Annotated in this window: 51 protein-coding genes, 1 pseudogene and 1 other annotated feature (1 of these 53 running past the window's edge); of the genes and pseudogenes, 44 read left to right on the top strand and 8 right to left on the bottom strand. The window is 37.7% G+C overall.

Annotation, left to right across the window (positions count from 1 at the left end; translation table 11 throughout):
* The 20 genes from B2R82_RS17435 to ileS form a co-directional block, all read left to right on the top strand.
* On the top strand, window positions 1-883 hold an 883-nt coding region (locus B2R82_RS17435), incomplete at its 5' end, for a penicillin-binding transpeptidase domain-containing protein (protein ID WP_286926138.1).
* 125 nt (window positions 884-1,008) lie between these two features.
* Window positions 1,009-1,983 carry a phospho-N-acetylmuramoyl-pentapeptide-transferase gene (mraY, locus tag B2R82_RS17440; RefSeq protein ID WP_283871070.1) on the top strand — a complete coding sequence of 325 codons (975 nt, stop codon included), beginning with the start codon at window positions 1,009-1,011 and terminating at the stop codon, window positions 1,981-1,983.
* Window positions 1,980-3,332 carry a UDP-N-acetylmuramoyl-L-alanine--D-glutamate ligase gene (gene murD, locus B2R82_RS17445; RefSeq protein WP_286926139.1) on the top strand — a complete coding sequence of 451 codons (1,353 nt, stop codon included), beginning with the start codon at window positions 1,980-1,982 and terminating at the stop codon, window positions 3,330-3,332. The genes mraY and murD overlap by 4 nt, the downstream gene beginning before the upstream one ends.
* Window positions 3,333-3,369: 37 nt before the next feature.
* Window positions 3,370-4,449, top strand: a complete 1,080-nt coding sequence (locus B2R82_RS17450; RefSeq protein ID WP_286926140.1) for an FtsW/RodA/SpoVE family cell cycle protein — start codon at window positions 3,370-3,372, stop codon at window positions 4,447-4,449.
* Between the two features lie 20 nt (window positions 4,450-4,469).
* Window positions 4,470-5,303 carry a cell division protein FtsQ/DivIB gene (locus B2R82_RS17455; RefSeq protein WP_286926141.1) on the top strand — a complete coding sequence of 278 codons (834 nt, stop codon included), beginning with the start codon at window positions 4,470-4,472 and terminating at the stop codon, window positions 5,301-5,303.
* Window positions 5,281-6,009 (top strand): DUF881 domain-containing protein, encoded by a 729-nt coding sequence (locus B2R82_RS17460; protein ID WP_283872745.1) that lies wholly within the window; start codon window positions 5,281-5,283, stop codon window positions 6,007-6,009. Before B2R82_RS17455 ends, B2R82_RS17460 begins: the two co-directional genes overlap by 23 nt.
* A gap of 121 nt (window positions 6,010-6,130) precedes the next feature.
* Window positions 6,131-6,850: a DUF881 domain-containing protein gene (locus B2R82_RS17465; RefSeq protein ID WP_286926142.1), complete on the top strand. Its 720-nt coding sequence runs from the start codon at window positions 6,131-6,133 to the stop codon at window positions 6,848-6,850.
* A gap of 3 nt (window positions 6,851-6,853) precedes the next feature.
* Window positions 6,854-7,225: a small basic family protein gene (locus B2R82_RS17470; protein ID WP_286926143.1), complete on the top strand. Its 372-nt coding sequence runs from the start codon at window positions 6,854-6,856 to the stop codon at window positions 7,223-7,225.
* Between the two features lie 95 nt (window positions 7,226-7,320).
* The gene (gene ftsA / locus B2R82_RS17475; protein WP_286926144.1) at window positions 7,321-8,604 is read left to right on the top strand and encodes a cell division protein FtsA; all 1,284 of its coding nucleotides are present in this window, start codon (window positions 7,321-7,323) and stop codon (window positions 8,602-8,604) included.
* A gap of 389 nt (window positions 8,605-8,993) precedes the next feature.
* Window positions 8,994-10,151 carry a cell division protein FtsZ gene (ftsZ, locus tag B2R82_RS17480; RefSeq protein ID WP_283871077.1) on the top strand — a complete coding sequence of 386 codons (1,158 nt, stop codon included), beginning with the start codon at window positions 8,994-8,996 and terminating at the stop codon, window positions 10,149-10,151.
* Between the two features lie 186 nt (window positions 10,152-10,337).
* Window positions 10,338-11,171 carry a sigma-E processing peptidase SpoIIGA gene (locus tag B2R82_RS17485; RefSeq protein ID WP_283871078.1) on the top strand — a complete coding sequence of 278 codons (834 nt, stop codon included), beginning with the start codon at window positions 10,338-10,340 and terminating at the stop codon, window positions 11,169-11,171.
* A gap of 13 nt (window positions 11,172-11,184) precedes the next feature.
* A complete protein-coding gene (sigE, locus tag B2R82_RS17490; protein WP_053594633.1) occupies window positions 11,185-11,892 on the top strand; it encodes an RNA polymerase sporulation sigma factor SigE in 708 nt (235 codons plus the stop codon).
* A gap of 114 nt (window positions 11,893-12,006) precedes the next feature.
* On the top strand, window positions 12,007-12,780 hold the full coding sequence (gene sigG / locus B2R82_RS17495; RefSeq protein WP_004227313.1) for an RNA polymerase sporulation sigma factor SigG: 774 nt from the start codon (window positions 12,007-12,009) through the stop codon (window positions 12,778-12,780).
* 143 nt (window positions 12,781-12,923) lie between these two features.
* Entirely contained in the window at window positions 12,924-13,160 is a 237-nt protein-coding gene (locus B2R82_RS17500; RefSeq protein WP_283871079.1) for a PRC-barrel domain-containing protein, read from the top strand.
* A 145-nt stretch (window positions 13,161-13,305) separates the two neighbouring features.
* Window positions 13,306-14,010 carry a YggS family pyridoxal phosphate-dependent enzyme gene (locus B2R82_RS17505; RefSeq protein ID WP_286926188.1) on the top strand — a complete coding sequence of 235 codons (705 nt, stop codon included), beginning with the start codon at window positions 13,306-13,308 and terminating at the stop codon, window positions 14,008-14,010.
* Complete coding sequence (locus B2R82_RS17510; RefSeq protein WP_283871081.1) at window positions 13,994-14,491, top strand: cell division protein SepF; 498 nt, start codon at window positions 13,994-13,996, stop codon at window positions 14,489-14,491. The genes B2R82_RS17505 and B2R82_RS17510 overlap by 17 nt, the downstream gene beginning before the upstream one ends.
* A gap of 20 nt (window positions 14,492-14,511) precedes the next feature.
* The gene (locus B2R82_RS17515) at window positions 14,512-14,793 is read left to right on the top strand and encodes a YggT family protein (protein WP_283871082.1); all 282 of its coding nucleotides are present in this window, start codon (window positions 14,512-14,514) and stop codon (window positions 14,791-14,793) included.
* A 142-nt stretch (window positions 14,794-14,935) separates the two neighbouring features.
* The gene (locus B2R82_RS17520) at window positions 14,936-15,724 is read left to right on the top strand and encodes an RNA-binding protein (protein WP_286926150.1); all 789 of its coding nucleotides are present in this window, start codon (window positions 14,936-14,938) and stop codon (window positions 15,722-15,724) included.
* 95 nt (window positions 15,725-15,819) lie between these two features.
* The gene (locus B2R82_RS17525) at window positions 15,820-16,344 is read left to right on the top strand and encodes a DivIVA domain-containing protein (RefSeq protein WP_283871084.1); all 525 of its coding nucleotides are present in this window, start codon (window positions 15,820-15,822) and stop codon (window positions 16,342-16,344) included.
* A gap of 112 nt (window positions 16,345-16,456) precedes the next feature.
* Window positions 16,457-16,677: a binding site (T-box leader), on the top strand.
* Between the two features lie 187 nt (window positions 16,678-16,864).
* Complete coding sequence (ileS, locus tag B2R82_RS17530; protein ID WP_286926151.1) at window positions 16,865-19,633, top strand: isoleucine--tRNA ligase; 2,769 nt, start codon at window positions 16,865-16,867, stop codon at window positions 19,631-19,633.
* 205 nt (window positions 19,634-19,838) lie between these two features.
* Here the strand turns inward: ileS and B2R82_RS17535 are convergent, their stop codons facing one another.
* Window positions 19,839-21,017: a helix-turn-helix domain-containing protein gene (locus B2R82_RS17535; protein WP_286926152.1), complete on the bottom strand. Its 1,179-nt coding sequence runs from the start codon at window positions 21,015-21,017 to the stop codon at window positions 19,839-19,841.
* Window positions 21,018-21,255: 238 nt separating this feature from the next.
* Between B2R82_RS17535 and B2R82_RS17540 the strand changes: the two genes are divergently transcribed.
* The 19 genes from B2R82_RS17540 to opp4C all read left to right on the top strand — a co-directional run bounded on the left by B2R82_RS17540 (window position 21,256) and on the right by opp4C (window position 42,953).
* Window positions 21,256-21,591: a hypothetical protein gene (locus tag B2R82_RS17540; protein WP_054770822.1), complete on the top strand. Its 336-nt coding sequence runs from the start codon at window positions 21,256-21,258 to the stop codon at window positions 21,589-21,591.
* A gap of 19 nt (window positions 21,592-21,610) precedes the next feature.
* A complete protein-coding gene (locus B2R82_RS17545) occupies window positions 21,611-23,179 on the top strand; it encodes a cation acetate symporter (protein ID WP_286926153.1) in 1,569 nt (522 codons plus the stop codon).
* Between the two features lie 163 nt (window positions 23,180-23,342).
* Window positions 23,343-23,822, top strand: coding sequence for a signal peptidase II (lspA, locus tag B2R82_RS17550; RefSeq protein WP_286926154.1), 480 nt, complete (start codon window positions 23,343-23,345; stop codon window positions 23,820-23,822).
* Window positions 23,819-24,730, top strand: a complete 912-nt coding sequence (locus B2R82_RS17555; protein WP_286926155.1) for an RluA family pseudouridine synthase — start codon at window positions 23,819-23,821, stop codon at window positions 24,728-24,730. Before lspA ends, B2R82_RS17555 begins: the two co-directional genes overlap by 4 nt.
* 238 nt (window positions 24,731-24,968) lie before the next feature.
* Window positions 24,969-25,511 carry a bifunctional pyr operon transcriptional regulator/uracil phosphoribosyltransferase PyrR gene (pyrR, locus tag B2R82_RS17560; protein ID WP_283871091.1) on the top strand — a complete coding sequence of 181 codons (543 nt, stop codon included), beginning with the start codon at window positions 24,969-24,971 and terminating at the stop codon, window positions 25,509-25,511.
* 20 nt (window positions 25,512-25,531) lie between these two features.
* The gene (locus tag B2R82_RS17565; protein ID WP_286926156.1) at window positions 25,532-26,821 is read left to right on the top strand and encodes a uracil-xanthine permease family protein; all 1,290 of its coding nucleotides are present in this window, start codon (window positions 25,532-25,534) and stop codon (window positions 26,819-26,821) included.
* 193 nt (window positions 26,822-27,014) lie between these two features.
* Window positions 27,015-27,893, top strand: coding sequence for an aspartate carbamoyltransferase catalytic subunit (locus B2R82_RS17570; protein ID WP_286926157.1), 879 nt, complete (start codon window positions 27,015-27,017; stop codon window positions 27,891-27,893).
* Window position 27,894: 1 nt separating this feature from the next.
* Window positions 27,895-29,172 carry a dihydroorotase gene (locus B2R82_RS17575; protein WP_286926158.1) on the top strand — a complete coding sequence of 426 codons (1,278 nt, stop codon included), beginning with the start codon at window positions 27,895-27,897 and terminating at the stop codon, window positions 29,170-29,172.
* On the top strand, window positions 29,172-30,272 hold the full coding sequence (locus tag B2R82_RS17580; protein WP_286926159.1) for a carbamoyl phosphate synthase small subunit: 1,101 nt from the start codon (window positions 29,172-29,174) through the stop codon (window positions 30,270-30,272). Before B2R82_RS17575 ends, B2R82_RS17580 begins: the two co-directional genes overlap by 1 nt.
* On the top strand, window positions 30,265-33,462 hold the full coding sequence (gene carB, locus B2R82_RS17585; RefSeq protein ID WP_286926160.1) for a carbamoyl-phosphate synthase large subunit: 3,198 nt from the start codon (window positions 30,265-30,267) through the stop codon (window positions 33,460-33,462). The genes B2R82_RS17580 and carB overlap by 8 nt, the downstream gene beginning before the upstream one ends.
* Window position 33,463: 1 nt before the next feature.
* On the top strand, window positions 33,464-34,237 hold the full coding sequence (locus B2R82_RS17590) for a dihydroorotate dehydrogenase electron transfer subunit (protein WP_286926161.1): 774 nt from the start codon (window positions 33,464-33,466) through the stop codon (window positions 34,235-34,237).
* Window positions 34,234-35,145: a dihydroorotate dehydrogenase gene (locus B2R82_RS17595; protein ID WP_286926162.1), complete on the top strand. Its 912-nt coding sequence runs from the start codon at window positions 34,234-34,236 to the stop codon at window positions 35,143-35,145. Before B2R82_RS17590 ends, B2R82_RS17595 begins: the two co-directional genes overlap by 4 nt.
* Window positions 35,145-35,849, top strand: a complete 705-nt coding sequence (gene pyrF / locus B2R82_RS17600) for an orotidine-5'-phosphate decarboxylase (protein ID WP_286926163.1) — start codon at window positions 35,145-35,147, stop codon at window positions 35,847-35,849. The genes B2R82_RS17595 and pyrF overlap by 1 nt, the downstream gene beginning before the upstream one ends.
* Window positions 35,850-35,851: 2 nt before the next feature.
* Entirely contained in the window at window positions 35,852-36,481 is a 630-nt protein-coding gene (pyrE, locus tag B2R82_RS17605) for an orotate phosphoribosyltransferase (protein ID WP_286926164.1), read from the top strand.
* Between the two features lie 742 nt (window positions 36,482-37,223).
* Entirely contained in the window at window positions 37,224-38,219 is a 996-nt protein-coding gene (locus B2R82_RS17610) for an ABC transporter ATP-binding protein (protein WP_286926165.1), read from the top strand.
* A 4-nt stretch (window positions 38,220-38,223) separates the two neighbouring features.
* Window positions 38,224-39,204 carry an ABC transporter ATP-binding protein gene (locus B2R82_RS17615; RefSeq protein ID WP_286926166.1) on the top strand — a complete coding sequence of 327 codons (981 nt, stop codon included), beginning with the start codon at window positions 38,224-38,226 and terminating at the stop codon, window positions 39,202-39,204.
* Window positions 39,205-39,258: 54 nt separating this feature from the next.
* On the top strand, window positions 39,259-40,983 hold the full coding sequence (gene opp4A / locus B2R82_RS17620; RefSeq protein WP_286926167.1) for an oligopeptide ABC transporter substrate-binding protein: 1,725 nt from the start codon (window positions 39,259-39,261) through the stop codon (window positions 40,981-40,983).
* A gap of 82 nt (window positions 40,984-41,065) precedes the next feature.
* Window positions 41,066-42,031, top strand: coding sequence for an oligopeptide ABC transporter permease (gene opp4B, locus B2R82_RS17625; protein WP_286926168.1), 966 nt, complete (start codon window positions 41,066-41,068; stop codon window positions 42,029-42,031).
* A gap of 13 nt (window positions 42,032-42,044) precedes the next feature.
* Window positions 42,045-42,953: an oligopeptide ABC transporter permease gene (gene opp4C, locus B2R82_RS17630; RefSeq protein WP_054770601.1), complete on the top strand. Its 909-nt coding sequence runs from the start codon at window positions 42,045-42,047 to the stop codon at window positions 42,951-42,953.
* Window positions 42,954-43,086: 133 nt separating this feature from the next.
* Here opp4C and B2R82_RS17635 read toward each other — a convergent pair whose 3' ends face one another.
* The 7 genes and pseudogenes from B2R82_RS17635 to B2R82_RS17665 form a co-directional block, all read right to left on the bottom strand.
* On the bottom strand, window positions 43,087-44,013 hold the full coding sequence (locus B2R82_RS17635) for an ABC transporter ATP-binding protein (RefSeq protein ID WP_286926169.1): 927 nt from the start codon (window positions 44,011-44,013) through the stop codon (window positions 43,087-43,089).
* Window positions 44,006-45,061 (bottom strand): ABC transporter ATP-binding protein, encoded by a 1,056-nt coding sequence (locus tag B2R82_RS17640; RefSeq protein ID WP_286926170.1) that lies wholly within the window; start codon window positions 45,059-45,061, stop codon window positions 44,006-44,008. The genes B2R82_RS17635 and B2R82_RS17640 overlap by 8 nt, the downstream gene beginning before the upstream one ends.
* A gap of 13 nt (window positions 45,062-45,074) precedes the next feature.
* The gene (locus B2R82_RS17645) at window positions 45,075-45,995 is read right to left on the bottom strand and encodes an ABC transporter permease (protein ID WP_283871108.1); all 921 of its coding nucleotides are present in this window, start codon (window positions 45,993-45,995) and stop codon (window positions 45,075-45,077) included.
* Window positions 45,995-46,924 (bottom strand): ABC transporter permease, encoded by a 930-nt coding sequence (locus B2R82_RS17650; protein ID WP_054770603.1) that lies wholly within the window; start codon window positions 46,922-46,924, stop codon window positions 45,995-45,997. Before B2R82_RS17650 ends, B2R82_RS17645 begins: the two co-directional genes overlap by 1 nt.
* A gap of 132 nt (window positions 46,925-47,056) precedes the next feature.
* Window positions 47,057-48,680 (bottom strand): annotated as a pseudogene (locus tag B2R82_RS17655) (peptide ABC transporter substrate-binding protein).
* Window positions 48,681-49,603: 923 nt separating this feature from the next.
* The gene (locus B2R82_RS17660) at window positions 49,604-51,289 is read right to left on the bottom strand and encodes a methyl-accepting chemotaxis protein (protein ID WP_286926171.1); all 1,686 of its coding nucleotides are present in this window, start codon (window positions 51,287-51,289) and stop codon (window positions 49,604-49,606) included.
* 403 nt (window positions 51,290-51,692) lie between these two features.
* Entirely contained in the window at window positions 51,693-53,387 is a 1,695-nt protein-coding gene (locus B2R82_RS17665) for an Rqc2 family fibronectin-binding protein (protein ID WP_286926172.1), read from the bottom strand.
* A gap of 494 nt (window positions 53,388-53,881) precedes the next feature.
* Here B2R82_RS17665 and B2R82_RS17670 point away from each other — a divergent pair, with 494 nt between their 5' ends.
* The 5 genes from B2R82_RS17670 to priA form a co-directional block, all read left to right on the top strand.
* A complete protein-coding gene (locus B2R82_RS17670) occupies window positions 53,882-54,757 on the top strand; it encodes a YicC/YloC family endoribonuclease (protein ID WP_286926173.1) in 876 nt (291 codons plus the stop codon).
* A 42-nt stretch (window positions 54,758-54,799) separates the two neighbouring features.
* The gene (gene gmk / locus B2R82_RS17675) at window positions 54,800-55,417 is read left to right on the top strand and encodes a guanylate kinase (RefSeq protein WP_274795908.1); all 618 of its coding nucleotides are present in this window, start codon (window positions 54,800-54,802) and stop codon (window positions 55,415-55,417) included.
* A gap of 4 nt (window positions 55,418-55,421) precedes the next feature.
* Entirely contained in the window at window positions 55,422-55,649 is a 228-nt protein-coding gene (gene rpoZ, locus B2R82_RS17680; RefSeq protein ID WP_004227380.1) for a DNA-directed RNA polymerase subunit omega, read from the top strand.
* A 130-nt stretch (window positions 55,650-55,779) separates the two neighbouring features.
* Window positions 55,780-56,790, top strand: coding sequence for a bifunctional phosphopantothenoylcysteine decarboxylase/phosphopantothenate--cysteine ligase CoaBC (gene coaBC, locus B2R82_RS17685; protein WP_286926174.1), 1,011 nt, complete (start codon window positions 55,780-55,782; stop codon window positions 56,788-56,790).
* On the top strand, window positions 56,787-57,671 hold the beginning of the coding sequence (priA, locus tag B2R82_RS17690) for a primosomal protein N' (RefSeq protein WP_286926175.1). 1,530 nt of this gene lie beyond the right edge of the window; 885 of the gene's 2,415 nt are visible here — the first part of the coding sequence; it begins with the start codon at window positions 56,787-56,789; the stop codon falls past the right edge of the window. The genes coaBC and priA overlap by 4 nt, the downstream gene beginning before the upstream one ends.

The following is a 57,671-nucleotide window of genomic DNA, read 5'->3' on the forward strand; positions in this document are numbered from 1 at the left end:
AGTTGTAGAGAATTCATGTAACCCGGGATTCATAGAATTAGGACAAAGACTTGGCAGTGAAAGATTACTACAATATATTAAGGATTTTGGTTTTGGTCAAAAGACAGGGTCTAACATTGCAGGTGAAGCCTCGGGAATATTATTTTCTAAAGAAGCCTTTGGACCTGTGGAGCAGGCTACAACTTCTTTCGGCCAAGGGGTGGCTGTTACACCTATTCAACAAGTACAGGCAGTTGCCGCAGCTATAAATGGAGGTAAGCTTTATACGCCATATGTTGTGAAGAAAATTTTTAATCCAAATACTGGGGAAGTGATCAAAGAGACTGAACCAGAAGTTAAGAAACAGGTTATTCGTGAGGAGACATCTGCCAAGGTTCGAGGTGCATTAGAATCAGTTGTAGCAAAGGGCTCTGGACGACAGGCCTACCGAGATGGCTTACGTATTGGGGGGAAAACGGGAACAGCACAGAAAGTAGAGAATGGGCGTTATAAAAGCGGTGAATATATCGTTTCTTTTATCGGCTTTGCTCCAGCGGATAATCCACAGATTGTCGTGTATGTAGCGGTGGATAACCCAAAGAAAACAACTCAATTTGGTGGTGTTGTTGCAGCTCCGATTGTTGGTCAGATTATTGAAGATGTTGCACCTTTTGTTGGCATTGAAAAATCGAAGGAACAGCTTGAAAAGGATTATCGTTGGGGTGATCCAATCACTGTGAAGGTACCAAGCTTTATTGGTCAAACGAAGGATGATATTGCCAAGCAGCATTATCCATTCCGTATTGAATGGCATGGTGAAGGAACTAAAATTGGTAATCAATTGCCTGAAGTGGATAGTGTTATCAAACAAGATGGCACAATTCATTTATATTTGGAGAACTAATATAACTTTACCTTTAAAAAATGGGAGAGAACCACTATTATTATGAAGGGTAGTAATAAATAAATGAAAGTTTATGCTTTTTTCTTGAAGAAGAAAGTGAAACAAGATTTAAAGGAGATTTTTCAATGAAACTCGCAACAACGCTTACCATTTTAGCTCTTGCTTTTATAGTAACAGTTATTCTGGCACCAATTAGTATTCCTCTTCTTCGTCGACTTAAATTCGGTCAAAGTATTCGTGAAGAAGGACCAAAATCACATATGAAAAAAGCAGGTACTCCAACAATGGGGGGCATTATTTTCTTAATTGCTATTATCCTCACTACTGTTGGTGTAGGAAGCTTTTTAGATTTATTTACCACACAAACTATCGTACTGTTGTTAGTATTAGCTGGATTTGGCTTAATCGGCCTACTGGATGACGGCTTAAAGGTTATTTTTAAACGTAACCTTGGTTTAACATCCCTGCAAAAGCTCATTGGTCAAATCGTCATCGCAGTTTTGGCTTATTTCTTACTACATGTAGGATCATTTGATACAACGCTTGCTATACCATTTACAGACTTGACATTTGATTTAGGGATTTTCTATGTAGCCTTTTTAATTTTCTGGTTGGTTGGCTTCTCAAATGCAGTAAATTTAACAGATGGACTAGATGGACTTGTGGCGGGTACAGCTTCTATTGCCTTTGCAGCCTTTGGAGTTATTGCGCTGTTCCAAGATCAAGCTGATATTGCTTTATTTGCATTTGCAGTAACAGGTGCACTATTAGGTTTTCTATTGTTTAATGCAAATCCTGCAAAGGTATTTATGGGAGATACAGGATCATTAGCCTTAGGTGGAGCTTTAGCTATGGTGTCTGTATTGATAAAAGAAGAATTCTTATTGTTATTAGTGGGATTAGTGTTTGTGATTGAAACATTATCCGTTATTTTACAGGTAGGTAGCTTTAAGCTTCGTAAAAAACGTATTTTTAAAATGAGTCCTATCCATCATCATTTTGAATTATCAGGTTGGTCAGAGTGGAAAGTTGTCCTTGTCTTTTGGTCGACCGCTTTAGCAGTAGCATTGATTGCAGTCTTATCGGAGGCGTTCTTATGAAAAATTATACAGATCTACAACATAAAAAGGTACTTGTTTTAGGCCTTGCGAAAAGTGGTGTGGCAGCAGCCGAAATTTTACATGAACTAGGCGCCTTTGTGACGGTCAATGATTCAAAGCCATTTGATGAAAGTCCAGATGCACAGGGTTTATTGCAAAAGGGAATAACAGTTATTTGTGGTCGCCATCCAGAGGACCTACTGGATGAAGGCTTTGAATTAGTGGTAAAAAATCCGGGTATTCCTTATAGCAATAAAATTGTAGCGGATGCCGTTAGCCGAGAAATACCTGTTTGGACGGAAATTGAGCTAGCCTATTTGATAAGTGAAGCACCGTTTATTGGAATTACTGGTTCAAATGGTAAAACAACAACAACAACTTTGATTTTTGACATGCTGAATAATGGTGGTAAAAAGCCACTGATAGCTGGAAACATTGGAACAGTTGCATGTGGCGTTGCAAGAGAAGCTCAGAAAGATAATAATATTGTAACGGAATTATCCTCGTTTCAATTGATGGGGACAAAAACATTCAAACCTAAAATAGCGATACTAACAAATCTTTATGATGCGCATCTTGATTATCATGGAACATTTGACAATTATGCAGAGGCAAAATTCGGTGTTACTCGTAATCAAGATGAGGATGATTATTTTATTTATAATGCGGATCAACCAATTGTTGTGGGCTATGCTGCAAAATCAAAAGGAAATAAGGTTCCATTTAGTTCAAAGGGACGTACAACTGAAGGAATTAGTGCAGATGACACAACGATTTACTGGCAGGGAGAACCATATATGGATCGATCTATCATAGCTTTGCCAGGTAAACATAATTTAGAAAATATTTTAGCAGCAGTAGCAGCATGTATTTTAGTTGGTTGTGATAAAGCTAAAATGGAAGAAATTCTTTCGACATTTGGTGGCGTTCGTCACCGTACACAGTTTGTACGCGAATGGAATGGAAGAAAAATTTATAACGATTCCAAAGCAACAAATTGCTTAGCTACAAAAAGTGCCTTAGATGCATTTCAGGCACCTGTTATTCTTCTAGCAGGAGGCTTAGATCGAGGTCATTCGTTTGAGGAATTACGTCCATGTATGGGGCATGTCAAGGGTGTAGTGGCGTTTGGAGAAACAGGCTTACGCTTTGTAGAATTTGCGAAGTCGTGTGGCGTACAACAAACAATCATTGCACAAAATGTGGAGGATGCTGTACATTATGCGGCACCGATATCAGCTGAGGGTGATGTTATTCTATTGTCGCCTGCATGTGCAAGTTGGGATCAATATGACAGTTTCGAAATTCGGGGAGATGTTTTTATTGAAGCTGTAATGAAGCTGTCATAAGTCTGTAACTATTTTAGAATATACTTGACTTGGAAGGATGGCAGTACTGAGAGGGAAAGAAAGCTATTTATTGCTCGTCACAACATTGATGCTATCAATAATCGGCATTATTTTCGTCTATTCTGCAGGTACCTATTGGAGTGCCGTTCATTATAGTGGAAAAATGCCGTTTTATATGAAGCAAAGTATGTATTTTGCTGTTGCCATTGTCGTATTTTTAATCACCATTCGATTAAATATTTTAAGAGAGCAATCCTTTTGGAAAATGGCTTATATTTTTTCGTTAATTTTACTGGTCCTTGTACTTATTCCTGGGATTGGACTGGTACGAAATGGCTCGCAAAGCTGGATTGGTGTAGGTCCATTAACCATTCAGCCAGCAGAGCTTACGAAAATTACAGTAATAGTGTACTTGAGTCATATATTAGCACAGCATAAAACCGGTACACCAATTATTAACTGGCGCCATGGATTCGTTCTAGTGTTACCAGTGGTTCTCATTATGCTACAGCCTGACTTTGGCTCAGTATTTATATTAGTGGTCTCAGTCTTTTTATTGTTTTTTGTAGCAGGCTACCCATTAAAACTTTATGGAATGATTATGGTGGCAGGAGTTGCAGGATTAGTAGGATTGATTGCAACAGCACCATATCGATTAACGCGCATTAAAGCATTTCTTGATCCATGGGCGGACCCCTTGGTAAGTGGGTTTCAAGCTGTACAATCATTAATGGCGATTGGACCAGCTGGCATTTTTGGTCATGGTTTTGGACAAAGCAGACAGAAGTTTTTATATTTACCGGAGCCTCAAAATGATTTTATTTATGCCATTATTTTAGAGGAGGTTGGGTTGCTTGGTGGTCTCGTTATTTTAGCATTATTTGTATTAGCGATTTATGCTGGTTATAAATTTGCAGTGCAAGCTAAAACGAGAGCATCCTATTACGCTATTATAGGACTTGTTACAATGCTGACTGTGCAAGCTTTTCTAAATATATCTGTAGTGATTGGCTTAGTTCCTGTAACGGGGGTCACACTGCCTTTTATTAGCTATGGCGGAACATCTTTAGTAACAATGTGGTTAATAATAGGTATTATTTATCAATTAGCGAAATAAATATAAAGGAGGAGTACTTTTTGGAGAAAGTAATTGATATAGAAGATCGCATACCTACGCTAAAAAAGCGACGAAAAAAGCGTACAAATCGTAAATTTATAGTGCTAATATTACTTTTCTTTATTGTGTTAGCAGTACTCCTTTATTTTCAATCTCCTTACAGTAAAATCAACAAAATTACAGTTAACGGTGCTCGTTTAGCAGATGAACAATATTATTTACAGGCCAGTACTCTGGCTCCTGGAAAGTCGATGTGGGGTTTTAAGGTAAACGATATTGAGAAGTTAATACTTAAGGATAAATGGGTAAAGGAAGCACATGTTAAACGTAACTGGCTACGAGATGTAACAATAGAAATAAAGGAATGGAAAAAAGTTGCATACTTGGCTGGTGATGGTACCTATTATCCTTTACTTGAAAATGGCAAGCGATTTGAGCAAGCTAGTGATGAGGTGCCAATTGATGCCCCTGTTTTTATCGGCATAACTGGTGAAAAAACGATCAACAAGCTTGTGGAACAATTAGCTAAATTAAAGCCAGAAGTATTAGCCTTAATTTCTCAAGTCAATACAAACAGTAATGAGACAAACCCTAATGCAGTTAGACTTTATATGAATGATGGATATGAAGTACGGGCTGTTATTCAAACTTTAGCTGATAAGTTGAATTATTACCCCTCAATTGTGGCACAAATTAGTAATTTAGAAAAGGGTGTTATTGATTTAGAGGTAGGTTCATATTATCGTCCTTACAATGATGAATATAACAAAATAAGCATTGATGTAAGTGGTAGAGAAGATGAAGAATCGGCCAACCAGGAAGTGAATAATGATGAGCAACAAACAAATGAATAGCAAAGGGAGTTTTTTGTCAAGGAAGCAATTTGAATTGCTGATTGTTTGTATAACAATGGGATTTATTATTGGCTATTCATACAATCAGGCAAAAGATAACCGAAATGCAGGTTCAATTGATTCAGAGCTTTTTGAGCAAGAGGATTCATACCGTGAGGAGTTAATAACCCAGCAAGAACGAAATAAGGTCCTAGCAGAAGAAGCGAATTCGCTGCAAGAAAAAATTCGCAAGTATGAGAAATCATTTGTTGCAGATGAAAAGGCTAACAAAAAGCTTGTTGAAGAAGCAGAGGATTTACGATTATTATTAGGTGACTTACCAGCAGAAGGAAAAGGTATTCGTATAACACTACAAGATGGTGATTATGATCCTAAATCTGCAAATCCTAATGACTATATTGTTCATGAAAGCCATGTGTTTAAATTGCTCAATGAGCTAAAAATTTCTGGTGCACAGGCAATTGCCATCAATGGTCAAAGAGTTCTAGCGAATTCCTATATACGTTGTAATGGACCCGTCATTACGATTGATGGTAAGCAGCATCCAGCGCCATTTATTATTGAGGCTGTCGGTGATTCTCAAACATTGGTGTCCTCATTAAATTTAAATGGTGGTGTGGTGGATCAGTTATTAAATGACAATATTGTTGTGTCATTAGAAGAAAATCAGAAATTAAGTATGCCAAAAGTAAAGGTTGAGAGTTAGTTTAACGTTTAATCATTTTCAACATTAGCCTCCAGAGAAGTTGCAGATTTTACATGCAATTGCATATTCAAAATCTAAGGCGTTATTTATGGGGGTTACGATACGTCTAGGAGGGGCTATTTTGAAAAAAAATATGTACACCCGAATAACGATCGTGCTATTTATTATCGGTTTGATGATAGCGGTACAGTACAATACTATACAACAACCAGCTGAGCGAGATACACGAGATATTTGGGCCATAAGAGAGGAATTAGCAGAAGAAAAGCAAAGACATTCCACATTATTAGCAGAAATTCGCTCACTCAATGAAGTAGTGGGTCGCTATGAGCAATCTGAAAAAGCAAGTTTACAAGCAGCTTTAAATGAAACGTTGAATCGTTTAAAGCTCCAAGCAGGCTTAACTGAAGTCACAGGTCCAGGAGTTGTTATACGGGTAGAGCCAGCGCAAGAATTAGTGGAAATGGGATATGACATCCAAGAAATTTCACCTGATTTGCTGACTCAACTATTGAATGCTTTGTTTAAAAGCAATGCGGCTAGTGTTTCGATAGATGGAAACCGCGTTGTACATACGACAGCCATTCGAGATATAAATGGAAAAACGACTGTGAATAGTGTAGCACTATCATCACCTTCTTTTGAAATTTATGTTGGGACAAGCTCTTTTAAGGAAGCTCAAAAAATGTACAATTCGTTACAGGCTTCAACATTTATTGATTCCTTTTATTTAGATAATTTTAATTTAGTCATTGAAGAGCCGACTGAACAATTAACAATCCCAGCATTTGATCAGCCATTGACAAATGATTATTTAACAGAGGTGAAAAAAGGAGAATAAAATATGTGGCTACCATTTTTAGGTTTGATATTTGGACTTGCCCTAGGCTTGTTAACAAATATACAAATTCCCTCTATCTATGAAAATTATCTGTCAATAGCAGTTTTAGCAGCTTTAGATACATTATTTGGCGGTATACGTGCTCAACTACAACAAGTTTACGATGATAAAGTTTTTGTGTCGGGCTTCTTTTTTAATATAATTCTTGCTGCAGGTTTAGCCTTTTTAGGTGTGTATTTAGGAATAGATTTATATTTAGCAGCTATTTTCGCTTTCGGAGTACGTTTATTCCAAAATATAGCAATAATTAGGCGTATTTTACTAACTAAGCTAGATGAAAAACGTCACAAAAAGAAGAAATCTTCCACAGAATGAGAGAAAAATTGAGCAAAATACTCGATTTGCTTAGACATTACGCCAAAATTACAATAGAATGAAAATAAGAGCATTTTTCAAGGAGGTGCAGCGAATTGAATCAGCAAGATTTATATATTTCCCTTGATATAGGATCATCCTCTATCAAGGTATTAATAGGTGAAATGAGTGACGGACAATTACATGTAATTGGCGTCGGAAATGTAAAATCGAATGGCGTTCGAAAAGGTGCAATTGTTGATATTGATGCAACAGTTCAATCGATTCGAAAAGCAATCGAACAAGCAGAACGAATGACTGGCTTTCAAATTAATGAAGTCGTTCTGGGTGTTCCAGCTAACCAGACGATGTTACAACTAGTTAAAGGTGTTGTCGCTGTAAATAGTGAAAATAGAGAAATTACAGACGATGATTTAGACAGAGTGGTGGAATCTGCACAAGTCATGTCAATACCTCCTGAACGTGAATTAGTGAATATTATTCCAAGACAATTTATTGTGGACAACTTAGATGAAATTAAAGATCCACGAGGTATGATTGGAATTCGTCTAGAAATGGATGCAACGATGATTACAACTTCAAAAACACTTTTACACAATGTTTTACGTTGTGTAGAGCGGGCAGGGCTAAGTATACGAGAAATATATTTGCAACCGCTAGCAGCAGGCTTTTTTGCGCTTACAGAGGATGAGAAAAACCAAGGGACAGCCTTTGTTGACCTAGGGGGAGGCTCAACTACCATTGCAGTTTTTGAAGAGGGACTGTTAACACATACGGGTGTTATTCCAATTGGCGGTGATCATATTACGAAAGATATTTCAATCGTTTTAAAAACACCAACAGAACAGGCTGAGCAAATTAAACATCAATTTGGACATGCCTTTTATGATGACGCATCAGATGATGAAATCTTCGAAGTACCAATTGTTGGAACAGATTCAACTGATCAATACAGTCAACGCTATATATCCGAAATAATAGGTGCGCGCTTAGAAGAACTTTTTGAGTTAGTGATAGACGAGTTAGCACGTCTTGGTGTTCGTGATTTACCTGGCGGTGTTGTTTTAACGGGTGGTGTTGCAAAGCTTGAAGGTATTGCTCAACTGGCACGTCAGATTTTGCAAACCCGTGTTAGAATATATACACCCGATTATATTGGCGTTAGGGAGCCTTCATTTACGACGGCAGTTGGACTTATTCGTTACGCCTATTTAGAAGATGATTTTTACGGAAAAGGTACGAATACGCAACCTATTGAATATGCGGTTGTAGGATCTCCAACAGCCACACCTAAGAAGCAAGAATATGCTTCACCTTCAGAATCAAAAGGAAGCGTAATCGGTAGAGCAAAAAAATTATTTGATAAGTTTTTTGATTAACTTCTTTCAGTAAATCTCTTTTGTAGCGAAAGCAAAGCGTCAGCTACAGAAGTCTCCACCTCTATAGGTGGTGAGATAAATTCGGATTTAAGCTACTTTTCAGCAGATGTCCAAAAAAGAAGTTAATGCCTCCGGCGGATGTCACGGAATCGGAAAGGAGTTCTTAGAGGATTTAGCCTAAAATCATCGCAGCTATGCGATAAAGGCTAACTGACCTGCATCGGTAAAAACGCCACGTCCTGTGGCATTACCGAAATGACCGACATCGTGTCGGCCCTCGTGCAGGCCTAAGCATAAAGCCGATTCCGGACGCAATTATACCGAGGCATAATTGATCTTGAATGCGTAATGAATGATACAGAGTCGAGTTACCGTGGGAGGAAAAAGAAATGTTAGAATTTGATACAAGTGTTGATCAACTTGCAGTAATAAAGGTTATTGGTGTTGGTGGCGGCGGTAACAACGCTGTCAATCGAATGATAGAACATGGTGTACAAGGTGTAGACTTTATCGCAGTAAACACAGATGCACAGGCATTAAATTTATCAAAAGCAGAAGTGAAGCTACAAATTGGAGCAAAACTTACTCGTGGTTTAGGTGCAGGAGCAAATCCTGAGGTAGGAAAAAAAGCTGCCGAAGAAAGCCGTGAACAATTAGAAGAGGTTCTACGTGGAGCGGATATGGTATTTGTAACAGCTGGAATGGGTGGAGGAACTGGTACTGGTGCAGCGCCAGTTATTGCACAAATTGCTCGCGATTTAGGCGCACTTACTGTCGGAGTTGTTACACGACCATTTACGTTTGAGGGTCGTAAGCGACAAACGCAAGCTATCGGCGGTATTGGTGGCATGAAGGAATCTGTGGATACTTTAATCGTTATTCCGAACGACAAACTGCTACAAATTGTCGATAAATCTACGCCAATGTTAGAGGCCTTCCGTGAAGCAGATAATGTTTTACGACAAGGTGTACAAGGTATTTCCGATTTAATTGCTACACCAGGTCTTATTAACTTAGACTTTGCAGATGTAAAAACAATCATGTCTAACAAAGGTTCTGCGTTAATGGGGATTGGTATTGCTACAGGTGAAAATCGTGCTGCAGAAGCAGCGAAGAAAGCTATTTCAAGTCCTTTACTGGAATCTTCAATTGATGGCGCTAAAGGTGTCCTGATGAATATTACTGGTGGCTCAAACTTAAGCTTATTCGAAGTTCAAGAAGCGGCAGATATTGTAGCTTCAGCATCAGATGAAGAGGTAAATATGATTTTCGGTTCTGTTATTAATGAAAATCTAAAAGATGAAATTATTGTAACTGTAATTGCGACTGGTTTCTCAGAAGAAGCATTACAACAACAGCGCAATACTACAAGACCTTCGTTAAATACAAATAGACAGGCTGTACAGCAACAGCAAGCACCTATTCGCGAACAACGTCAAGACATGCATGTTCAGCAAGAGCAACCTCGACAAAATCAACAACAATATGGTCAAGATGATATGCTAGAGGTACCAGCGTTTTTACGTAATCGTAAAAATCGTGGATAGTATCTTACTTCTTAAAAGCTCGTATTTTACTTATGTAGAATACGAGCTTTTTATATTTGTCTGTAAAGTTGTTCAAATGTGTAAGGAAACCATGTATTTTGTCAAAAGATTTTTAGGAAATGATGCGATTGTTTGACAATATTTGTGAGTATAACATGCTAACTTTGTAAGTAGGAGGCGGCTGTTATGTATGGAGAATGGCTGGTGCTCATTAATACGCTATTTAATCTAGCGATACTCACGTTTACGGCAAAAGTAACAGGGGTTTTTGTAAAGAATACAAGATTATTAATGAGTTCGATTTGTAGTAGTTTTGTAGCTGTAATTGGTGGTCAATTGCTGTGGACAACATTGCTGAGCTTTGTTCTATTAATTGGCATAGCTTTTCACTTTAAACTTCGAAGCTTTCAAAAACAAGGACCAATTGTTTTAACAGCAACAATTATTATTGGAGGGTTGCTTACAGCATTACAACCCTATTTAAAAAATCTTTCTGTTGTCCATTTTATCATTATTTGCCTACTATTAGCTGTTGGTAACCTAGTTGCTTTTTATAAGCAATGGGGATTTGTAAAGCTTGAGCGCTTAAGTGGTCAGTTTGTTTTTGATACAATTTTAACAATTTTTGATGTTACGATACCGCTTTCTGCGTTTGTAGATACGGGAAATCAAGCAATTGAACCACTATCAGGAAAACCAGTTCACTTTGTCTCTTATAAAGCGTTAAAGCCACATTTGCCGATAGCATTTTGCAAATCATTAGTAGAATGGCAAGAAACGGATCCGTATAATGTATCCATGTTTTCAGAAGATTATCAGCGTTTAATACGGTTTATTCATGTCAATACAGTACAACAGCAATCAGTTGTCCTAGGTTTTCGCTTTAATGAGTGGCAAATAAAGGGGGAGCCCCTACAAGTGAAAACAAATGAATATATCGTTTTAACAAAGAAGGCTAAAAATTTTCCACATAGCACAGCAGCAATTTTACATTTTTCAGCGCTTTCAAATAACTCATAGAGGGGGAGAACTATTGCTTCTTAGGCTACTTGCTAGCTTGAAAAAATTATGGAGTAAGTTTCGGAGTCGTGAAACGTACTATATAGGGGGAAATGATTCATTGCCAGTGCCACTAAGTCGAGAAGAAGAAGTTACAGTCATTGCATCCTTTATGAATGGTGATTTACGAGCTAGAGACACACTAATTGAACGTAATTTACGTCTTGTTGTTTACATTGCTAGACGTTTTGATAATACGGGTACGCCGATTGAGGATTTAATCAGTATTGGCTCCATCGGTTTAATTAAGGCAATTGAAACGTTCAATACGGATAAAAATATTAAGCTTGCAACGTATGCTTCACGTTGCATTGAAAATGAAATTCTCATGCATTTACGAAAAACAAGTCGCATGAAAGGTGAAGTTTCGCTAGACGAACCACTTAATTCTGATGCTGATGGCAATGAATTACTATTGTCTGATATTTTAGGCACAGAAGAGCATATTATTTTAGATAATGTAGAAAAGAAAATAGAGCGTCAGCATATGTTTCATGCCATTAATTTACTAGGTGCGCGTGAACGATATATTATGGAATGTCGCTTTGGTCTCAACGGTAAAATTGAAATGACACAAAAAGAAGTAGCAGATCATTTAGGGATTTCACAATCTTATATTTCCCGATTAGAAAAGAAAATTATTCAAGATTTACGTGAAAATTTAAATCAGCCTATATCGTAGGGAGGGAAAATTAACCTACCTAAAATTGGTCGTAGCTTTTGTGCATATTCTCGTTTCTCTCGGACAAACTGATGTCACGGTTTAGTCAGAGAATAACATCCGGAGGAATCGAATATGCGAACTAAAGTAGATCTTTGCGGCTTAGATACATCGACTTTGCCAATTTTAAAGCACGAGGAAATGAAGGAACTCTTCATCCGATTACAAGCAGGAGAAACTGAGATTAGAGAAGAGCTTGTGATGTGCAATTTAAGGTTAGTGCTCAGTATTGTCGGTAGATTTGCCTATAGGGGTGAACAGGCAGATGATTTATTTCAGGTAGGCTGCATTGGCCTCATGAAAGCCATCGATCATTTTGATTTAAAGCATAATGTGCGATTTTCAACATATGCTGTACCAATGATCATTGGTGAAATTCGTCGCCATCTGCGTGATCATCATGCGTTACGTGTTTCTCGTTCTTTAAGAGATATTGCGTATAAAGCAATGCAGGCAAAAGAGCAATGGATAACTGACAATTTACGAGAACCAACCATTGAAGAAATTGCAGAAATGATTGACATGAAAAAGGAAGATGTTTTATTTGCTTTAGATGCCATTCAAGATCCAGTTTCTTTACAAGAGCCTATTTATTCAGACGGCGGAGACGCTGTTTATATGATGGATCAATTACGTGATGATGATGTATCTGAAGATCAATGGGTTGCCTACGTGTCGGTGAAGGAAAGTTTGCAAAAGTTAGATGAACGACAACAAATGATTGTTGCCAAGCGCTTTTATTATGGCGAGACACAGACAGAAATAGCAAAAGAATTGGGAATCTCACAGGCGCAAATTTCACGTCTAGAAAAAAATGCGATTGAAACAATGCAAAAAGATTATAAGTAGTAAACAATGCGCACCAGAGCTTTCGGTGCGCATTTTATCTTCATTCAACTAGCTAACAATACATACCATAAATATAAAGTGACAGCATACTTTGATGAAGATACTAGTGGATGTCATAAAGTAATTGTTACAGGAGGGGTATAATGCGTTTTTCAATGTTACAACAAAAAGAGGTTATTGAAGCAGGTAATGGGCGTTTTTTAGGATTTGTAGTAGATGCAGAAGTTTCAAAAGAAACAGGCTATGTGACAGCGTTTATGATAGCAGAGCCTCGAAAATATCTGGGCCTTTTTCGAGGTGAAGATTCTGTTAGAAAGGTATACATGAAAGATGTACTTGTGGTTGGGAAAGATGTTATTTTAGTAAAAGCATTATCTTAATTTTTGTTGTCTATTTAGAGTCAAGCTACTTTAATTTTCTATGAATAATGCAAATGTCCTTTCACTTAGGTCAGGCTATTCATTGATAATTCAGGCATTGCTTGTTACAATAAAGGAAACTATTGTTGTAAAGTTGGGGAAAATAGTGACAAAAATCTTAACAAATTTAAACAAAATCAATGACCTTATTCATGCAGCCCAAAAACGGTCAAATTGGGAAACTGGGAAAGTTCAAATTATTGCAGTAACAAAAGAAGTTTCAGTTGAACGAACACAAGAAGCAATCGATGCAGGACTTCTTCATTTAGGAGAAAATCGTCCTGAGGGCTTAAATCGAAAAATAGAAGCAATTCAAGCGAATGTAAATTGGCATTATATAGGTTCTCTACAAACACGTAAAGTAAAGCAAGTGATTAACAATATTGATTATTTACATTCATTGGATCGATTAAGTTTAGCAGAAGAAATCGAAAAAAGAGCAGACAAACCTGTAAAATGCTTTGTTCAGATTAATGTATCAGGTGAGGAATCAAAACATGGTTTAACGATTGAGGAAGCCCTGCCATTTGTTCAATCATTAGCTAGTTTTACAAAAATTCAAGTAGTTGGTTTAATGACGATGGCACCAAATACAGATGACGATGACATCATTCGCACTGTTTTTAAGCAATTAAAACAATGTCAACAGCAAATAGCCGAGCAAGGATTCGTACACGCGCCTTGTACCGAGTTATCAATGGGCATGTCTAATGACTTTGAAATTGCGGTAGAGGAAGGGGCTACATTCGTTCGAGTCGGAACGGCTCTTGTTGGAAATGAAAGAGGGGAACAGGATGAGCATGAAAAATAAAATTAAAAACTTCTTTTATCTAGAGGAAGAATTAGAAGAAGAAATCACGCAAGCTCCTATTCAACAGCAACAACCCGTACATCAACAGCAACCGTTTCAATCAGTAAAACCTAAAAAAGTTATGAAAGAGCGGAAGGCACCCATCCATGAAATTGTTCCACAGAGTGCAGCACCTGTAAACAACATTGTCAGCTTGCAGGCGGCCATGAACTCAAAAGGGGCTAAAGTTGTATTAGTAGAGCCTAGAGTCTATGCTGAAGCACAGGATATTGCTGAACATTTAAAAAACAAACGTGCAACAATCGTCAATCTACAACGAATTGAACGTGAACAGGGCGTACGAATTATTGATTTTTTAAGTGGCACAGTTTATGCTCTTGGCGGGGATATCCAAAGAATCGGTAAAGATATCTTCTTATGTACACCTGATAATGTAGAAGTTTCCGGCGAAATTTCAAATTTTATTTTAGACGATAATTAATAGCGAGGATTGTAGTTTATATGACTTTTTTATATATTTTGAGGTTTGTATCACTAGCATTTGATATTTACTCACTAATGTTAATAGTATATATTTTAATGTCTTGGGTACCTGCTGCTCAAAATTCATCTATTGGACGCATACTGGCAAATGTATGTGAGCCTTATCTTGGTATCTTTAGACGATTTATTCCGCCAATTGGCATGATTGATGTTTCTCCTTTAGTGGCAATTTTTGTCCTTAATTTTATTCAAAGAGGAGTTATTATTGTCATTCAAAAAATTTATTTTATGTTTATGTAAAAGAAATCCTCACAATGGTGGGGATTTTTTATTTTAGGGAATACTAACAAATGACATCATTTTTAACTAAATTGTGGTTACGAAACATGAAAGTACCAATGAAATTGTACTAGTAAAAGAGAGATAATAGAGGTGGAGTCAAATGGAGCATTTAATACAACATTTTAGGAAAGAAGAACAGCCTTTTATTGAACAAGTGGTGAATTGGGTGCGAGAAGTGGAGGACCGTTACGCGCCAAAGCTCACTGATTTTCTAGATCCTCGTCAGCGCTTTATCGTAAACGCCATTATTGGACAATACGACACATTGCAAATGGCTAGTGCGGGACTTTTTAATGAAGCAGAAAGGCAAAGAATGCTCATTTACCCAACTTATTTTGAGCCTGTAGAGGAAGATTTTCAGCTTACGGCATTTACCATTCAATATCCTATAAAATTTGTACAGTTGCGTCATCCAGATGTACTTGGTGCATTATTATCATTGGGGTTAAATCGAGGTAAATTTGGTGATATCCGTGTTGATGAACACCATGTCCAGTTTGTAGTAGCGAATGAGATAGCGGAGTATGTTCGTTTACATTTAACTGGCATTGGCAAGGTAAAAGTGCATGTGGAATCCATGAAAGAGACGGAGCCACTTCTAGCAAATGAGGATGAATGGCTAGAGGAGTCTCACACGGTTACTTCCATGCGATTAGATGTTATTATCGCAACAATTTTAAAGGTTTCTCGTCAAAAGGCACAGGCTTTAATTACAGGTAATAAAGTTCGTGTCAATTGGACAGAGCGAGATACAGTTGCTTTTGAATTACAAGAAGGGGATATTTTATCTATACGAGGTAGTGGCCGCGTAAAAATTCTAATGACTGAAGGACGTACAAAAAAAGATAAAATCCGTTTGCAAGTCGGACGTTTGACCCAAAAAGGTTGAAAACCAAGTGAAATTCATTAATTTTTACTGCTAAGTTGTCGGAACAATTGTATAATAGAAAATACGAATGTACATGTAAAGGAGAGAAGGATCGTATGCCATTATCACCTATTGATATACATAATAAGGAGTTTACAAAGTCCTTCAGGGGCTATGCTGAGGATGAGGTAAACGAATTTTTAGATCAAATTATCAAAGATTATGAAATTTTATTACGCGAAAAAAAGGATGTCGACAAACAGCTAGAGATGGCCTTAGAGCAAGCAAGACATTTTAACACCTTAGAGGAAACCCTACAAAAATCAATTGTTGTGGCACAGGAAGCTGCCGATGAGGTGCGAAGAAATTCACAAAAAGAGGCAAAACTTATTGTGAAAGAAGCAGAGAAAAATGCTGATCGTATTTTGAATGAAGCTTTATCAAAGGCTCGAAAAGTAACAATTGAGATTGATGAGCTAAAAAAGCAATCCAAGGTATTCCGTAATCGATTTAAAATGCTTGTAGAGGCACAGCTTGATTTACTAAATGCAGATGACTGGGATCATTTGCTGCAATATGATATAGATTTAACAGAAATTCAAGCATCTGTAGATGAAGCACAGGAATCCGATCAACTTTAATAGCTTTTTTAGTGCTATTATTGCGTGGCGTATGAGCGCAATAAGTGAAACTTGACGTGATTGTTTGATTTTCATATACTAATGAAATAGTAATTATTTTGAACAGATATGCATACAGGCAGAGACGAAGACAGTATTTGTTAGGCGTAGCAAAGCGATTTGGGGATAGTGTGAGCCCAAACAAGCAAATAACAATGAACATCACTTCAGAGCTAAATAACTGAATGAAAGTAAGTTATTTCGTGATGCACAACGTTAACGTGCTTAAAGAGGTAGTACAAATTTGTGCTACAAGTAGGGTGGTACCGCGAGTATAAGCTTCTCGTCCCTTAGTGGGATTGAGAGGCTTTTTTTATTTGCTAAAATTCACAGCGAGCAGCTATTTTTCTTACGTTTAATAGTAAGTGATTAAAAAAGGGCTAAAACTTGTTGAATTCGTCAAGAGCTGTCATATGTATATGAACGCCTTAATGCATTTGTTTTGTTCTAAGTGTGTAAAATTAAAAGGAGGAATGGAAGCATGGTTGAATATAAGGATACTTTATTAATGCCGAAAACAGATTTCCCAATGAGAGGAAACTTACCGGCAAATGAACCAAAAATGCAAGAAAAATGGAATGACATGGACATTAACAAATTACAGATGGAGCGTACTGAAGGACGACCTGAATATGTACTTCATGATGGCCCTCCGTATGCAAACGGTGATATTCATATCGGTCATGCACTAAATAAAGTGCTAAAAGACATGATTACACGCCATCGCTCTATGAATGGTTATCATGTAAATTATATTCCTGGTTGGGATACGCATGGTTTACCAATTGAGCAAGCTTTAGCAAACAAAGGTGTAAAGCGTAAAGAGATGTCTGTTGCGGACTTCCGAAAACTATGTGAAGAATATGCATATGAGCAAATTGACAACCAACGTGCTCAATTTCGTCGTTTAGGTATTCGTGGAGATTGGGAAAATCCATACATTACTTTAAAACCAGAATTTGAAGCTCGTCAAATTGAAGTATTTGGGAAGATGGCTGAAAAAGGCTATATTTACAAAGGCTTAAAGCCAGTTTACTGGTCTCCTTCTTCTGAATCTGCACTTGCAGAAGCGGAAATCGAATATAAGGATATTAAATCACCTTCTATTTATGTAAGCTTTGCTATTAAAGATGCTAAAGGTGTCGTACCAGCAGATGCTAAATTTATCATTTGGACAACAACGCCTTGGACAATTCCAGCAAACTTAGGGATCTCTGTGAACCCTGAATTTATGTATGTAGTTGTTGCAGTTGCAGATAAAAAATTCATTATTGCGAAAGATTTATTAGAAACAGTGGCGAATGCCCTTGAATGGGACACATACGAGGTTATTCAAGAAGTGAAGGGTGAGACATTAGATCGTATTGTCGCTCAGCATCCTTTCTATGATCGTGAATCTCTTGTGATGGTGGGTGAACACGTTACTGCTGACGCAGGTACTGGCTGTGTTCACACGGCGCCTGGACACGGGGAAGATGATTATTACATTAGTAAACAATATGGCTTAGGCATTCTTAGCCCGCTTGATAATAGTGGCTGTTATACGGATGAAGCACCTGGTTTTGAGGGCGTATTTTATAATGATGCCAATAAACTAATAACAGAAAAGCTAAAGGAAGTAGGCGCATTAGAAAGCCTTGGTTTTATTTCGCACTCATATCCTCATGATTGGCGTACAAAGAAACCAGTTATTTATCGTGCAACACCGCAATGGTTTGCATCTGTTGAAGCATTCCGTGGTGAGTTACTAGAGGCTGTTAAAGCAACTACGTTTACGCCAGCTTGGGGAGAAACTCGCCTTTTCAATATGATTCGTGATCGTGGAGATTGGGTAATTTCCCGTCAACGAGCTTGGGGTGTGCCAATTCCAATTTTCTATGCTGAAAATGGAGAGCCAATCATTACACCTGAAACAATTGCTCATGTTTCTACGTTGTTCCGTAAGCATGGCTCAAATATCTGGTTCCAAAAAACAGCTAAAGAACTATTGCCTGAAGGCTTTACACACGCAGGTAGCCCGAACGGTGAATTTACAAAAGAGAATGACATTATGGATGTTTGGTTTGATTCAGGGTCATCACATCAAGGCGTGCTAGTAGAACGTGGAATGAAATATCCGGCTGATTTATATTTAGAGGGCTCTGACCAACACCGTGGCTGGTTCAACTCTTCTTTAATTACTTCTGTGGCTATTAACGGCTACGCTCCATATAAGGGACTATTAACACACGGTTTCGTACTAGATGGAGAAGGACGCAAAATGAGTAAATCATTAGGAAATGTCATTATTCCTCAAAAGGTTATGGATCAATACGGAGCTGATATTCTTCGTTTATGGGTTGCCTCTGTTGATTATACTGGTGATGTTCGTATCTCGATGGATATGTTAAAACAAGTATCTGAGGTTTATCGTAAAATTCGAAACACATTCCGTTTCTTACATGGGAATGTAGCTGATTTCGACCCAACAAAGGATCGAGTAGCCTATGCAGATCTTCGTGAAATGGATCAATACGTTTATATGCGCCTACAAGATGTTCTAAAAACAGTACATGCTGCCTATGATCGCTATGATTTTGCAGCTGTATATCATGCTGTTAATAACTTTGTTGCTGTAGAGTTATCTTCATTCTACTTAGATATTGCAAAAGATGTTGTGTACATTGAAGGCACTGACAACAAAGATCGTCGTGCAATGCAAACGGTGATTTATGATACATTAATGACGTTAGTAAAAGTAATGACACCGATTATTCCTCATACAACAGATGAGATGTGGTCTTACTTACATGCGCAAGGTGTAGTACAAGAGGTTTCTGTACAATTAACAGATTTCCCTGAAGTTGATGTACAAGAGAATTTTGAGGATTTACGTGCAAAATGGGTGAAAATTATAGACGTTCGTGACGATATTCTAAAAGCATTAGAAGAAGCTCGTAATGCAAAAACAATTGGTAAATCCCTGGAAGCGAAAGTAACGGTGTATGCTAAAGAGGATGTTGCTGCATTATTCAATGATGCAAGCATTGATTTTGCTCAGCTTTCTATTGTTTCAGCTTTTGAGGTAGCCTCTATTGATAAGGCACCTGCAGATGCGCTAGTACTTGAGCATGCATCAATTGTTGTTGAAAAGGCAACAGGAGAAAAATGTGAGCGCTGTTGGTCAATTTCTGAATCAGTTGGTGCAAACGAAGCCCATCCAACAGTTTGTGCGCGCTGTGCGGAAGTTGTAGAAAAATATTACGCTTAAAAGCAAGCTTTAATTGTGAAGAAAACGCAAGTCTCCCAAATAAGGGGCTTGCGTTTTTTTGCATGTAAATGAGTATGTATAAGGAATTGCATTCTCGCCCTTTACTGGTTGTGGCCTGTCTTTCGTGTTGAATAATAGTTGGACTAACCTAGTCTACTAGTTATGTCACTTGATGAAACATGATGATGGGCGTGAATGCACTTTTTTATTTAAATAATATTTCCTTCGTGTTGCGGTAGTCTGTTGGGGAAATGCCTACATATTTTTTAAAGGTCAGGCTGAAATAATTTGGTGTGTTAAAGCCACAGATGGAGGAGATTTTCTCAATGGTATAGTCATATTTTCTTAAAAAAGGCAATGTTTTAATGATACGTGTAAAGGCTACATAGTCGACAAAATTGCGACCAGTCTCCTTTTTAAATAATCTGCTAAAATGCGTCGCACTAAAATTTATATATTTGGCAACATCACTGATGGTAATTTGCTCATCATAATGCTCTTCAATATATAGAATGGCCTTTTGAAGCTGTTCCTGTTCTGTTAAGTCTTCATAAAACCTTGCATGTATATTCTCAACAGGTGGTTTTCTCCTTGCCTTACGAGCTTGGCTATAGGATTCCTTCACCTGCATGGGATCATGAAAGACACCTCCTATCCCCATAAATAGATGGATACAATACTCCTTTTTTAGGTCCTCAATTACCTCATGGAGAGAGGCTACACCTTCAGGCCAATGCTTAAACGAAGTAATTTCATTTGGTATACGCATTAGCAGCAGTAAATATCGTTCAAAATTTAAAAAGGAAAGAGAGGCTTTATCCGCAAATCGTTGGCGAAACATATTGGTTATAACACTATTTGCATCATGAGGAATACTTCGATTTTCATTTATATCAATATAGCCTTGAATTAAAAAAACTATATTTGGGATACAATCCTTTGATAAAAAGGAGGCAGATTGAATAATTTCCTGCTCATTTTCAATTTCTCCACGAATAAGACGTTTTAAAAAGGCTTCTCTGAATGGTGAGGTATGATCTTGTGAAATTTGCTGTGACAACTCAAGCATGGTAAGTGTGCTTGCTTGTTTTTCCTTATATGATGTATAAAGCTTTTTTACAATTCTGATAAATTTTGATTTCTGTAACGGTTTTATAAGCAATGCAGATAAATTTAATTCAATCGCTATACCAGTTGAGTAGGTAAGGTGTTCTGCAACAATAGGGACGATTAAACTATTAGGATAATTTCTTTTTAAGCGTTTTACCTTTACCCAATCAAATAAGTGATTAATATCATAGACAAAGATTGCGACACCCTTTGTATTGGGCTGATTGCAGTTAATAAAGGTATTCGGTAGATATTCTTCTAGCCAGTTGTTCATCTGTTGTTTTTCTACGGAACTTTCGATATACCAAACAATATTTAAAATGGTAACAGCTCCCTTCTGTTATAAATATACAACGATAAAAGTATTTTAACTTAAAATAGCATTTTTTTGTACTAATACAGCAATATTTTGTAACTATATTATAAACAAAATAGAATAGAATAATTGTAGTGAATAATAATTTGAAATTTCAGATAATTATTTACGTATAGAGAAAAGGGGGAGTTGACATATGGCTGAAGTAGGAAGTAGTGATTACGAGTATGTGGAAGCTGGAACAATCGATATTAAGGATCTTCCACCACTAGATGCAACAACTAACAAAATTATGAAAGATGAGTTTCTTACAGGTTTTAGCTTAACGGTATTTTATTTTATTTTAATTTTTAGTATTCCGATTATGAACTGGTTCGCTCCAGAATTTGCATTTAAGAAAATTTGGGGTGGAATGACGGTTACATGGTTTTACACAACTGTCATTATGATGGCCATGGCTTTTATTATTGCTTATGTCCATACAACATTGTACGAAAAACGCCTAAAGAAGTATGAAATAGCTAATAAGTAGGTCTGGGGGGAAATGCTGAATGATGAAAGCTCTATTGGAACCGAAAATGATTATGACCATTGCTTTAATGGGAACAATTGTCTATATTACGTATTTAACGAAAAAAAATACAACCGCATCCGATTTCTTCGTTGGGGGGCGTAGCTTCGGATGGTTTACAAATGGTTCGGCAATTGGCGGGGATTATTTAAGTGCAGCAACGTTTCTTGGGATAGCTGGACTAACCTTCCAATTGGGGTATGATGGTGCCTATTATGCATTTTGTTTCTCTATCGGTTTAACACTATTAGCTATTTTCGTAGCTGGTCCATTAAGACGTTTTGGTGCATTTACTGTTGCCGATTTTTTAGCCTATCGTTTTCATAGTAAACGAGCTCGACTAGTTGCAGTAGCAGTTGTTTTAGCAATTTCCGGTTTCTATGCTGCCCCGCAGTTATTAGGTGCTGCGCAAATTTTAAGCATGTTCTTTGGTACTTCATATGAATTTGGCATTATCTTTACATGCGTAGTAATGATTTTCTATGTTGGTATAGGTGGTATGAAAGGAACTACGATTAATCAGGCACTAGAACTTTGGATTCGTCTTGGTGCATTTGTAGTTATGCTAATTGCTGCAATGTATAGTGGGTTGCATTACGATAAGATTTTAGCAGCGATTAATTCATTTAGCGGCCCAATTACGGGAACTTCACCATATGCGCTAGATGGAAAAGATGTTAATTTTGATGGGGCGGCTTGGACTGGGACAGGCTTCTATTTCCCGACATTTTGGCAAACCATTAGTATGACGATAGGGTTAGCATTAGGAACAATTGGTCTGCCTCATATTTTACTAAGATTTTATACAAATCCAAGTGCCAAGGCAGCTCGTAAATCGGCGTTAATGGCAATTGGAATTGCCAGTACGTTTTTCTTATTAGCTGTATTTTTAGGTGTTGTAGGTCGAGCTATTTTTATCTCTGGTACAGCAAGTGGAGAAGTAATGCGTGATTTAGTGCTGGGTGGTAACAATATGGTTATTCCTACAACAGCACTTGCATTAGGCGGAAAGTGGCTTCTTGGACTTGTTATAGCGGGGGCATTTGCAGCCATATTCTCTAACTTATCAGGGCTATTCATTACAAGTTCAGGCGCACTGGCACATGATTTATATGCAACGATTATGAAAAAAGATATTACGCAAAAACAACGAGTAATCGCAGCGAAGGTTTCCATTGTTATATTAGGCATTATTTATGGCGCCTTGGGCTTACTTGTAAAGGATGCATCTATTGGTCATTTAGTAGCACTAGCCTTTACTGTTGCCGCGAGTACCTTTACACCAATATTTATTTTAGGTATTTGGTGGAGAGGTATGACAGAAAGAGGAGCGATTGCAGGTTTACTAATTGGACTTGGTGTTTCCATGTGGATGATTTTTCTACCAGGGACATTACCAAGCTTCCTGCAGTTTAAAATACCTGGAATTGTGACAGTACCAGTTGGCTTCCTTTCAGTAATCATTGTGTCTGTATTAGACCGAAGAGTACCTGCGGATGTAAATGATTTTATGAAGCGTGTGCATTCAAAAGAATCTGAAACTGTCTAATTTAAATTGGCTATATCCAATTACTTTATAAAGTAATTAGGTATAGCTTTTTTTGTTGATCTTCATTCAGCAGGCGTTTGTATAATTTCATGCTATATTAGTTATTCTGTGATGGGCTGTTATGGTAGAATAGGTTAGATGTTGAGTGAACGGAGGAATGTTTGTGTATAAGTACTATGGACTGGCCGCATTTGTCATCCTTTTAGATCAATGGACTAAATGGCTAATTGTCAAAAATATGGAGTTTGGTGAACGAATTGCAGTATGGGACCCATGGCTTGGGATATTATCTCATCGAAATAGAGGAGCAGCATGGGGAATGCTAGAGGGACAAATGTGGTTGTTTAGCATTGTTACAATAGGCGTTATTTGTGCAATCATCTATTTTTATCATAAAGAAGCAAAGGGCAAGCCAGTCTTTCAAGTAGGCTTAATGTTTTTATTAGGTGGAGCTATTGGTAATTTTATTGACCGTTTATTTAGAGGCGAAGTGGTCGATTTTGTGGATGTATTAATTCCAGTTATTAATTATGATTTCCCAATCTTTAATATTGCGGATGCAGCTTTAACAATAGCTGTTGTCATTTTAATGATTGGCTTAATTGCTGAAGATAAAAAAGAAAAGAAACAGGTGAAACAATGACGCAAGTAGCATATACAATGGAAGAACAGCAGCAGGGAGAGCGCATTGATAAGGCACTTTCAAGTGTGCAATCAGAATGGTCGCGCACACAAATTGGGAATTGGATTACAGACGGCATTGTCAAAGTAAATGGCGAGACAGTTAAGGCGAAGTATAAGGTAAAAGCAGGAGATTTGGTTGAAATTGATGTTCCAGAAGCAGAGCCATTAGATGTCATTGCTGAAAACTTAAAACTTGACATTGTTTATGAGGATGCAGACGTTCTTGTGGTGAATAAGCCTAAGGGTATGGTTGTACATCCAGCGCCTGGACATATGACGGGAACACTCGTTAATGGTTTAATGTATCACTGTAAGGATTTATCAGGCATTAATGGTGTTTTGCGCCCAGGTATTGTCCACCGCATTGATAAGGATACATCGGGATTATTAATGGTGGCTAAAAATGATGCAGCTCATGAATCATTAGTCAATCAGCTAGTCAATAAAACTGTAACACGTAAGTATACTGCCCTTATACACGGGCATATTGCACATGATAAAGGAACAATTGATGCACCGATTGGACGTGACCAGAAGGATCGTCAAAAGCAAGCAGTTGTAGATAATGGCAAACATGCCGTAACCCATTTCCAAGTCATTGAACGTTTTGGTGACTATACGCTTGTAGAATGTCGTTTAGAAACAGGACGAACTCATCAAATCCGTGTGCATATGAATTATATTGGCTATCCACTTGTGGGTGATCCAAAATATGGTCCGAAAAAGACAATAGATTTTGGAGGACAAGTTTTACATGCAGGTATTTTAGGCTTCGATCATCCTACGTCAGGTGAATATTTAGAGTTTGAAACACCACTTCCTGCTGATTATGAACAATTATTAAATGAATTAAGAAATAGGCATTGACGTTTAGTAAAAGAAGGTCTATACTAACGAAAGTGAATGAACTACAAAACAAAATATTCACCTTTAATGGCAGTCCAGAGAGGCTGAGAAGGTACATGTGATCGTGTTGCAAATAATTTGTGCTGCAAATTATTCAACATGTCTTTTAAACACGTATTCAACCCTCTCAGGCTATTCGCCTCGAGAGGTTTTTTTATGGACACATGACCAATCAACTAGTAGGGAGGAGGAAACGTATATGGCACAAAATGAGCTAATAGATGGCCCATCCATGGCAAGAGCAGTAACACGTATTGCTCATGAAATTATTGAACGCAATAAAGGGATTGATGAATGTATCTTAGTTGGCATTAAAACGCGAGGTGCTTTTCTTGCAAAACGACTTGCAGAAAGAATTGAAAAAATTGAAGGTAAACCGATTCGAACAGGGGAGCTAGATATCACCTTATATCGAGATGATTTATCGACAAAGCATGCTAACGAACAGGCACATGTTGAACAAGTTGATATTGATTATCTTGTTGTTAATCAAAAGATTATTCTTGTGGATGATGTTTTATATACTGGACGGACTGTACGCGCGGCATTAGATGCAATCATGGATTTAGGGCGACCTGCTCAAATTCAACTAGCCGTCCTTGTTGACAGAGGTCATAGAGAGCTACCAATTAGAGCCGATTATGTTGGTAAAAACGTACCAACATCTGGATCAGAGCGCATTATCGTAAATTTACAAGAAGTAGACGGAGAAGATTGCGTCATTCTTTATAAAGAAGATTAACTACAAAGTGAGGAAACATCATGTCAAATGCAGTATTAGATATTAAGGATAAACCAACAACACTTCAACTAGTGACATTAAGTTTCCAACATATGTTTGCTATGTTTGGTTCAACAATTCTAGTGCCTCAGTTGGTTGGACTTAGCCCAGCAATTGCCCTTTTAACAAGTGGAATTGCCACATTATTCTTCTTATTAATAACGAAATTCCAGGTGCCGGCATATTTAGGATCATCGTTTGCTTTCATTGCACCGATTATTATTGCCACAAAAGCGGGTGGTGTTGGTAGCGCAATGATAGGCGCAATGGCAGTCGGAATTACGTATGGTATTGTGTCTCTTATCATTTGGAAGAGCGGCTATAAATGGATCATGAAAATATTACCACCAATTGTGGTAGGGCCAGTAATCATGGTTATTGGTCTAGGGTTATCAGGGACAGCGGTTAATATGGCGATGAATGTAGATGGAGAATACAGCTTCTTACATTTCTCGGCTGCATTAGTAACATTATTTACTGCGATCATTTTCACGATTTTCTTTAAAGGAATTTTAAGTACAATGCCCATTTTAATTGGCTTAATTGTAGGCTATATTTATTCGATGATTGTCGGCATTGTTGATTACACACCAATTGCTAAAGCAAACTTCTTTGCAAGTCCAGACTTTTTAATACCAGGTGTTCATTATGACTTCGAAATTACAACAAAGCTTCTTCTAACAATGGTGCCAATCGTGATTGTAACCATTTCAGAGCATATTGGTCACCAATTAGTTCTAGGTAAAGTTGTTAATCGAGATTACATTAAAGAACCAGGCTTGCATCGTTCACTGTTAGGTGATGGACTGGGTACATTCATAAGTGCATTAATTGGTGGCCCACCGAAAACAACTTATGGTGAAAATATCGGTGTTCTTGCTATCACTCGTGTTTACAGCGTGTATGTCATTGCAGGTGCAGCAGTTGTCGCCATTTTACTGTCATTTTTCGGGCAAGCAATGGCAGTAATTGCAACGATTCCAACATCAGTACTTGGAGGCGTTTCGATCCTGCTCTTCGGTATTATTGCTGCAAGTGGGTTACGTATGCTAGTTGATAATCATATTGACTTTGGCAATAGTCGAAATTTAGTGATTGCCTCTGTTATTCTAGTCATTGGTATTGGTGGAGCGAAGTTTGTGATTTCAGAATCATTAAGTATAGAGGGTATGGCATTAGCAGCTATAATCGGTGTTTTATTAAACGCAATCCTACCTGGTAAGAAGGAAGCTGAAAAACCAATACCATACAATCAAGAAACAAATTCATAGTAGTACCTTTTAATGAATTGTCCAGAGAGGCAAAAAAAGGGAAGTTGTGGACATGCTAAAGCAGGAATAGATGCCTGCTGTGGTTTGTCACGCCTCCTTATGCCTCGTTGATGACATCAGCGGGGCTTTTTTTCAAATGAACGTCAAGTCATACATAGACGTTCATGACACACAACCTAATGGAGGTTACATGATGAAGAACTTATTATCGATGGAACATTTAACAACTGAAGAAATTAACTACATCCTAGATCGTGTGCAAGCTTTTGAAAATGGTGAAGCATCATCGTTATCTCGCACATACAACATTGCTAACTTATTTTTTGAACCAAGTACCCGGACAAAAACAAGCTTTGAAATGGCTGAGCGCAAAGTTGGCTGTACAGTTATCCCTTTTGATGCTGGTTTTTCGAGTGTTGCAAAAGGGGAAACAATGTACGATACAGTAAAAACGTTAGAGATGATTGGATTGGATGCTGTGGTCATTCGTGCAACCGAAGATGAATACTATAATGAGCTTCTAGAAGGTATTAATGTTGCCATTATTAACGCAGGAGATGGAGCGGGTCAACACCCCTCCCAATCATTACTGGATCTTTACACAATAAAAAAAGAGTTTGGTTCATTTGAAGGGTTGAATGTGACAATCGCTGGAGATATATCCCATAGTCGTGTAGCAAAATCAAATGCTACAGCGTTACAGCGCTTAGGGGCTAACGTTCATTTTCTTTGTCCAGAAGAGTGGGCAGGTGATTTCAAGGCCCATCATTCATGGGATGATTTAATCGAAATAAGTGATGTCATTATGTTACTTCGTGTACAGCATGAACGTCATAAAGTAAATAAAAGCTTCTCGAAGGAAAGCTATCACCAAGAGTATGGTTTAACAATTGAACGTGAGAAGCAAATGAAGGATACAGCAATTATCATGCATCCAGCACCCGTAAACCGTGATGTAGAAATTGCTTCTGAGCTAGTTGAATGTGAACGCTCTCGAATTTTCGAGCAAGTCCGAAATGGTGTCTATACAAGAATGGCAATCGTAGAAACGATTTTAAAGGGGAGAGAATAACATGTCAAAGATACTTCAAAATGTACAAATGTTAAATGAACAAGGTGAACTGCATAGGGTTAATATTGCCATGGCTGAAGGGAAAATTACAGCAATCGGACAAGACATAACTGTAAAAGATGCTGAAATTATTGAAGGAAATGGTTTTCTTGTTGCACCAGGCTTTGTCGATGTCCACACACATTTACGCGAGCCAGGCTTTGAGCATAAGGAAACAATTGCAACAGGTTCAGCATCAGCAGCAAAGGGTGGCTTTACAACAATTTGTGCAATGCCGAATACAAAACCGGTACCAGATTCTGTTGAAAACATGCAACTAATTAATGGACTGATTAAGGAAAGTGCTGTTATTCGAGTACTTCCATATGGCTCGCTCACAAAGGATATCTCTGGAGAGGTTCGTACAAATATTGAGCAATTAAAAGCACAAGGAGCAGTTGCATTCTCTGATGATGGTGTAGGTATTCAACTTGCTTCAACAATGTATGAGCAGATGAAGGATGCTGCTCAGCACGATATGGTTGTGGTGGCACACTGTGAGGATAACTCATTAATTTATGATGGTGTTATGCATGAGGGGAAACGAAATAAAGAGCTTGGTCTTCCCGGGATTCCGTCCATATGCGAATCTGTACAAATTGCCCGAGATGTTTTATTAGCAGAAGCAGCTGGCGCCCGCTATCACGTCTGCCACGTATCAACGAAGGAATCTGTCCGTGCAGTACGAGATGCTAAAGCAGCAGGTATTCGTGTAACTGCTGAAGTATGCCCGCACCATTTATTACTTGAAGAAATGGATATTCCATCAGATGATGCAAACTGGAAAATGAACCCTCCATTACGTGGAATAGATGATAAAGACTCACTTCACACAGCGCTGCTGGACGGTACAATCGATTGCATCGCTACAGATCATGCTCCACATACAGTAGAAGAAAAATGCTGTGGCATGGTAGGCGCACCATTTGGCATTGTTGGCTTTGAAACAGCCTTCCCACTCCTTTACACACAGTTTGTAGAAACAGGGAAATGGACGTTAAAACAGTTGATTGACTGGATGTCTGTAAAGGCAGCAAAAATTTTCGATTTACCATATGGCACATTAGAAATTGGAGCTTCAGCAGATATGATTTTACTAGATTTAAATAAAGAACAAACAATTGATGCGGAAGGCTTTGTATCAAAAGGACGCAATACACCATTCAATGGTTGGACTGCAAAGGGATGGCCAGTCCTTACAATTTTTGAAGGCAATATCGTATACCAGGAGGCAGAGTAATGAAAAAACGTTTACTTATTTTAGAAGATGGCACAGTATTTACAGGTACAGCGTTCGGTAGTGAGCGAGCTTCACAAGGTGAGGTAGTTTTTACAACAGGTATGACAGGTTATCAGGAAACTATTTCAGATCCTTCATTCTACGGACAAATCGTAACATTAACATACCCTTTAATTGGTAACTATGGAATCAACCGTGATGACTTTGAATCGATTACACCTGCTATTCGTGGATTTGTTGTTCGTGAATTAGCCAAAACTCCTTCAAACTTCCGCTGCGATCTAACAGTAGATGATTATCTGACAGCAAAAGACATTCCAGGAATTGAAGGAATCGATACTCGGAAATTAACACGCATCATTCGTAGTAAAGGATCGGTAAAGGCCATTTTAACAGCAGCGGATGAGGAAGTGAATGTGGCTGAAATCGTAGCAAAGTTACAAGCAACACCAGCGATTACACATCATGTTCGTGAAGTTTCACCAAAAGCTGCCTATCCGTCTCCAGGACGTGGTAAACGTGTTGTATTAATTGACTTTGGTATGAAGCACGGTATTCTTCGTGAATTAAATAAACGTGATTGTGATGTGTTAGTTGTACCTTATAACACACCAGCGGAGGAAATTTTAGCATGGCATCCAGATGGAATTATGTTATCAAACGGTCCAGGTAACCCAGAAGATGTGCAGGAGGGTATTGCAACAGTTCGCAATTTAATTGGTAAAGTGCCAATGTTCGGTATTTGCCTAGGTCATCAAATCTTCTCACTTGCTTGTGGTGCTCGAAGCTTTAAATTACCGTTTGGACATCGTGGAGGAAACCATCCGGTAAAAGATTTACGCACAGGCCGTACAGATTTAACATCTCAAAACCACGGATACGCAATCGATATTGAATCATTAAAAGAGACAGATTTAGAATTAACACATATCGCATTAAATGATGGTACTTGTGAAGGTGTACGTCACAAGAAGTATCCAATCTTCACAGTCCAATATCATCCAGAAGCATCACCAGGTCCAGAAGATTCAAACCACTTATTTGATGAGTTTATTGAAATGATGGAAGTAGAAGCAGGGAAGGGGAAACAACATGCCTAAACGTACAGATATTGAAACAATTTTAGTAATCGGATCAGGTCCAATCGTGATCGGACAAGCAGCAGAATTTGACTATGCAGGAACACAAGCTTGTCTATCTTTAAAAGAAGAAGGCTATCGCGTTATTTTAATTAACTCAAACCCTGCAACAATCATGACGGATACAGAAATTGCAGACAAGGTTTATATTGAGCCAATTACTCTTGAGTTTGTATCTCGTATTTTGCGTAAAGAGCGTCCAGATGCCATCCTACCAACTCTTGGGGGGCAAACAGGCTTAAATATGGCGATTGAATTAGATAAATCAGGAATTTTAGATGAGCTTAATATTGAGATTCTTGGGACAAAATTAGAAGCAATTCATAAAGCAGAAGACCGTGATTTATTCCGTAATTTAATGTATGAGCTAGGTGCTCCAGTGCCTGAATCAGATATTATCCATAACTTAGATGAAGCGAAAAACTTTGTTGCAAAGATTGGTTATCCAGTTATCGTTCGACCTGCATTTACACTAGGTGGTACAGGCGGTGGTATTTGCTACAATGATCAAGATTTAGAGGAAATCGTGACATCTGGGCTTAAATATTCTCCAGTTACACAATGTTTACTAGAAAAATCAATCGCTGGCTATAAAGAGATTGAATATGAAGTAATGCGTGATGCGGCTGACAATGCCATTGTAGTATGTAACATGGAAAACGTTGACCCAGTAGGTATTCATACAGGGGATTCTATTGTAGTAGCACCAACACAAACACTGTCAGATCGAGAAAATCAAATGCTACGTAATATTTCCCTAGATATTATCCGTGCACTGAAAATTGAAGGTGGCTGTAACGTTCAATTAGCTCTTGATCCATATAGCTTTAATTACTATGTAATCGAGGTTAACCCTCGTGTATCACGTTCATCAGCGTTAGCATCTAAAGCAACAGGCTACCCAATTGCCAAGCTAGCAGCAAAAATTGCAGTCGGCTTAACATTAGATGAAATTAAAAACCCTGTAACAGGTTCAACGTATGCTTGCTTCGAGCCAGCATTAGATTATATTGTGGCAAAAATCCCACGCTGGCCATTCGATAAATTCGAATCAGCAAAACGTAATCTTGGTACACAAATGAAAGCAACTGGCGAGGTTATGGCACTAGGGCGAACATTTGAGGAAGCGATGCTTAAAGCAGTTCGTTCACTTGAAACAGGTCAAGTACACTTAGAGTTAAAGCATGCTGAGGAAAACTCCGATTCTTGGATTGAAAAACGTATCCGCAAAGCTGGAGACGAGCGTCTATTCTTCATCGGTGAGGCATTACGTCGCGGTGTAACAATTGAGCAAATTCATGAGTGGTCTGCAATTGATTTATTCTTCTTAAATAAATTCAAAAACATTGTGGATATGGAACAAACACTTGTTGACCATAAAAACGATAAAGATGTGTTACGTACAGCAAAACGTCTAGGCTTTGCAGATAAGAAAATTGCAGAGCTTTGGGAAACTACACCTGAGGAAGTATATGCATATCGTAAAGAATATGGTATTATCCCGGTCTATAAAATGGTTGATACATGTGCAGCAGAGTTTGAATCTGAAACTCCTTACTTCTATGGCACATATGAGGAAGAAAACGAATCAATTAAATCAGATAAGCCATCTGTTGTTGTCCTTGGGTCAGGTCCAATTCGTATTGGTCAAGGGGTAGAATTTGACTACGCGACAGTACACTCAGTTTGGGCAATTCAAGAAGCTGGCTATGAGGCAATTATTATTAACTCAAATCCAGAAACTGTATCCACGGACTTCTCGATTTCAGATAAATTATACTTTGAGCCATTAACAATCGAAGATGTAATGCATATTATTGACTTAGAACAGCCAATTGGTGTGGTTGTACAATTTGGCGGACAGACAGCCATTAATCTTGCGGATAAATTAGCGGCAAATGGTGTGAAAATTTTAGGTACAACACTTGAAGATATTGATCGTGCAGAAAATAGAGATAAATTCGAGCAAGCCTTACATGAATTAGATATTCCACAGCCACAAGGTGAAACAGCTATCTCAACAGAGGAAGCACTTGCTATCGGTGGACGTCTTGGCTTCCCGGTGTTAGTTCGCCCTTCGTATGTACTAGGTGGACGTGCGATGGAAATCGTCTACAACGAAGAAGAGCTACAACACTATATGGAAAATGCGGTTGAAGCATCTCCAGACCATCCAGTATTAGTGGACCGTTATTTAACTGGTCAAGAAATTGAAGTAGATGCCATTTGTGACGGGGAAAATGTGTTGATCCCAGGTATTATGGAGCATATCGAGCGTGCAGGTGTTCACTCTGGTGACTCTATCTCTGTATATCCACCACAAAAATTAACACAGGCACAAAAGGATACATTAGTGGACTATACAACACGCCTTGCAAAAGGTCTTGGCATCATAGGTTTAATGAACATTCAATATGTTATTTCACAAGGTGAAGTATTTGTAATCGAGGTGAACCCACGTTCTTCTCGTACAGTACCGTTCTTAAGTAAAATTACAAACATTCCGATGGCAAATATTGCAACGAAAGCGATTCTTGGTAAATCAATCGTAGAACAAGGCTACCCAACAGGCTTAGCACCAGAGCAAAAAGGTGTCTTCGTTAAAGTGCCAGTATTCTCATTTGCTAAATTACGCCGTGTTGACATTACATTAGGACCTGAAATGAAATCAACAGGTGAAGTAATGGGGAAAGATGCAACATTAGAAAAAGCCCTTTATAAAGGCTTGGTTGCAGCAGGAATGGAAATTCGCACAGAAGGTACAGTATTATTTACTGTGTCTGATAAAGATAAAGAGGAAGCGATTGCCCTTGCAAAACGTTTCTCAACAGTAGGCTATCGTATTGTGGCTACAGAAGGTACTGCTAAAGCATTTGAAGCAGCAGGAGTCCGCACAGATATCGTTGGAAAAATCGGTGCAAAGGGCCAAACATTAATCGATTTAATTCAAAATGGTGAAGCTCAACTTGTAGTGAATACACTTACAAAGGGCAAGCAACCAGCTCGTGATGGTTTCCGAATCCGTCGTGAATCTGTCGAAAATGGTGTCCCATGTTTAACATCATTAGATACAGCAGAAGCAATGCTACGTGTTATTGAATCAATGACATTTACAGCAGAACAAATGCCAAAAGCGGAGGTAGTACACTAATATGATACGTCAAGAGAAAATGACGGTCGTCTCTCAAAAACAAATAGCGACAAACATTTTCGAATTGACACTTCATGGTGAACTGGTTCAGGATATGACTCCTGGCCAGTTTGTCCATGTAAAGGTGTCAGATTCATTGGAGCCGCTTTTACGTCGACCAATTAGTATTGCAAACATAGACAAAGACAACAACGAATTTACAATGATTTATCGAGCAGAAGGTCGCGGAACAAAGGTTTTAGCGACGAATCGTGAAGGTCAGCTTGTAAATGTATTAGGACCGATCGGAAATGGATTCCCCGTAGACGCAGTAAAAGAGGGAGGGACAGCTCTTTTAGTTGGAGGAGGAATTGGCGTACCACCATTACATGAGCTTGCGAAGCAATTAAATGCGCGAGGTGTGAAAACAATTCATGTGTTAGGCTTTCAAACAGAGGATGTATGCTTTTATGAGGAAGAATTCAGCGCACTTGGTGAAACACATTATGTAACGGTGGACGGCTCTAAGGGCACAAAGGGCTTTGTCACGAATGTATTAGCGTCACGAGCACCTGAGTTTGATGTCTTTTATTCCTGTGGTCCATTACCAATGTTAAAAGCACTTGAAGGCTTTTACCCCGAAAAAGAGGGCTATCTATCATTTGAAGAGCGTATGGGCTGCGGTATCGGCGCTTGCTTTGCATGTGTATGTAAAACAACAGACCAAGTAGCAAAAGACTATGTTAAGGTATGCTCTGATGGTCCAGTTTTCCCGAAAGGAACGGTGGCATTATGAGTCGGCTATCAATACAATTACCAGGTTTAGAGTTAAAAAATCCAATAATGCCAGCATCAGGCTGCTTCGGATTTGGTCGTGAATATGCTCAACTTTACGATTTATCAAAGCTTGGCGCTATAATGATTAAAGCAACAACTGTAGAAACACGACCAGGCAACCCTACACCACGTGTAGCAGAAACTGCAGCAGGAATGCTAAATGCTATAGGCCTACAAAACCCTGGCATTGACAAAGTCATGAATGAGGAATTAAAGTTTCTAGAGGACTATGATGTGCCAATTATTGCAAATGTAGCTGGTACAGAGACAGCGGATTATGTAGAAGTTGCGCAACGTATCTCCTCCGCGACCAATGTAAAAGCATTAGAACTTAACATTTCTTGTCCAAACGTAAAATGTGGGGGTATTCAATTTGGTACTGATCCTGCAACAGCACGTGAACTGGTGGAAGCTGTTAAAGCTGTGTCTGAAGTGCCTGTTTACGTAAAATTATCTCCAAATGTAACAAGTATTGTAGACATTGCCCAAGCTGTTGAAGCGGGTGGAGCAGACGGTATTACTATGATTAATACGTTAATTGGAATGCGTCTGGATGAACGTACTGGAAAGCCGGTAATTGCCAATGGTACAGGTGGTTTATCCGGTCCTGCTGTAAAACCAGTAGCAATTCGGATGGTCTATGAGGTCTATAAGGCTGTCAATATTCCGATTATTGGAATGGGTGGTGTAACAGAGGCACAGGACGTTATTGACTTTATGTCGGCTGGTGCATCTGCAGTTGCAGTTGGGACAGCAAACTTTGTCGATCATTTCGTATGCCCGACTATTATTGATGAATTACCAACAAAGCTTGACAAATTAGGGGTAGAGCATATTTCAGAGATTATCGGAAGGAGCCATCGTTGATGAATACCCAACCTATATTAGCACTAGATTTTCCCGGAGAAAAAGAAGTATTCGATTTTCTAAAACAGTTCAACGAAACTCTTTTCGTGAAAATTGGTATGGAATTATATATGCAGGAAGGGCCAGATATTGTTCGGAAAGTAAAGGATTTAGGCCATGATATCTTCCTTGATTTAAAATTACATGATATCCCGAATACAGTTGGCTCAGCCATGAAGGGCCTAGCAAAATTAGGGGTTGATTTAGTCAATGTCCATGCAGCAGGCGGACGTCCAATGATGGAGGCTGCGCTGGAAGGACTTGAAGCAGGAACACCTGCAGGTAAAGGTCGTCCTGCATTAATTGCAGTTACACAATTAACATCAACAACTGAGGAACAAATGCAAGCGGAACAAAGAATTGCTCTATCTTTACAGGAGTCTGTCTTGCACTATGCAAGTCTCACAAAACAGGCTGGTTTACAAGGTGTCGTTTGCTCAGTACACGAGGCTAAAATGATAGCAGAGGTATGTGGGAATGATTTTCTTCGTGTGACACCTGGTATTCGTTTAGCAGGTGGCGATGCACACGATCAAAAGCGCATTGCCACACCAGATGGAGCAAAACGTGATGGCTCATCACTAATTGTCGTTGGACGAGCTGTAACAGGTGCACAAGATCCAGTAGCAGCATATAAAATTGTAAGTGAATTATGGGAGGCATAACTATGACATTACAAAATGAAATCGCACACGCAATGTTAAAAGTAGGAGCAGTGGAACTAAATCCTACAGAGCTATTTACATGGGCATCAGGCATTCAATCGCCAATTTACTGCGATACACGTCTAACAATCTCAGATCCTGTTATTCGTAAACAATTAGCAAACGGCTTGGCATCACTTATTAAAGAAAACTTTGGCGCAACAGAAATCGTTGCAGGTACAGCAACAGCAGGTATTCCTCATGCGGCTTGGGTAAGTGATATTCTAGATTTACCAATGGTTTATGTACGTTCGAAAGCAAAAGAGCACGGGCGTGGTAATCAAATCGAAGGAAAATACGCAGCGGGTCAAAAAGTAGTTGTAGTAGAAGATATTGTTTCTACGGGTGGTTCATCTATTACAGCGGTTGAAGCTTTACGAGCAGCAGGCTGTGAAGTGTTGGGCGTGGTTTGCGTCTACACGTACAATCTTCCACGTGCTGAACAAGCATTTGATCAAGCTGGTATTCAATATGTATCATTAACAAACTTTGATTATTTAATAGAAGCAGCTAACGAATCAGGTGCTATTCAGGAAGTAGATATCCCATTTCTTAAGGAATGGCATGGAAAATTAAAGGCTGGAGCACTTTAATCTTCAAAGAAACTTTTAAAAGCGACTGTCGATATTTTTATCGACCGTCGTTTTTTTTTGCTAAATCAGCAGAAGGGATATAAAAATAAGCCAAATAAAATAACAAGAAGTATGTAACAACCCACTGTTTACTTGCTTAAAGTAAATTATTTTTCTGCTGTAATATAAATCGCTTCGTTTTATTAATGTGTTATCAGAAAAAATTATTTACAAAAATTGAAAACTGAAAAATTGAAAATGTACTAATTCGTCAAAAAAATAACTAAAGTAATCTGGAATACTAAATAAAAGTAAATTATGTAAGAGTAGGTAATAATATATTACATAGCATTTTATTATATTTTAATAATAAAAAAATAATACTTTATGCAGGTGAAGTGAAAAATGAGCAAATATTCATTTGATAGAAATAAAAATATTTTAATGAAAATTGGAATAGTTGTATGGTTTATTTTGTATATAAGATAATAAGAATTAAAAAAAATTGCTTGATTAAATGGTTTATTTCTAGATAAAATAGCATTACGTCCAATTATCAGAATATTACATCAGTAGAATTTTTGACTTGGTATTAATTTTTTTGGTAATTAATCTAGCAAAATATATCAGAATTTTCGAATTTTGAAATTGGTGATTTTTTGTCGAAAAATGATACTAAAATAGATTTTTTTGTCTGCTAGCTGAATATTTATTTTGGATTGTTAGCAAGACTTTTATTAACAGTACAAAGGTGGGATAGTAGATGAGTTTAATGTTAGAGGTGAAAAATCTTAAAACAGGTTTTGATATAGATGGTGAGATATATCATGCTGTAGATGATGTTTCATTTTCAGTTAAATCCGGTCAGATTCTTGGAATAGTAGGAGAATCGGGATGTGGTAAAAGTGTGATGTCTCTTTCAATTATGCAGCTTCTTCCAAAGGGAATTGGAAAAATCACTAGTGGTCAAATACGATTTCATGGAAAAAATATTGAACATCAAACAAACGATGAGATGAATAAAATTCGTGGAAAAGATATTAGTATGATCTTTCAAGAACCGATGACATCCTTAAATCCAGTATTTACAATTGGTTCACAAATCGAAGAAATTATGTTGAACCATAGCAAAATGTCAAAAGCTGAAGTTAGAAGCAAAGCGATTGACTTGTTAAAGCAGGTTGGTATTCCAAGAGCAGAAAAAATCGTGGATGAATATCCTCATCAATTGTCAGGTGGGATGAGACAAAGAGTAATGATTGCCATCGCCATTGCATGTCAGCCTAGACTTTTAATCGCTGATGAACCAACGACTGCTCTGGATGTAACCGTACAAGCCCAAATACTTGAATTACTGAAAAGTATTCAAGAGAAAAATAAGATGTCTATTGTGCTCATTACACACGACCTTGGAGTAGTTGCAGAAATGTGTGATGAGGTAATAATTATGTACGCAGGGAAAATTGTTGAAAGGACAAATGTCGATACTCTATTTTACAATCCCAAACATCCTTATACAAAATTATTAATGGCATCCATTCCAAGAATAGATGTTGAAGTAAATGAGTTATCCACTATTAAAGGAATTGTCCCTTCTTTAAAAAATATGCCTCAAGTTGGCTGCCGATTTGTAGATAGATGTCCATCGGCAATGTCTGAATGTAGTAAGATTACACCACAACTTGCCTTTATAGGTGACCAGCATGAAGTATCTTGTTTACTTTATGAGGGGTGTAGTACTAGAAAGGGTGTGAGCTGACAGTATGAATCAAACAATAAAACAAGAAAATTTATTAGAAATCATTGATTTAAAAACATATTACCCCATCAAAGGTGGCTTATTAAGACATACTGTAGGCTATGTTAAAGCCGTTGATACGATTTCTTTTTCCATTAAAAATGGTGAGACATTGGGATTAGTTGGTGAATCGGGCTGCGGAAAATCCACAACCGGTCGTACTATTTTAAGGTTATTGGATGCAACAGATGGGAAAATTATTTTTAATGGTAAAAATATAACAAATTTGCGAGGGAAATCATTAAGGGAAATACGGAAAGATATCCAAATGGTATTCCAAGATCCATATGCCTCATTAAACCCCATGCAAATGGTGGGTAGTATTATAGCTGAACCTATAATGAACTACCATAATAGATCGCTTAAATCGTTAAAAAATGAAGTGATAGAACTCTTACGTAAAGTAGGATTACCAGAAGATGCTTATTACAAGTATGCTCATGAATTTTCAGGCGGTCAACGTCAACGAATAGGTATTGCTAGAGCACTAGCGCTCCGGCCAAAACTAATTATAGCAGATGAGCCTGTTTCAGCATTAGATGTGTCTGTGCAATCCCAAGTCCTGAATCTATTAAAAGAGCTACAAAATGAGTTTGATTTAACGTTTTTATTTATTGCACATGATTTAAGTGTTGTTAAGCATATGAGTGACCGTATTGGTGTGATGTATTTAGGAAATATCGTGGAAATTGCAGACAAAGAACACATTTATGATGAACCATTACATCCTTACACACAGGCGTTAATCTCTGCTATTCCAGTTCCTGATCCAAGGAAGAAGAGCAATCGGATTGTGTTGGAGGGGGATATTCCAAGTCCGGCTAATCCTCCAAAAGGGTGCCCGTTCCATCCACGTTGCCCAAAGGCAATGACAACGTGTTCATTATCAAAACCAGCCTTAAAGGAGGTGAAGTCTGGGCATAGTGTTGCATGCCATTTATATTAAAAAATCACTATAGGAATTAAATAATGACAAAATAAAATTCACGGGGGGAAAAAAATGAAAAAATCAGCATTATGGTCATTCCTGCTACTACTCGTTATGGCTTTATTTTTAGCAGCATGTAATAGTGACACATCGACACAAGAAAAAGAGGGGGGCAAAGAGAAAGACAATTCTCCAACAACCTCTGAAGCAAAAAAAGGAGGAGTCGTTACATTTGGTACGGATCAGGCTCCTGAGGGAGTATTTGATCCTGCATATGCAGGAAGTGTTGTAGATGGTTATATTCAAAATTTTACAATGGAAGGTATTTATGATGTAAATGATGAGTTAGAATATATCCCTAACCTAGCAACTTGGGAAATTAGTGAGGATAAATTAACGTATACGTTTAGCTTTAAGAAAGGTGTAAAGTGGCATAATGGTGAGGAGTTAACCGTTGATGACTGGGTATATGCATTAGAAACATTAGCAACACCAGAATATGAAGGGCCTCGTTTTAATTATGCTGAAGATATTAAAGGGGCAAAGGCTAAAAAAGAAGGAAAAGCCGATAAAATCGAAGGCATTGAAATCGTTGATCCATACACAGTAAAAATTACTTTTGAAAAAGTAAAGATTAATAACTTAGAAAATCTTTGGAATTATCCAATGCCAAAGAAACATTATAAGGGTATTGCTATTAAAGATTTAGAGGAATCAAAGCAGGTTCGTGAAAATCCCGTAGGCTTAGGGCCATTTAAAGTGAAAAAAGTAGTAGATGGCGAGTATTCTGAATTAGAGCGTTTTGATGATTACTGGAAGGGCAAACCACAGCTAGATGGTGTGATTGTTAAAGTCATAGATCCATCTTTAGCAACAGGTGCGTTCCAAAACGGAGAAGTTGACATTATGAATATAAGACCACAATCTGTTAAAGAATTATCAGCATTAAATAATGTACGCATTGAAGAAACTACGGGGGTTACTTATTCTTATATAGGTCTTCGTTTTGGTCATCGTGATAAAGCTACACTTACAAATGTAGCAGATTTTGATAAGTTTAAATCAAAAGAATTACGTCAGGCACTATTATATGCGATTAATCGTCCAGCAATGATCGATGCTTTCTTAGAAGGAAAAGCTGAAGTGGCGAACACTGTAATTCCACGGGCATTCTGGGTTGCTGCAGAGGAATCTGAACTGAATGATTATAAATACAATCAAGAAAAGGCGAAAGAACTGCTGAAGGCTGCAGGATATGAAGATAAAGATGGTGATGGATTTGTGGAAGATCCAAATGGAAAACCATTTAAAATTTCATTTGGTCATTATGCTGGTCCTGCTGCATTTGAGGGGCGAGCTCAAGCCATTATTCAATCGTGGAATGATATCGGCGTAAAAACAGAAATGGCTACAGGTACTTTAATAGAATTTAATTTATATAATGATATGAAAGATAATGATGATGCTGCATTAGAAGCATTCTTTGGTTCTTGGAGTACTGGCTCTGACCCAGATCCATCTGGTTTATGGGGGAATCATGCAGAATGGAATTATGGTCGTTGGGTAGACGAACAAAATCAAAAGTTATTAGATAAAGGCTTAAGTGAAGAGGCATTCGATAAAGATAAACGTATGAAAACATATGTTAAATGGCAAAAGTATTTCAATGAAGAGGTACCAGCACTTCCATTATGGGAAAACTTAGATTTATATGGTATTAATAACCGATTACAAGGTGTTCATATCAATGCAGTTGGTTTCCAGACGGATGTTTATAAGTGGAATATAAAGGAATAAAAATAGAGGATCAATCCTGCTAAATAGGTCTCCCTCTGTAGGGGGACCTATTTAGTAAATTTATAGATAAGGAGACGCTCACATGCTTCAATATACACTTCGCAGATTACTGGGCATGATCCCATTGTTACTCCTTATTTCGTTGGTGGTGTTCTTTTTAGCAAAAATGATGCCAGGTGATCCGTTTGGTGGAGAAATTGATCCATCTAATACGAATCCACAATACATCGAAGAAATGAGAGAAAAATTAGGCTATAATGATCCAATTATCACTCAATACGGTAGATGGATCACTAATTTTATACAAGGGGATTTTGGAAAATCAACGGTTTATAAAAAGCCAGCTGCAGAGATTATTGCCCAGCGTATACCTAATACCATATTTTTGGCAGTAATATCATTATTCTTCACTTACATTTTTGCTTTTATTATGGGGATGTATGCTGGACGAAAACCTTATACACTTGGGGATAATTTGATTGCGACCTATAATTACTTAGCTTTAGCGATACCGTCGTTTGTTGCAGGGATAGTTGCTATTTACTTTTTCTCCTTTAAGCTCGGCTGGTTCCCTTTCAGTGGCTCTGTAGGAGTAGGCGTAATGGAAGGAACCTTCACTTACTATATCAGTAGACTACATCATGTTTTATTACCTGCATTAATATTAGGATTGATGGGAACGGCATCCTATACACAATTTTTACGCAATGACATTATTGAAAATAGTCGAAAAGATTTTGTAAGGACTGCAAGAGCAAAAGGGACAAAGGAATCGAAAATATATAATAAACATATTTTACGAAATTCGATCATTCCAATTATCACGTATCTTGGTTTTGATATTGCGACCTTAATTAGTGGGGCAGTCATAACAGAAACGATCTTTACTTATCCAGGCATAGGTGCACTATTCTTAGAATCCGTTGGAAGAAGAGATTATGCAGTCATGATGTCGATTACTATGTTACTTTCGTTTTTAACACTGTTTGGGAATTTAGTAGCGGATTTATTATATGGTGTGGTTGATCCGCGTATTAGACTAGATTAAGGAGGGGGAAATCATGACATTGGTAACTAATCAAGAAGTATTATCTCCAAAAACACCAAAAAAAAGCCCCTCACCATGGGTGATAGCAAGACGAAAGTTTGTTAAAAATAAATTAGCCATGATTAGTCTGCTCTTTTTGTTGCTAGTTATTATTCTATCGCTATTGGCACCCTATATTACGACAAAAGATATTGTGCGTGTAGATCTTACAAATATTAGTCTACCACCATCGAGTGAGCATTGGCTGGGAACAGATACAAATGGACGTGATGTTTTCACAAGAATGCTTTACGCTGGAAGATCCTCTTTAACAGTTGGATTGGGCTGTATGATTATTATTGTGCTAATCGGTACAACTGTAGGGGCGATTTCAGGATATTTTGGAGGAAAGATTGAGCAGCTATTAATGCGATTTACAGATTTCGTATTAATGTTTCCATTTTTAGTATTTTGTATTGTGTTAAATACACTTCTAACTGGGAAAATATCTGGATTATGGACATTAATCATTGTTATCTCGATTTTAACTTGGGGAAGCGTTGCAAGGATCGTACGCAGTAGAATTCTCGCTGAAAAAGAAAATGAATATATACTAGCTGCTCAATCAATTGGCTGTAAGTCCACTAAAATTATTGTAAAGCATTTACTACCCAATGTTGCTTCCACGATTATTGTACAGGCAACATTATTGATGGCGGTGACTATTGTAGCGGAATCCAGTTTAAGCTTTTTAGGAATGGGTGTACCTGCTGACACACCTAGCTGGGGAAATATGTTATTTGAGGCTAGAAACTCAGATGTGTTAAAGAACAAGCTATGGATGTGGGTGCCACCTGCTACAGCTATTACGCTAGTCATCTTATCCATAAACTTTATCGGTGAAGGCTTAAAAGATGCTTTAAATCCTAAATCAAGAAGGTAGTAGCTTGCTAGTGACATTATGAATAAAAAATAGGACACCTTTAAAAGTATCAAGATTACTTTTAAAGGTGTCAAAAATTTCAATATACAAAATCCATCCAATAGAGTTTTCTACTGGATGGATGTATAAGTCATTATCGATTAGCAACCCAAGTTTTCACTAAATCAGCTGTACCATAGACATAGTGTTGATCACCGACCTCATGGTATGTTGCACTATCGTCCACCTCCGTATGCTTGTACGGAATACGTTGACGACGCTTTTCTGACATTGGGTCAGGAAGTGGGATAGCTGATAATAAAGATTTTGTATACGGATGAACAGGATTATTATAAATATCGTCCGCTTTACCGATTTCCATAATTTTACCACGGTACATAACAGCGATACGGTCACTGATGTATTTAACCATGGATAAGTCATGGGCAATAAATAGATATGTTAATCCACGCTCTTTTTGAAGCTGCTTTAGCAGGTTAACCACTTGCGCTTGAATGGATACGTCAAGTGCTGAGATAGGCTCATCCGCAATGATGAATTTTGGATCTAAGCTTAGAGCACGAGCAATCCCAATACGTTGACGCTGTCCACCTGAGAATTCATGTGCATATCGGTTGGCGTGCTCTTTGTTTAAGCCAACTGCCTCAAGTAGTTGGTTTACTTTTTCACGGCGTTCTTTTTTATCCTTATAAAGACCGTGAATATCAAAGCCTTCACTAATGATTTCTCCAGCTGTCATACGAGGGTTTAATGAAGCGTATGGATCTTGGAAAATCATTTGCATTTGACGATTGAATTTCTTTAAGTCATTTTTAGATTTTTTCCCATGAACGTTCTCACCATCGAAAATAATTTCCCCATCTGTAATGTCGTACAGGCGAATAATGGAACGACCAGTTGTTGATTTACCACAACCTGATTCTCCAACAAGACCAAGTGTTTCACCTTCGTATACATCGAAGCTAATACCATCGACAGCTTTAATAGGGTTACTTGCTGAGCCGAAATGCTGCTTTAAATTTTTGATTTCAAGAATTTTTTTTGTACCGACTTTAGTCATGTTGTTGTGCCTCCTTTGCTAAATACCCTTCAATTCGTTTAGCAACAGCTTCTGGAAGTGGTATTTTTGGTGCGTCTGGATGCAGCAGCCAAGTTTTTGCAAAGTGTGTTTCGCTTACCTGGAACATTGGAGGTTCTTGCTCATAGTCAATAGCCATTGCAAATTCATTACGAGCAGCAAACGCATCTCCCTTTGGAGGGTTCGTAAGATCTGGCGGTGAACCAGGAATCGTACGTAATAGCTCGTCTGTGCTGTTATCTAAGTCTGGCATTGATCCGAGAAGTCCCCATGTATAAGGATGCTTAGGATTATAGAAAATATCATTGACAGTACCATATTCCACGATTTGACCAGCGTACATTACAGCAACACGGTCAGCGATGTTGGCAACAACACCTAAATCATGCGTAATGAAAATGATAGATGTTTTCGAATTTTTTTGTATTTCTTTCATAAGCTCTAAAATTTGCGCTTGAATTGTAACGTCTAGGGCTGTTGTTGGCTCATCGGCAATTAATAGCTTTGGATCAGCTGCAAGAGCGATAGCAATAACAACACGCTGACGCATACCACCTGAAAACTCATGTGGATATTGGTTATAGCGTTTCTCAGGGAAGGGAATACCTACCTGTGTTAAAAGCTCAATTGCACGTTTTTTTGCATCTGCTTTAGATACTTTTTTATGTTGTAAAATTACTTCAGTTATTTGACGTCCGACCTTCATGGTTGGATTTAAACTTGTCATAGGGTCTTGGAAAATCATTGCAATTTCATTTCCGCGTACTTTTGACATTTCTTTATCACTTAAAGGAACTAAATCACGGCCATTAAATAAAATCTGTCCTGACTCATAAATACCAGGTGGCTGTGGAATTAATTTCATTAACGCGTTACTCGTAACACTTTTACCAGAACCTGATTCACCAACTATAGCGAGTGTTTCACCTTCCTTTAAATCAAAGTTAACACCACGTACAGCATGGACAAGTCCTGCATAGGTTTTAAAGTTTATTCGTAAATCTTTTACTTCTAGAATTGTTTTATTCATTTCGGCCACCTCCTTATTTACGTAGTTTTGGATCTAATGCATCACGTAAGCCGTCACCAACTGCGTTAAACGCAAAGATTGTTAGTGAAATAAATACTGCAGGGAATATTAAACGCCAAGGAGCATTGGTAATCGCTCCGTTACCATCAGAAGCCATTGTTCCCCAAGAGGCTTGTGGAGCAGGAACCCCAAGTCCTAGATAACTAAGGAAAGACTCTGTAAAAATTGCATGTGGTACCGTTAATGTCATTGTTACTAAAATTGCACCAAGTGCATTTGGCACTAAATGTTTTAAAATTAAATGTCCTGTTTGTGCACCTAGAGTTCGAGCGGCTAAAACATACTCTTGATTTTTAATAGATAATACCTCACCGCGAACAATACGGGCCATATTAATCCATCCTGTAATCGATAATGCGATAATCATTGGTATAATACCTGGTTTTAATACTACTAAAAGTACGATAACAACTAGTAGGTAAGGTACAGCTGTTAAAACATCGGCAATACGCATCATAATATTGTCAACACGACCGCCTGCTAAACCAGAAATACTTCCCCATAATACGCCGATGATCAAGTCAATAACTGCAGCAGTTATTCCGATGAGTAAAGAGATACGAGCGCCAGCCCATATTCGAACGAAAATATCTCGACCTAAATCATCTGTACCAAACCAATATTCTGAAGATGGTGGGGCGTTATAAACACCTAATTGATCACTATAGTGGTATTGTGAAAACATTGGCACAAATGTAGCCATCAAAACAATAATGATTAAAGCAATTAAACCAAAAATCGCCATTTTATTATGGGAAAAACGAATAAATACTTCCTTCCAAAAGGAGATAGATTTATCTGCTAATTTATCAGTTGCTTCATGATTTCCGCCAACAATTTTAAACTTATCTTTCTCAATTTGTTGCTGTGTCATTACTTTTTCGCTCCTTTCAGCTTAATTCGCGGATCAATCACGCTATATAAAATATCTACGATGAATACCGCAAATAAAAGAATGATTGCGTAGAACACCGTTGTTCCCATAACAACTGTATAGTCACGGTTTGTAATACTCTGTACAAAGTGTTTACCTAAACCTGGGACCGCAAAAATTTGCTCTACAATGAAGCTACCTGTAACAACCCCAGCAGTTAATGGACCTAAATAAGTAATGACTGGTAAAAGGGCGTTACGTAAAGTATGGCGGAAGACAACTGTCCATTTGCCTATCCCTTTTGCACGAGCCATTTTTACGTAATCACTATTATTTTGTTCAAGCATACTTGAACGTGTTAGTTTTGCGATAAAGCCCATATGCGAAAATGCAATAGCTAAGGCTGGTAACAAACTATAACTAAAGCCTTTCCATCCACTAATCGGGAATAACTCAAGCTTGTATGCCAGGAAATACTGCATAAGCCCAGCTAATATAAAGGATGGAACGGAAATTCCGAGCACCGCAAAGGTCGTTGCCAAATAATCTGGCCATCTATTATGATAAAGCGCTGCCACTACACCGATTAATACACCAAATCCAATAGCTAGCAGCATAGCCTCAATCCCTAAAGTTAAAGATACTGGGAAGCCTTCTGCAATCATATCATTCGTTGAACGCGCTTTATATTTCATAGATTCACCGAAATTAAAAGTGGCCGCATCGATTAAATAATCTTTGTACTGAATATACCAAGGGTTATTTAATCCATACGTTTCGTTTAACTTTTCCTCTATTTGAGGAGGGAAATTACGTTCAGATGCAAATGGATTACCAGGAGCAAGACGCAATAGGAAAAACGTAGCCGTTACGATGACGAAAAGCGCGAGAAGTATATACATCAGCCTTTTCAAAATATATTTAATCACATAAAACTCCTCCTTCTACTTGTCAATTATCTGACAAATAAGTGCTTTCGTATTTTAAAAAGAGCTGACTCGCGCCGCAAGGGCTACGAGGCAGCTCTCAGCTTAGAGCTTAAAAAGAAATGGTTAACAAAATTATTTCATCTTTACATCTTTAAGGTGGATATCACCTGTTGGATTTGGATTTAAGTTTTCAATACCATCTTTAACTACTGATAAATTCGTGTAGTAGTAAATAGGTGCGACTGGGAATTCTGTCATACCAATTGCTTCTGCTTGTTTTAAATACTCAAGACGTTTAGCTTCATCTACTTCAGCAACTGCTTTATCTAGTAATTCTTTATATTGAGCATTTTCCCATCCTGTTTGGTTGTTACCGTTTTTAGCCGTATCGAACATTTCAAGGAATGTATATGCATCTAGATAGTCAGCTACCCAGCCCATACGACCAATTTGATAGTCACCCGTTTTTAATTTGTCAATATAAACTTGCCATTCTGAGTTATCTAACTCAGATGAAATACCAAGTTTTTTACTCCATTCTTCTTGAATGTATTGAGCAATTGCTGCATGTCCTTCAGAAGTATTATAAGAAATGTTAACTTTAATATCTTTAGGGTCTTTAATACCAAGCTCTTTCATTCCAGCTTCAAGTGCAGCTTTTGCTCCATCAACATCATTATCTTTGAAGTAACCACGGTCTTCTGTAAAGTTAGGAATTGCTGGAGGAACCATACCTGTAGCTGGTTTTTGTTCACCTTTAGTTACGTTGTCAATTAATGTTTGACGATCGATTGCTAGTGTAAGCGCTTTACGAATATTTGCATTAGACATAATTTTGTCTTTTGTATTGAATTTATACCAATAAATACTTGCTTCGTCCTTGATTTTTAAAGAACCATCTTTTTTGAATTCATCAATAACATTAAGATCTACTGTTTGGAATGGTTTACCAATGTAGTCAAGAGAGCCAGATNNCTTTTTCAATCATAGCAATATTGACAGTATCAACATCAACATTTGCTGCATCCCAATAATCTTCATTTTTTGTAAGAACGATAGAATCACTATGTTTCCATTCGCTTAATTTATAAGGACCATTTGTTACGTAATTTTCACCAGCGTCTGCGTACCATTCTTCATTAGCCTCAGTCGCTTTTGGGTTAATTGGTAAATAAGTTTTAAAGCCTGTTAATTCTAGGAAATATGGAGTTGGGTTTTCTAAAGTTACGACTAAAGTTTTGTCATCTTCAGCTTTAATACCAACGCCATCAGCAGAACCACCATTGTGGTAATCTTTAGCACCTTTAATTGGGTAGAAAATAGAAGCATACGCAGAAAGATTTTCTGGATTTAACGCCCATTTCCAAGCATATTCAAAGTCACCTGCTACAACTGGATCACCGTTTGACCATTTTGCATCACGTAATTTGAACGTATAAGTCTTTTTATCAGGGCTGATATCCCAATCCTCAGCTATACCTGGAGTAGGCTTACCATCAGCGTCTGAAACAGTTAGACCCTCAAAAACGTTTATTAAGATTGCACTAGATGTAGTATCTTCTGCAAGTCCTGGGTGTAAAGACGGTGGTTCTGAAGGTATTGCTAGGTTAAGCTCTTTAGTTTTTGAACCAGAATCTTTTTTACCGTCTGAAGATGAAGAATTATCAGACTTATCTCCACCGAAGCCACATGCAGCAAGAACTAATGAAAATACTGCAAGGACTGTTAGTAATAAAAACTTTTTGTTTTTAATCATGTAAATCCCCCTTATACAATTTTAAGCCTTCTTTGAAGCTCCTATTTAATATACCAAAAAAATCATTGTGCACAAAATAAAAAAGATTCAAATTTATATAGTATTATCTGACATCTAATAGAATAATAAATTTTTTCGATTTATCACATTACTAAACTAAAGTGTTTAATTGATAATAATTTGATATTTTTATCTTTTGAATATCAAAAATAAAACAAAAATAAAAAAATGACATACTATACCGAAAATTCCTATTCTTTTGATAATATTATTAATATTTGAAAAATGATTCGAAAGTCATAGGGTTGATTCATTAAGAGAATTGTATGGTTATGTAGAAAATCTTTGCAAAACTAAGTGATTTAGTTTCGTATTCAGGTAATTTTTTGTAATTTCCTATGTCGAAACATGAATATTTTTATCTATTAATGATATACAAGAATCTTGTTTTGTATTTATCTAAGATTTTATGTTTTGATGCTAAAAAAAGAAGAAGTAATGTAAATGAATGAAATAATGTGCCTTTTTTAAGAAATAATTGTATTGAATGGGAAGTGATTTTAATAAGAGAAGTTTTCTTGAAATAATTTAAGACATGTTTGAATATGCAGTGATGTATGTAAAAAAGACAAAAATCATCATTCATCCACATATTCGATTTTGCATCTTTTGAATGGTAAAAATAACTATATCCAACGCGATTTTAAACAGTTGTTTTATGGAGAAGTTCATTTGTCTTACATGGAAGGAAAGTGCCTGCATATAGTTATTATAACAATCCAGATTAAAGTCTAAGAGCCAGGTGATTGACGGCAAACTATGTGGTTTTTGACGAATTTTGTAGAATGAAAAACGAGAAGGAAAGGGTTTAATGATAAAAAAAGCAGTGCATTTTTTCGTTTTTAAATGCACTGCTACCATGTTTAAAGTTTAAATTGGCTAATTTTTGATTGCAGATCCACTGATTTTTCACTTAAATCAGCAGCGACTTGGTTTATTTGTTGCATTGTAACAGCTTGTTCTTTACTAGATTCTGCAACAATTTGTGTATGGGCTGCGCTAGCAGAGGCACCATTTGCAATCTCCGTGACAGATGCAGCTACTTGTTCTGCACTAGCTGATATTTCCTCAGAAGTAGCAGAAATATCTTCAATTTGATCGGTCATGGTATGAATAGCTTCCACGATGGCTTCAAAAGCTGTCCCAGCCTGGCCAATCATTTGTACACCATCCGCTACAGATTGTAGACCACTCTCAACAGCCTTCTCTACATTTTGCGTATCTCCTTGAATTTCTTGCGTTAAATAGACAATTTTATTAGCAGATTGCTTAGATTCTTCAGCTAATTTGCGCACCTCATCCGCTACTACGGCAAAACCTTTACCGTGCTCACCTGCGCGTGCTGCTTCAATTGCGGCATTTAGTGCTAATAAATTAGTTTGTTCAGTGATAGCTGTAATGACTGTAGTGATATGACTAATTTCTACAGATTGTTTGCTTAATTTCTGAACAAGATTATTAATTACCTGTGTGGAGTCATAGATGATATTCATTTGTTGTTGAGCCTCATACGCCGTGGTACTACCATTATTGGCTAATTCTGTTGTTTCGACTGCGTTTTGATGTAGTTGTTGGGTTGCTTCTGCTATACGCTGAACCCCTATAGCTGTTTCATCCATAGCATGTGCACTTTCATTTGCAGCAATGGTAGAAGCAGAAGCCGCGTTTGCAGTTTCAGTTATACTTCTTGTTACCTCATCTGCTGAAGCAGAAATTTCCTCTGTAGAGGCGGAAAGCTCTTCAGCGGAGGCTGTTAAGTGTTCTGTGTTGCCTTGTATATGAGTTAATAAGCTTCGTAAGCTGTTTTTCATTGTGTTAAAGGCGGTAGAAAGCTGACCAATCTCATCTTTAGACTGATGGCTAATATCTTCATGATATAATTCACCATTTGCAATGTTATTGGCAGCGATAACTGTTAATTTTAAAGGCTTTGAAATGGTACGCTGCACATAAAGCATTAGGAATATCCCAATAACTAATCCTAGAGCGATGGCAATAATCGAGATTGTTTGTGAATTGGTTACGGCCTTTTTGGACTCCTTCGTTACAAGATCAAGCTGGTTCTTTTGGTAGCTTACAATCTTTTCAGATACTTCTAGTAATCCTTTATTTGCTTGTTCAACCTCACTATTAACTTTTTGTAAAGCCTCATCAAGTTTTCCTGCAGTATGAAGGACAAGAGCTTCATCCGCTGCTTTATTAAAAGCTTCATTATATGTATTGAGGTCCTTAGCGTAAGTGTCCATTTCGGATGAATCGGATATTTGCATTATTTCATCTACATGCTCATCTAGCATTCCAGCATATTTCGAGAAATTTTCCTGATTAGTTGCTTTATCTTCAATAAATATTGCGCGAATAAAAAGGCCTTGCATCGCTAGTTCAAATTGAATATTATCCGCTAACTCTACTAGGGCGACACGATTTTCAAGTGCATTTTCAACCTTTTTTTCAATGTTGGTAAACTGAAAAAACATGATTAACAAAGAAATAATTAAGGTGAGGATGATTGTGAAAAAACCAAAACTTAGTTTTCTGCCTACAGTCATAGAGATACGCCCTTTCCAAAATACAAATATAATTTTTTTTATACTTAAATTTAGCCTTTTAGAAAGATGGAAGTCAATAACGCATCACATAAACAGTACAGATTATTCATGAGTTTTTTTGACACTATTATAATAAGGAACATTTGCTGTAAAAAAAGAGTAGAAGAAAGAAAAATTTAATACAGCTATAGTAAGGATTACGTGGAAATTAAAATAAAAAAGGAATAAGATATTTCACATATCCTATTCCCTCTCTATTCTGTGCTGAAATACAATTTGGTCGTAGTAATTTGGGATACTATGGTCAAAGTTTTGCACATATAACTTTAACTTCGTCCTAGTAAACAGTTTTTCTATTAAGCGAAATAACTTATAAAGATCATCCTATATTCCAACACCAAGTTTATGATTGCTTTTTTAACTGTAAAATAACAGCTTCATCAGGATCAATGTATAGAGTTTTTTGTTCAAAGTAAATAACAAATCCAGGCTTAGCTCCATTTGGCTTTTTTACCTGACGGATTTCTGTGTAATCTACTGGAACAGAAGAGGACTCCCTTGCTTTCGAAAAATAGGCAGCCAGTGTTGCTGCTTCACGAAGAGTAGTTTCGTCCGGTTCACTCATATGGATAACAACATGGGAACCAGGAATATCTTTCGTATGGAGCCAAATATCTGTGCGTTTAGCAATTTTAAATGTCAGCATATCGTTTTGTTTATTATTTTTACCAACAGATATGGGGACGCCTGTAGAAGATACATAACGCTCTGGTTCCGGCTTAGCTTGTTTTTTCTTTTTTCGAGCATGACGTAATTTTAAATAACCTTGTTCTGCTAACTCCTCGCGAATTTCTTCAATATCACTCGGCGCTGCTTGTTGAACCTGCTGTGAGAGCATTTCAAAATACGCAATCTCGTCCTTCGTTTTTTCGAGCTGCTCCTGAACCATAATAAGTGCATTCTTTGCCTTTGTATATTTTGTATAGTAGCTTTGAGCATTTTCAATGGGGGTCTTACGTTCGCTGACTGGGATAGTGATTTCGTCTCCCGTTTCACTATAGTAGTTCATGACAGTGACTTCTTTTACACCTTTTTCAAACGCATATATATTTGCCATTAGTAGTTCACCAAATAATTGAAACTGGTCGAGCCTTGAAGCATGTTCATAGTCTTTATTAAGTTTTTTAATTTTTAATGTTAGCTTATCAATTTCATTTTGTAGCCATCGCTCTAAATCACCAGCCTGTTGTTTAACACGATCTCTCTCAGCGCGTGCAAAAAATACACGATCAAGTAGCTCATGAACATTTGAATAGTTGGTAACATCTCCTTGTAAATGTGTTAAAGCGATTGGGGAGTAGTAAGTTTTATTATTTGCTACTACATACATTGGTTGTGTGCCACCATGTTGAAAGGAAGCAATAAAATTTTGAAAGCAATCAACCTTATCTTTTGTATCCTTTAATCGGAACAGTAATTCCTCAGCATGTAACGGTGAGAAGCCCATAAACTGAGAAACTATATCCTTAGCAGATTTTGTTTCTGAGAAAAAATCTCCAAGCTGTTCTTTCGTTACGGTAAGTGGGTGCCATTTATTTTGTGCGGGAGGAGCAATGTAAGGCTGACCAGGTAACACTGTACGGAAACTATTTACAGAAGGTGGCAAATGCTTTAAGCTATCGACTATTTTTTCCTGCTCCTTATCAATTAATAATAAATTACTGTGACGCCCCATAATTTCAGCGTGGAGCTCCCTTATAATTGGGTCGCCAATTTCATTTTTGCTTTCAATTTCTACTATTATAATGCGGTCAAAATCATGCTGTTTAATTGAAGAAATAAAACCACCGTCCAAGTGTTTTCGTAACAGCATACAAAACATTGGAGGTTCTGCTGGATTTTCAATGGATTGCTCCGTAAGATGAACACGCGCATAAGAAGGATGAATTGAAAAAAGTAATTTATGATTACTTCCATTTGCACGGATGTGAAGGACAACCTCCTGAGCGTTTGGTTGATGTATTTTAGTAATCCGACCTGTGACTAATTGTTGTAGATCGGCTGTCATTGAGTAAGTAAATAAGCCATCAAATGCCATATGATTTCCTCTTTCCAACGATAAAAGCATCCTTGATACTTTCGTATTTGTTGTATTTTCATAATGCAGTAGTGCCTTATGTTTCATTAAGGTAGCACAAATGCACTTTTCTAATGTTTATCATAGCATTTTTTAGGAGAATATTAAAATATAGCTTCAGAAGTGGTAGAATTAGCTTTTGCTCTATCTTTATTTAGTGTGTGTGAGCATCAGCGGATGTTACGAAAGGTTGTTAGCCTAAAACCTCCGCATCCTGCGAAAATAGCTAACTGACCTATCTCGGTAAAAACGCCTACGTCCCTGTGACATTATCGAAATACCGACGTCATGTTTGCCTAGCCAAAATCTGTATGCATTGTTGATATGTAGCGACAGCAAAGCGAAACTACAATTACGCCAAGGCGAAATTGCTCTAATTTTTTACGGAGAGACATCATAAATGGCAGAGCTTATGTTATAATAATTCCAGTATGCAAAGAAAGGTGTGACGAACCTTGGTGCGTAGTATGACTGGTTTTGGCAGAGGTGTCACAACAACAAGGGACTTTCAATTAACCGTAGAAATGCGCTCGGTCAACCATCGTTTTTTAGAAATTCATGCAAAATTTCCGAAAGAATGGCTTGAAGCAGAAATTTTTGCAAAGAAACTAATTTCACAAGCTTTGTCACGCGGCAAAATAGATGTGATGGTTTATGTGAAGGATTTAGAAAATGTCGAGCAATCTATTGAGATTAATTGGTCATTAATTGAAGCGTATCGTAAGGCAAAAGAGGAATTAGCAAAAAAAGTACCACTAGAAGAAAAATGGACGATGCAAGAGCTACTATCACTTGAACAAGCACTTGTCCAAGAAAAACAGCAGCTTACACCTGAGGATTTACTAAGAGCTGTGAAAATGGCGGTTACGCAAGCAATTGAGCAACTAATTCAAATGCGTGAGCGTGAGGGGCAAGAGCTACATGATGTTGTCGTACAATATAAACAGCAGCTAACGGAACAGGTGAACCAGATTCGATCATTCTCCTCACTAGCTGTAGAAAAATATCGTACTCGATTATTGGAGCGAATTACAGAAATAGCTGATGGTGCGTTGTTAGAGGATCGCTTACTTGCAGAAGTAGCGATATTTGCTGAACGTGTGGACATTACTGAAGAATTGGACCGATTAGATAGTCATTTTAACCAACTGGAGGAGACGTTATTAGAAACGATTTCTGTAGGGCGTAAATTAGACTTTTTAATGCAGGAAATTCATCGTGAAATTAATACGATTGGCTCCAAAAATCAATCTACAGAGGCGGCAGTAGCGGTAGTTCAAGCGAAGACAATTTTAGAAAAGATGCGTGAGCAGGTTCAAAATATTGAATAACCTATTGCATCTGTTATAAATTAAGGGAGATATAGAGAATAAATGATAAAAGAACGTGGATTATTAATTGTTCTGTCTGGCCCATCTGGTGTAGGTAAAGGGACAGTGCGAAAAGAATTATTTTCTCAGCCGAATACGAACTATGAGTATTCCATCTCGATGACAACACGAAATCCTCGCGAAGGTGAAGTAGATGGTGTAGACTATTTTTTCAAGACGCGTGTAGAATTTGAAGCGCTAATTGAACAGGGTGGCTTATTAGAGCACGCAGAATTTGTTGGTAACTATTATGGCACACCACTAGCCTATGTGAACGAAACACTGGATGCAGGTCGTGATGTGTTTTTAGAAATCGAAGTGCAGGGTGCAGCACAAATTCGTAAAAAAGCACCAGATGCCTTATTTATTTTCTTAGCCCCTCCAAGTTTAACGGAATTAAAAGATCGTTTAGTTGGACGTGGGACAGAAACAGAGGATATCATTGCGAAACGCATTGCTACTGCAAGTGAAGAACTTGAAATGATGAGCTTGTATGACTATGTTGTGGAGAATGATGAAGTGACGAATGCCTGTGATCGTATTAATGCGATTATAAAAGCTGAGCATTGTCGTAGAGAACGTGTGGAAAAAAGATATTTGTCAATGTTGAGAGGAGAATAAACCCATGTTATACCCATCAGTAGATGCATTAAAAAAAGAGATTGATTCAAAGTATTCATTAGTAAGTCTAGCATCAAAACGTGCTCGTCAAATGCAGGAAGAACAAGATACAGAACGCTTACACAAGTATGTTTCCCATAAATATGTAGGAAAAGCACTTGAAGAAGTAGCGGCAGGTGTACTTACAAAGGTATCACAGGATGAGTCAACTGTGTACGAAGACGAAATCTAACATGGATGTAAAATAGCTTTTGCCCCATTAATGTTAAAGTCTTGCAGTGGATTTTTGATTATACAGAATGCCGAAAGCTCCCGAGGAATGATCCTTTGGGAGCTTATCCTTTGAAAGGACGATATTATGCATGAATAAAAATATTTTACTTTGTGTTTCAGGTGGTATAGCGGTTTATAAGGCTGTTGCTCTTGTTAGCAAACTTTCGCAGGCAGGGGCGAATGTAAAAGTCATCATGACAGCATCCGCAAGACAATTTGTAAATCCATTGAGCTTTCAAGTGATGTCCAAAAATGATGTCTTTTTCGATACGTTTGATGAAAAGGATTCTAGCGTTATTGCCCATATCGATTTGGCGGATTGGGCAGATTTAGTGTTAGTTGCTCCTGCGACAGCCAATATCATAGGAAAACTGGCAAATGGCATTGCTGATGATATGGTAACAACAACCCTGTTAGCCACTACTGCACCCGTTTGGATTGCACCAGCTATGAATGTGCATATGTATGATCATCCAGCGGTTAAACGGAATTTGGCGCAGCTTGCATCTGATGGCTATCAATTTATTGAGCCTTCAGAAGGATTTTTAGCATGTGGGTATGTCGGGAAGGGACGCTTAGAGGAACCGGAAAAAATAACAGCGATTGTCCAAGAATATTTTTCGGAAACAACAAAGAGACTTTCCGGAAAAATTGTAGTTATTACAGCGGGCGCATTTTATATGCCTGTGGACGAACAACATATAATCAGTGCGTATGCTAACGGTAGAATTGGTCAAGCGATTGCCCAAGAGGCCAAGGTACTTGGAGCAACAATAATCCTTTTAGATGAAGACGATGCGAACGTGCATAAACTTTTGGCAAAACTTGAGGATTATAAAAAACAATATCCGCAGGCTATTTTCATCCATGCGGCAAATATTCCTGCAATCGAAGGTGCGCCAACATTATCAATCGAAGGAACAGTTGCAGTAACCTTTGGACAAAGGGTTATTGGTGAACCTATGTTAACCATTACTTCTGATAAATGGATTGATTTTAGTGATGAAGCACAAATAAACGGGCAACCTTTTGATACATCGAATGCTGAGCTTTTTGCGAAGGCGTTTTGGGCATTTCTTATTCAAGGTGAGGAGCAATGAGCTATTTAATTGCAGAGGTTATAGTGGATGTTTCAACATATCATGTCGATCGTCCATTTGATTATAAAGTGCCGGTAGAATGGTCAAATGTTATTGAAATGGGTTGTCGTGTAAAAGTACCGTTTGGGCCAAGAAATGTCCTAGGCTTTGTAGTTGGATTAAAAAGCGAAACAGAGGTACCACAAAATAAAATAAAGGCCATTACACAAATATTAGATATAGAGCCCGTGCTAACAGAAGAAATGCTATTGATGGCGAAGTGGTTAAAAAACGAAACAATATGCTATGAAATTGATGCCTTACAGGTCATGCTTCCATCTGCACTGCGAGCAAAATATGAGAAAATTATTACACTGCAAGAGGAAAATGATGCTTTGCCAGATGAGGCTAAAGCCATTTTTGGTAAGCGACAACAAGCTAATTTTAAAGAATTCGAGCGTGCTGAATTACTTCCATTATTAAAGCAGCTTATAACTAATAAAATCGTAAAAATTGAAAATGTTGTAAAGCAGCAAGGAAATGTGAAAGAAATAAGGATGGTTAAAATTTCACATAATCAGCAAGATATAGACAGGGCAATGGAAGGTGCAGCGAGAGCAGCCAAACAGCGCCAGCTAATTGAGTGGATGGGCAAACATCTTGGAGAGGTCCTTTTGCCACAGAAAATCTATGAGGAAACTGGTATATCTTCCGCAGTACTTCAGTCAGTTATCGAAAAAGGAGCAGCCCATTTTATACATGAAGAGGTATATCGGGACCCCTTCACGAGGGAGGTTTCTCGTACTCAATCATTACAGCTGACGGATGAACAGCATATTGCACTAGAGGCAATTACTACATCGATGGAAGAACAGACAGCGAAAACTTTTTTACTACACGGT

It is taken from the genome of Lysinibacillus sp. UBA6686 (assembly GCF_002455205.1).
Taxonomy (GTDB): Bacteria; Bacillota; Bacilli; order Bacillales_A; family Planococcaceae; genus Lysinibacillus; species Lysinibacillus pakistanensis.

Bases quoted from the DNA above. Each gene is read 5' to 3' on its own strand.
- mraY (WP_283871070.1), top strand. From the start codon at position 1,009: ATGAAACTCGCAACAACGCTTACCATTTTAGCTCTTGCTTTTATAGTA.
- murD (WP_286926139.1), top strand. From the start codon at position 1,980: ATGAAAAATTATACAGATCTACAACATAAAAAGGTACTTGTTTTAGGC.
- B2R82_RS17450 (WP_286926140.1), top strand. From the start codon at position 3,370: ATGGCAGTACTGAGAGGGAAAGAAAGCTATTTATTGCTCGTCACAACA.
- B2R82_RS17460 (WP_283872745.1), top strand. From the start codon at position 5,281: ATGAGCAACAAACAAATGAATAGCAAAGGGAGTTTTTTGTCAAGGAAG.
- B2R82_RS17470 (WP_286926143.1), top strand. From the start codon at position 6,854: ATGTGGCTACCATTTTTAGGTTTGATATTTGGACTTGCCCTAGGCTTG.
- ftsZ (WP_283871077.1), top strand. From the start codon at position 8,994: ATGTTAGAATTTGATACAAGTGTTGATCAACTTGCAGTAATAAAGGTT.
- B2R82_RS17485 (WP_283871078.1), top strand. From the start codon at position 10,338: ATGTATGGAGAATGGCTGGTGCTCATTAATACGCTATTTAATCTAGCG.
- sigG (WP_004227313.1), top strand. From the start codon at position 12,007: ATGCGAACTAAAGTAGATCTTTGCGGCTTAGATACATCGACTTTGCCA.
- B2R82_RS17500 (WP_283871079.1), top strand. From the start codon at position 12,924: ATGCGTTTTTCAATGTTACAACAAAAAGAGGTTATTGAAGCAGGTAAT.
- B2R82_RS17510 (WP_283871081.1), top strand. From the start codon at position 13,994: ATGAGCATGAAAAATAAAATTAAAAACTTCTTTTATCTAGAGGAAGAA.
- B2R82_RS17515 (WP_283871082.1), top strand. From the start codon at position 14,512: ATGACTTTTTTATATATTTTGAGGTTTGTATCACTAGCATTTGATATT.
- B2R82_RS17520 (WP_286926150.1), top strand. From the start codon at position 14,936: ATGGAGCATTTAATACAACATTTTAGGAAAGAAGAACAGCCTTTTATT.
- B2R82_RS17525 (WP_283871084.1), top strand. From the start codon at position 15,820: ATGCCATTATCACCTATTGATATACATAATAAGGAGTTTACAAAGTCC.
- ileS (WP_286926151.1), top strand. From the start codon at position 16,865: ATGGTTGAATATAAGGATACTTTATTAATGCCGAAAACAGATTTCCCA.
- B2R82_RS17535 (WP_286926152.1), bottom strand. From the start codon at position 21,017: ATGAACAACTGGCTAGAAGAATATCTACCGAATACCTTTATTAACTGC.
- B2R82_RS17540 (WP_054770822.1), top strand. From the start codon at position 21,256: ATGGCTGAAGTAGGAAGTAGTGATTACGAGTATGTGGAAGCTGGAACA.
- B2R82_RS17545 (WP_286926153.1), top strand. From the start codon at position 21,611: ATGATGAAAGCTCTATTGGAACCGAAAATGATTATGACCATTGCTTTA.
- B2R82_RS17555 (WP_286926155.1), top strand. From the start codon at position 23,819: ATGACGCAAGTAGCATATACAATGGAAGAACAGCAGCAGGGAGAGCGC.
- pyrR (WP_283871091.1), top strand. From the start codon at position 24,969: ATGGCACAAAATGAGCTAATAGATGGCCCATCCATGGCAAGAGCAGTA.
- B2R82_RS17565 (WP_286926156.1), top strand. From the start codon at position 25,532: ATGTCAAATGCAGTATTAGATATTAAGGATAAACCAACAACACTTCAA.
- B2R82_RS17570 (WP_286926157.1), top strand. From the start codon at position 27,015: ATGAAGAACTTATTATCGATGGAACATTTAACAACTGAAGAAATTAAC.
- B2R82_RS17575 (WP_286926158.1), top strand. From the start codon at position 27,895: ATGTCAAAGATACTTCAAAATGTACAAATGTTAAATGAACAAGGTGAA.
- B2R82_RS17580 (WP_286926159.1), top strand. From the start codon at position 29,172: ATGAAAAAACGTTTACTTATTTTAGAAGATGGCACAGTATTTACAGGT.
- carB (WP_286926160.1), top strand. From the start codon at position 30,265: ATGCCTAAACGTACAGATATTGAAACAATTTTAGTAATCGGATCAGGT.
- B2R82_RS17590 (WP_286926161.1), top strand. From the start codon at position 33,464: ATGATACGTCAAGAGAAAATGACGGTCGTCTCTCAAAAACAAATAGCG.
- B2R82_RS17595 (WP_286926162.1), top strand. From the start codon at position 34,234: ATGAGTCGGCTATCAATACAATTACCAGGTTTAGAGTTAAAAAATCCA.
- pyrF (WP_286926163.1), top strand. From the start codon at position 35,145: ATGAATACCCAACCTATATTAGCACTAGATTTTCCCGGAGAAAAAGAA.
- pyrE (WP_286926164.1), top strand. From the start codon at position 35,852: ATGACATTACAAAATGAAATCGCACACGCAATGTTAAAAGTAGGAGCA.
- B2R82_RS17610 (WP_286926165.1), top strand. From the start codon at position 37,224: ATGAGTTTAATGTTAGAGGTGAAAAATCTTAAAACAGGTTTTGATATA.
- B2R82_RS17615 (WP_286926166.1), top strand. From the start codon at position 38,224: ATGAATCAAACAATAAAACAAGAAAATTTATTAGAAATCATTGATTTA.
- opp4A (WP_286926167.1), top strand. From the start codon at position 39,259: ATGAAAAAATCAGCATTATGGTCATTCCTGCTACTACTCGTTATGGCT.
- opp4B (WP_286926168.1), top strand. From the start codon at position 41,066: ATGCTTCAATATACACTTCGCAGATTACTGGGCATGATCCCATTGTTA.
- opp4C (WP_054770601.1), top strand. From the start codon at position 42,045: ATGACATTGGTAACTAATCAAGAAGTATTATCTCCAAAAACACCAAAA.
- B2R82_RS17635 (WP_286926169.1), bottom strand. From the start codon at position 44,013: ATGACTAAAGTCGGTACAAAAAAAATTCTTGAAATCAAAAATTTAAAG.
- B2R82_RS17640 (WP_286926170.1), bottom strand. From the start codon at position 45,061: ATGAATAAAACAATTCTAGAAGTAAAAGATTTACGAATAAACTTTAAA.
- B2R82_RS17645 (WP_283871108.1), bottom strand. From the start codon at position 45,995: ATGACACAGCAACAAATTGAGAAAGATAAGTTTAAAATTGTTGGCGGA.
- B2R82_RS17660 (WP_286926171.1), bottom strand. From the start codon at position 51,289: ATGACTGTAGGCAGAAAACTAAGTTTTGGTTTTTTCACAATCATCCTC.
- B2R82_RS17665 (WP_286926172.1), bottom strand. From the start codon at position 53,387: ATGGCATTTGATGGCTTATTTACTTACTCAATGACAGCCGATCTACAA.
- gmk (WP_274795908.1), top strand. From the start codon at position 54,800: ATGATAAAAGAACGTGGATTATTAATTGTTCTGTCTGGCCCATCTGGT.
- rpoZ (WP_004227380.1), top strand. From the start codon at position 55,422: ATGTTATACCCATCAGTAGATGCATTAAAAAAAGAGATTGATTCAAAG.
- coaBC (WP_286926174.1), top strand. From the start codon at position 55,780: ATGAATAAAAATATTTTACTTTGTGTTTCAGGTGGTATAGCGGTTTAT.